Consider the following 57,671-nt stretch of genomic DNA (forward strand, 5'->3'; position numbering starts at 1 on the left):
TGAATTGACTGTGCCAAAATCAAGTAAACTTGATTCTGATTGGTCACTCAGTTCATTGATAAATCTTTTTCGATTATCATCAACGAGTGCCCACACAGATTGATAGGTTTATATTGTTAAAGAGCGTCCTTCGTTTGGTTGCCGTGGCTTCCTTGGAAGAGGCGGCCATTCTAGCGAGATAATTTTTTGTGTCAAACACTTTTTTAAATTATTTCGTCTTACCGATTTGACCTACTGATTGACTGGCTAGTGGGGCTTGAACCCTTACTGGCTGTGCCGTGTCAGTGAGGCGGCATTATAGAGATCGCCATCACATTGGCAACCCCTTTTTGCAATTTTATTTGGTTTTTTATCTGTTGGATTAAAAAACAGTCAAAACACCTTGAATATATGCTTTTCATTTACAGGTTTTTAAACTTTTGGCTAAATATGGACACTTTTTTCCAGTTTGTGTACTCCACTTCTTTTGATGTGTCCGTTTCTCCGCCAGTGAGTGACATAATGAAACGAATCATAATTTTATCGAAGAAACGGTAACGTGGGTAATAAAGAGCCCCCGCAAATACTCCAATCAATGTGGGTTGCCAAGGCGATTTATTAAGAAAGGTTTTAATATAGACACTACCTTGTGGCGTATCTTTGCCTTGGTCTTCTTTTCTGGCCGTCAGGTTGACGCAGAAGAATGCTGACTTAGCTGTTTGCAACTCAGCTTTGTGCTGTTCAATAAATTGGTAGAGCTTCTTGTTTAGATGACCATAACGTATAGAAGCACCAATAAGAATGCGATCATAAGCTAATAAATCAATATGTTCAGCTTGATGTAAATCGACCACTTCACAATCCAATTCAGGCAACTCATCTCTTATGTAGTTAATAATTTTCAGAGTTTGCCCTTCACGAGAAGAATAGAGAAATAAAGCTTTTTGCACGTTACATCCTTAACTACGCCAAAATGTTGGAGTAAGCAGTATTAATAGTGTGAAAATTTCTAAGCGCCCAAACAACATCGAGACAATCAGCACCCACTTTGCCTTGTCATTTACATCTGCAAAATGTACTGATACCTCACCAAGTCCTGGGCCTAAATTGTTCAATGTTGCAGCTACGGCCGAAAATGCACTGAGCTCATCCATCCCAGTGGCGATTAATGCCAACATACAGACAACAAATACAAGCGCATAAGCAGAGAAAAATCCCCATACCGCATCGACCACTCGCTGTGAAAGCGCCGTTCCACCCACTTTTATGGTGTATACCGCTCTTGGGTGTATTAGCCGCTTCATCTCCCGCGCACCTTGCAGTGTTAGTAATAAAATACGGATAACCTTCATACCACCGCCTGTAGAACCGGCACAGCCACCAATAAAAGAGGAGAATAAAAGTAATACAGGCAAAAATAGTGGCCAATCCGAAAAACCTGTGGTGGTGAAACCAGCTGTTGTTGATATTGATACCGTTTGAAATAGAGCTTGATCAAACGCATCATAGAATGAGTCGTAAGAGTGATGTTCGAGTAACATCAAAAAACAAATAGCGAATAGGATTATTTGGATTACAGCAAAAGCACGGAACTCAGGATCTTTTACGTAATATTTGGGGTGAACGCCACCAGTTGAAAATGCAGCGTAATGCAGTGTGAAATTACAGGCAGAAATCAATAAGAACACAACCGTAATGAGGTTAATAGCATAACTATCAAAATAACCGATACTCGCATCGTGTGTTGAAAATCCACCAATAGCAATGGTTGAGAAGCTATGACAAATTGCGTCAAACAGTGTCATGCCAGCAAACCAGAATGCAGCCGCGCAAGCGATCGTCAAACTAAGGTAGATATACCATAAAGCTTTTGCGGTTTCTGCTATACGCGGGGTTACCTTGGTATCTTTTACTGGACCAGGAATTTCTGCACGATATAGCTGCATACCACCAATTCCGAGCACAGGAAGAATTGCCACGGCAAGTACAATAATCCCCATACCACCAAACCATTGCAGAAACTGGCGGTAAAATAAAATTGCTTTCGGTAATTCGTCTAATCCAACAATAACCGTCGCCCCTGTAGTAGTTAACGCAGAGAAGGACTCAAAAAATGCGTCAGTAACAGAAACCTCAGGATTATTGGCTAACCAAAAAGGCAACGAGCCAGCACTACCAATTACCGTCCAAAAGAGCACAACAATCAGAAAACCATCCCTTGCTTTTAATTCATGACGATAACGACGATTAGGGAACCAGAAACAACCACCACACATTAGTAAAACAAAGAATGTCGTGACAAAAGGCACCCCTGCTCCATCTCGGTACAGTAAGGCCACCAGTGCAGGGGCAAGCATGGATACGCTAAATAATGCGAGCAGAAGCCCGACGATGCGGATAATAGATCGAAATTGCATTGCTTATTTATATGAAGCTGAGCTTCTGACTTCCTAGTTATCTTCGAATGCGGCGACCATTGCCTTCGCACCACTTTTATTAATCATAGCTTGAGTAAAAGCATCCACTTGACGCAATTCGATCTCAATAATGAATTCAACTTGCTCCGTGTAATTAGCCTCAAATTCTATCGCTTCATGCTGAGCCATGATCGACTGAGCAATAGGCAGAAAACCGTAGTCTAGCGTTAGGCGCAACTTTGTGGTGATTTTTTTCTCAATTGTTTGAAGCAGCTTAAGCGCTTGCTGCACACCACCACCGTACGCTTTCACTAATCCGCCCGTTCCTAAGCGAATGCCACCAGAATAACGAGTCACCACTGCGGTCAATTCACCGACACCGGAACCTGCTAATTGCGCCAAAATCGGTTTACCAGCAGTTCCAGAAGGCTCACCATCATCACTAAAGCCCCATTGCATAGAATCTTCCGGTCGTCCTGCGACAAAACCCCAGCAATTATGCCTTGCGTCACTATGCTTTGCTTTTATCTGTTCCACGAAAGACTTTGCGGCTTCCACATTCGGGGTATGCGCAAGATAAGTGATAAAGATACTTTTCTTTATTTCTTCTTCAAATTGTACGGGCAACGCTGGAATTAAGTATGGCTGAACGTTCATGTTAGGCAGTTAAAACGAAGAATAGCGGCAGTGTAACACGTGCAATAAAAAAATCAGCGATGATCTGCATTAGCGCACAATGTTAAACAGTTGTTTAAAAAATGTATTGAAATTAAACAATCGACAGTTCAAACTACTCTTACTGGTCTAACCAGAATAATTAATACAACAAAAACTCTCACACACAATCAGAAGATTGTATGTCACGGAGATAGACAATGATTTACCAAGCCAACACCCTACAGGTAAAGGAATTACAAGACGGTATCGCTGAGTTAAGTTTCTGCTCTCCAGAATCAGTCAATAAACTTGACCTGGCCACTCTTGAATCACTCGACCATGCACTCGACGCACTTAAAAAGCACCAAGGCCTCAAAGGTCTGATCCTAACTTCGGATAAAGAGTCGTTTATCGTCGGTGCCGATATCACTGAATTTTTAGGTCTCTTCGCCAAACCAACCGAAGAGCTCGATCAATGGCTGCAATTTGCCAACGGTATTTTCAGCAAGCTAGAGGATTTACCCGTTCCGACACTTGCTGCTTTGAAAGGCCACGCTCTTGGCGGTGGTTGTGAGTGTGTACTCGCTACCGATTTTCGCATTGGTGATGTAACCACTAGCATTGGCTTACCTGAAACTAAACTCGGTATCATGCCTGGGTTTGGCGGTTGTGTACGCTTGCCGCGCCTGATTGGTGCTGATAGTGCCATGGAAGTCATTACTCAAGGTAAAGCATGTCGAGCAGAAGAAGCCCTAAAAATTGGTCTGCTTGATGCCATTGTCGACAGCGACAAACTGCTTGAATCAGCCATAAAAACCATAACATCGGCCATCAATGAAAAAATCGATTGGCAAGCTCGCCGTCAGCAAAAAACTTCAGCGCTCGCACTCAGCAAATTAGAAGCGATGATGAGCTTCACAATGGCGAAAGGTTTAGTTGCTCAACATGCAGGGCCTCATTACCCAGCACCAATGACAGCCGTAATTGCCATTGAAGAAGCAGCTCGCTGCGCTCGCGATGAAGCATTGGCTATTGAGCGTAAACACTTTGCTAAACTGGCTAAATCAGAAGAAGCTAAATCGTTAGTCGGTTTATTTCTCAATGACCAGTACATCAAGGCACTGGCAAAAAAAGCAGCCAAATCAGCCAATAAAGATACAGAAAGAGCAGCCGTACTTGGCGCCGGAATTATGGGTGGCGGTATTGCCTACCAATCAGCAGTGAAAGGTGTGCCTGTTTTGATGAAAGACATCGCACAATCATCACTCAACTTAGGCATGACTGAAGCTTCGAAGCTACTCAACAAACAGTTGCAACGCGGTAAAATTGATGGGTTCAAAATGGCGGGCGTATTGGCGTCTATCACCCCAAGCCTTCATTACGCAGGTATTGAACAAGCGGATGTGATCGTCGAAGCCGTGGTTGAAAATCCAAAAATCAAAGCGGCTGTATTGAGTGAAGTGGAAGAAAACGTCAATCAAGAAACCGTTATTACGTCTAACACCTCTACCATCCCTATTAACCTATTAGCGAAATCACTCAAGCGTCCAGAAAATTTCTGCGGCATGCATTTCTTCAACCCTGTCCATCGGATGCCATTGGTAGAAATTATTCGCGGTGAACATACATCTGATGAAACCATCAACCGCGTTGTCGCTTACGCAGCAAAAATGGGTAAATCACCTATCGTAGTTAATGACTGCCCAGGGTTCTTCGTAAACCGCGTACTTTTCCCTTATTTCGGCGGATTTAGTTTATTACTACGTGATGGCGCAGATTTCACGCAAATAGATAAAGTGATGGAACGTAAGTTTGGATGGCCAATGGGGCCGGCTTATCTGCTCGATGTGGTTGGTATTGATACAGCCCACCACGCGCAAGCAGTAATGGCTCAAGGTTTCCCTGAACGTATGGGTAAACAGGGGCGCGATGCAATTGATGCGCTATTTGATGCCAATAAATATGGCCAGAAAAATGGTAGTGGTTTCTATCAATATACATTAGATAAGAAAGGTAAGCCGAAGAAAACCTTCTCTGAAGAGGTACTTACTGTACTCAATGCAGAATGCGGTGACAAACGAGCCTTTGAAGATCAAACCATCATCGAACGCATGATGATTCCAATGATCAATGAAGTCGCTCTGTGCTTAGAGGAAAAAATCATAGCCTCAGCACAAGAAGCAGATATGGCATTAGTATACGGTCTAGGTTTCCCTCCATTTAGAGGTGGCGTCTTCCGCTATCTCGATAGTATAGGGCTACAAAACTATGTTGCGATGGCGAGCCAATACCAAACATTGGGCGCGATGTATCAAGTACCTCAACTGCTGATTGATATGGCAGAAAAAGGTGAGACCTTCTACGGTGCTCAGCAAGCAAGTTCTATCTAAGGAGAGATGCCCAAATGACTTCACATAACAAAAATGTCGTAATTGTTGATTGCCTGCGCACCCCAATGGGCCGTTCAAAAGGCGGGGCATTTCGTCACACTCGTGCCGAAGATTTATCTGCTCATTTAATGAAAGGTATTTTAGCCCGTAACCCACAAGTGAACCCGCTAGAAATCGAAGATATCTACTGGGGCTGTGTACAGCAAACGTTAGAGCAAGGCTTTAACGTAGCGCGTAACGCTGCGTTACTAGCTGGCTTACCAATTGAGATTGGCGCAGTGACGGTCAACCGCTTATGTGGCTCTTCTATGCAGGCTTTGCACGATGCAACACGCGCTATCATGGTTGGTGATGCCGAAATATGCCTAGTGGGTGGTGTTGAGCACATGGGCCATGTACCGATGACCCATGGCGTTGATTTTCACCCTGGAATGTCAAAAACCGTTGCTAAAGCAGCAGGTATGATGGGGCTAACCGCAGAAATGCTCGGTAAACTGCATGGCATTAGCCGTGAACAGCAAGATGCGTTTGCCGCTCGTTCACACCAACGCGCTTACGCAGCAACCATTGAAGGTCGCTTCAAAAATGAAATTCTGCCTATGGAAGCTCATGCTGAAGATGGCACGCTTTTCACTTTGGATGTTGATGAAGTAATCCGCCCTGAAACTACGGTAGAAGGACTATCACAACTACGTCCTGTTTTTGACCCAGTCAATGGCACCGTGACTGCAGGTACCTCATCAGCACTATCAGATGGTGCCTCTGCCATGCTGATCATGAGCGAAGAGAAAGCAAACGCGCTTGGCTTAAAGATCCGCGCTCGCGTTAAGTCAATGGCTGTTGCTGGTTGTGATCCTTCTATTATGGGTTATGGCCCAGTTCCTGCGACCAAAAAAGCACTACAACGTGCTGGCTTGACTATGCAGGATATGGACGTAATTGAGCTCAACGAAGCGTTCGCTGCTCAATCTTTACCTTGTGCTAAAGATTTAGGGCTACTTGATGTTGTGGATGAAAAAGTAAACCTGAACGGTGGGGCAATTGCATTGGGTCACCCTCTAGGTTGTTCTGGCACTCGCATCTCAACAACGCTTATCAACCTAATGGAAGCGAAAAACGCAAAATATGGCTTAGCGACCATGTGCATTGGTTTGGGCCAAGGTATTGCGACCATCTTTGAACGCCCATAATTCAATATAATTGCTAGCATGCCAGCCCTTCAGGCTGGCATTTTTTTAGAATGCTTTTAACCAATCTTGGTGAAGTTGTTGGCTGCTACCTAAATAATTAACCATCCACTCAATCAACTTATGATTATCGTCTTTACGCCATACCAAGCAACATTGACTGAGTGGCTTATCATCTGGCAATATTTTCTCAACAAGCAACCCATCAGCAATTAAAGGTTGCGCTATGTGCCTTGGCATATAACCGATACCTACCCCATTTTTCAAACATTCAATGGCACTGTACCAATTAGGCAATAGTAAACGTCTTTGCTGTGGATAATGACCAGTATGCCGCTTAGGCAACACGCTTGACGTATCATCCAAACAAATAGCAGGATACTGGCTGACGAAAGCTTCGGTTAGGTTTTGCTCTCGAACACAAGGGTGGCTAGGCGACATAACAAATGCCCAATCCAATAGCCCCATATCTCGCACTTCAAAATCACCACCGACAGGAATAGCCGAGGTTGCACCAATCACAATATCCGCCCGATCTTGTGCTATCGCCTCCCAAGAACCATTAAACACTTCCATATTAATTTGCAGCTCAGCAAACTCAAATGTGCGATAAAAATCTTCCACCAGCGGTTTCATCTTATCGAGTTTAACCACGTTATCCAGTGTCAACTTGAGTGTCTTTTGCCAACCGTGCGCCGCACGTTTAGTCTGGGCGCGAACCTCTTCCATCTGCCTTAATAGCTGACGAGCTTCCAGCATAAAAAGCTCACCGGCTGGCGTAAGTTCAACCTTTCTAGGTAAACGGCGAAACAGCAACACATCCAAATCTTGTTCAACTTGACGCACACCATAACTGATCGCTGATGGCACTTTATGCAAAACCTCTGCAGCGGCAGTAAAACTTCCTAACCGGGCAACGGTATCGAGCATTTCTAATGAGGATTTAGAAAACATAAGCCTTCAAATTTTTTGATTGATAACTAACAAATTTAGCGTTTCATTTAATCTTAATCGAAAAATAGAATATTGGGGTAGGTAAATCAGGGTTAGCAACCATAAAAACTAACTCAATACTCATTAATTTTTTTGAATGGTTATAATAATGAAAGCATCAAAATTACAGTTGCTGTACTTAGCCGCACTCTCCATGCTCGGCTTCATTGCCACAGACATGTACCTTCCCGCTTTTAAAGCGATGGAAATCGACTTTGCTACAGGACCGGAACAAATCGCTCTATCATTGACGGTATTTCTAGTAGGAATGGCACTAGGGCAACTGGTGTGGGGCTTAGCTTCAGACAAATATGGCCACCGTAATACATTAGCAGCAGGCTTAGCGCTATTTACTGTAGCATCATTTGGTTTGGCGTTTAGTGAACAAGTTTGGCAATTATTGGCGCTTCGCTTTGTACAGGCTTTAGGGGTTTGTGCACCTGCCGTTATCTGGCAAGCCATGGTCATTCAACGCTACCCAGCCAAAACGAGCCAACAGGTGTTTGCGACCATTATGCCATTAGTGGCGTTGTCTCCCGCACTGGCTCCTCAGCTAGGGGTGTTATTGGCGGATAACTTTGGTTGGCACAGTATTTTTGTCGCATTGACGTTAATGGGCGCAGCGCTTGTAGTGTGTACCTTTAGCCAAAAGAATGAGATTTCACCGCCAAAACAAACTTCGATTAAACAAGATATTAAAACATTACTAAGCACTAAGACTTACTTAGGTAATGTGATGATGTTTGCTTGCGCTTCGGCAGCCTTCTTTGCTTATTTAACCGGTATGCCAGAAATTATGGCTCGCTTAGGTTATGCCGCCAAAGACATCGGTTTAAGTTTTATTCCTCAAACGATTGCTTTCATGGTCGGTGGCTATTTAGGTAAAGTTGGTGTGAATAAGTTCGGCGATGAAAAAGTTCTGAAACAGTTAATTGGTCTATTTAGCGTCGCAACCTTATTGGTTTTCATCGCTTCACAATGGCAATTGACCTCAATTTGGCCAATTCTAGCGCCTTTCTGTTTGATTGCAGTCGCGAACGGTGCGCTTTATCCGATTGTGGTTAACCGTGCTTTATCCAGTGCTAAGCAGAGCCCAGCAACGGCAGCTGGTTTACAAAATAGCCTACAAATCTGCGTCAGTAGTTTAGCCAGTGCACTAGTTGCAGCATTAGCAAGCCAAGCACAAATGGTAACCGGTATTGCGATTATGATTTGTATGGGTGGATTATGGATAGGTTATATTGTCTCGAATAGAGAATTATCAGAACACTTCACCACACCAGATAATGCGCGGGTTGTTTCTGAGAAAGAGTAATAAAAAAGAAGCCGTTCGTTATGAGCGGCTTCTATCATTTAAGCATGATTAAATACTTTTCAATCCCCACTTTTCTGCCGTTTGCTTGAAGAAACCTTGCGTTTTCTTTAGCTCAACCCAGTGATTAACATAATTGATCCACACTTGGTCGTCTTGCGGTAATAGCATTGAGATTGGTGTTGGTTTACGAGCTTCTTTTACTGGTACGATAGCAAGCTGATTAAATTTATCCACCAGCGTTGCCGCTTCTACATTGGAAGTCACAGAGACATCAGCTCTACGAGCAAGCAGTTCTTGATAGTCGCGGGCGGGTGCTTCAATCACAATATGCTGCGCAGAAGGAAAAAATTCTTTAACCATTTTTTCCTGCACTGTACCAAGTGTGGCTGCTACTTTAATTTCTGCTTTATCAAAATCACTCCAATTACGGTATCGAGCGAGATCTTTCTTTTGCACAACAGGTACAAAGGCCAAATAAAAATAAGGTTGACTGTAACCAGCCACTTTTGCGCGTGACATATTGAGTGAGGCACTGCCTGTTATATCGTACTTATTGGCTGTAATACCATTGACTAAGGTTTTCCAGTCCGTTGCGACATACTCCACTTTCACACCCAAATCTTTAGCCAGCTCAGTGGTAACATCAATATCAAAACCACGGTAACCGTTGGTCGCTGGATCTTTCATGGTCATTGGGTTCCAATCACCTGTCGTACCAACTCGTAGCACGCCACTATCTAATATTTCATGTAAACGGCTTTGGGCCATCACCTGACTCACAGATAATACGCACAGTCCTAATGCGAGAAGCATCTTCTTCATTATGATTTCCTTAAAATAATTCACATTTGTTAGAACATCATTGCTAACATAGCAGCAACAAATGGATTTTTTTAGTTTATTCAAGGTGTAGTGTGATGTTACGTGGCTTACTCATGATGACTATTTTGGCGCTGACCGGATGTACTGACTATCAATGGGGCTGGTATGTTCTCGATCCCACCAGTCAACAAGGCCAGCAAAACCTCTCATTTCTCGTGGCTGGGTTTGGCGATACCATTAGCATCTCCCTCATCAGCATGCTGCTCGCTATGTTATTAGGGTTAGTTGTCGCACTACCTGCGCTATCTGAACGCCAATCTCTGCGCTTATTCAACCGAACTTACGTTGAAATTATCCGTGCGATCCCAGTACTGGTTTTATTACTGTGGGTCTATTACGGTTTGCCTTCTTTATTTGACCTATCGCTCAATCACTTTTGGGCTGGTGTCATTGCATTAACCATTGCAGAAAGTGCTTTTATGGCCGAGGTGTTTCGAGGAGGTATACAGGCGATCCCCACTGGACAACATGAGGCGGCAAATGCGCTTGGACTTAACTACTGGCAAAAAATGCGTTGGATTATATTACCGCAAGCTTTACGGCAAATATTACCGCCACTAGGGAATCAATTTGTTTATATTTTGAAGATGTCGTCACTGGTGAGCGTGATTGGGCTAAGTGACTTAACAAGGCGAGCCAATGAATTGGTTGTGACAGAATACCTTCCATTAGAGATCTACACCTTTTTAGTATTTGAATACTTAGTGCTGATCCTTTTGGTTTCGCAAGGCGTGAGATGGTTAGAAAGAAAGATGGCGGTGGGAAAACGCTAGCTCAATATAAGAGCCAGCGTTTTGATCATTACTTCTTAGTTGGGCGCTTCCAACCTGAAATTTTGCGTTCTTTGGCGCGAGTAATCACTAACTCACTTTCAGCAACATTATTTGTCAGGGTTGTTCCAGCACCAATCGTCGCACCATCGGCAATCGTTACAGGCGCGATAAGTTGGCAGTCTGAGCCAACAAATACGTCATCACCAATCGTGGTTTTGAATTTATTGGCACCATCGTAGTTACAGGTAATCACACCTGCACCAATGTTGACACGTTGCCCTACTTCCGCATCACCTAAATACGTTAAGTGATTTGCTTTTGAGCCTTCACCTAAACGAGCATTCTTCACTTCGACAAAGTTACCGACGTGTGCGTCATTACGCAGTTCAGCACCAGGGCGTAAACGAGTAAAAGGACCTACAGTACAATTTTCTGCTACCGTTGCACCTTCAATGACACTGTATGGACGGATGATCGTATTATCATCGATCTCACAATCTTTAAGTACACATCCCGTACCGATAATGACGTTATCGCCTAGTGTAACGTTACCTTCAATAATGACATTAGTGTCAATTTCGACATCCATACCACACTGTAATTCACCGCGTAGATCAAAACGAGACGGGTCGCGTAGCATTACCCCTTGCTCTAGCAGTTTCTTCGCTTGAGTGGCTTGGTAAGCTCGCTCTAAACGTGCTAGTTGGGCGCGATCATTAACCCCCTCAACTTCAATCGAACTGGCTGGATGAACCGCTTCAACCGCACGCCCTTCGTTATGTGCTGCTGCAATAACATCTGTAAGGTAATACTCACCTTGCGCATTTTCATTGCTTAAGCCAGATAGCCAGCGTTTTAAATCACGACCTGTTGCGACTAACACACCGGTATTGATTTCTTTGATCAGTTTTTGTTCATCAGTGGCATCTTTTTGCTCAACAATCGCCACCACTGGGCCATGTTTACGAACAATACGTCCATAACCCATCGGGTTATCTAAAACGACCGTTAATAAAGCAATACCGTCATTAGGTTGTGCATCAAGTAAGCTTTCTATCGTTTCTTCAGAGATCAATGGAACATCACCGTAAAGCACGAGGATCTTCTCATCATCCTGAAAATGATCAGATGCTTGATCAACAGCGTGACCGGTACCCAATTGTTCAGCTTGTAGAACCCAGTTCACCGACTCTTCAGCCAACACTTGCTGCATTTGATCACCACCGTGACCATAAACCAAATGAATATTCTGAGCACCCAAACCAGTACACGTGTCAATCACGTGTTTAACCATTGGCTTGCCTGCCAGTGTATGCAGCACTTTAGGCATATTAGAATACATTCGTGTACCTTTACCTGCTGCTAGGATCACTGCGCTAAATTTCATTGACGACCTATTGACGTTAAAAAAGTTAAGCCGCATTTTAACGGTAATTACTCTGTTAGTTAATTTATCTGGGCACTTTTCTGTTAAATAATAAGCAAAAAGGCGACCAATTGGTCGCCTTTTTCATCACGTCTTAATTCTAAAACAAATTAACGACGTTTTTTTGTCAGCTCGATAACTCGTAACTGAGCAATGGCTTTAGCCAGTTCACTGGCCGCTTGCGCGAAGTCCATGTCGCCATGCTGATTCAAAATATTCTCTTCAGCTTTGCGTTTGGCTTCTTCTGCCTTAGCTGCGTCTAGCTCTTCACCACGGATTGCCGTATCAGCCAGTACAGTCGCTGTACCAGGTTGAATTTCGACAATACCACCAGAAACATAAATAATTTCTTCGTGGCCGTGTAGTTTAACGATACGCACCATACCAGGCTTTATAGCGGTCAGCAGCGGTGTGTGACCATGGAAAATACCCAGTTCACCTTCGCTACCGGTCACCTGAAACGTTTCAACTTGGCCAGAGAAGAGTTTCTTCTCAGCACTTACAACGTCTAGGTGAAAGGTTATTGCTGCCATATCGCCTCCTAGTTAGCCTTATAGCTTCTTAGCATTCTCAAGAGCATCATCGATAGTACCGCAGTACATAAATGCTTGCTCAGGAACGTCATCGTATTCACCAGATAGAAGACCTTTGAATCCACGTAAAGTCTCTTTAAGAGATACGTAAACACCTGGGTCACCTGTAAATACTTCTGCTACGTGGTAAGGCTGAGTTAGGAAACGTTCAATCTTACGTGCACGAGATACAACTTGCTTATCACCTTCAGACAGCTCGTCCATACCAAGGATCGCAATGATATCTTTCAGCTCTTTATAACGCTGAAGCGTCTGCTGAACACCACGAGCAATATCGTAGTGCTCTTGACCGACAACCAATGGATCAAGCTGGCGAGATGTTGAATCTAGCGGGTCGATCGCAGGGTATAGACCCATAGCAGCGATGTTACGGTTAAGTACAACCGTTGCATCCAAGTGCGCAAATGTTGTTGCTGGAGACGGGTCAGTCAAGTCATCCGCTGGTACGTATACCGCCTGTACAGACGTGATAGAACCTTGCTTAGTTGACGTGATACGCTCCTGAAGCACACCCATTTCTTCAGCTAGTGTAGGTTGGTAACCTACCGCAGAAGGCATACGACCTAGCAGTGCAGAAACTTCGGTTCCCGCCAAGGTATAACGGTAGATGTTATCAATAAACAGAAGTACATCACGACCTTCGTCACGGAAGCGTTCTGCCATTGTAAGACCAGTCAGTGCAACACGTAGACGGTTACCTGGTGGCTCGTTCATCTGACCGTAAACCATTGCTACTTTTGATTCTTCAGGATTTTCGATGTTTACAACACCCGCTTCCTGCATCTCAAAGTAGAAATCGTTACCTTCACGAGTACGCTCACCTACACCCGCAAATACGGATAGGCCTGAGTGTTTCAGTGCGATGTTGTTGATAAGTTCCATCATGTTAACGGTCTTACCTACACCTGCACCACCGAATAGACCGATTTTACCACCCTTAGCGAATGGACAAATCAAGTCGATAACTTTTACACCCGTTTCTAGAAGAGCAGTTTCGTTTGCTTGCTCTTCGTAGCTAGGCGCTGGACGGTGAATTGAGTACAACTCTTCAGCACCGATCTCGCCACGCTCATCAATCGCGTCACCAAGAACGTTCATGATACGACCTAGGGTCTTAGTACCTACTGGTACTGAGATTGGAGCACCAGAGTTTTCAACTGTTACTCCACGACGTAAACCATCAGAGCTACCCATTACGATACAACGAACTACGCCACCGCCTAGCTGTTGTTGAACTTCAAGAACGAGACGCTCTTTTGAGTCCGTAACGTTTAGAGCGTCATATACACTTGGTACTTCGCCCTGTGGGAACTCTACGTCGACTACTGCCCCGATGATCTGTACGATCTTACCTGTAGCCATCGTTAATCCTCTAAACTGTTTGTTTTACCTAAGCTTAAACCGCTGCTGCGCCTGAAACGATTTCCGATAGTTCTTGTGTAATCGCCGCCTGACGGGCTTTGTTGTACACAAGTTCAAGATCATCAATCAAGTTACTAGCGTTATCTGTAGCAGCCTTCATCGCAACCATTCGAGCAGCTTGTTCACATGCAAGGTTCTCTACTACACCTTGGTAAACCTGAGACTCGATATAGCGCAGCAATAGTGCGTCTAATAAAGGCTTAGGTTCTGGTTCGTAGATATAGTCCCAAGAATGCTTACGTTCCTGCATATCTTTGTCGTCTGATTTAGGCAAAGGCAATAATTGATCAATCGTTGGTTGTTGAACCATGGTATTAACAAAATGGTTAAACACCACGTATAAGCGGTCTAACTCACCATTGTCATATTTTTTCAACATCACGCCGACAGCACCAATCAAGTCTTCCAGACTAGGATAATCACCTAATCCTGAAACTTGGGCTGCCACCTTGGCTCCTGAGTTATTAAAAAATGCAGTCGCTTTTGAGCCGATAACAGCTAGCTCAATTTCTGCACCTTTCTCTTTCCAGCCTTGCATTTCTACAACCGCATTTTTGAATAAGTTAATATTCAAACCACCACATAGGCCACGGTCTGTAGAAACGATGATGTAACCAACACGCTTAGCTTCACGCTCTTCTAGGTACGGATGACGATACTCTAGATTCGCGCTAGCCATATGACCGATCACTTTACGAATTGTCTCAGCGTAAGGACGAGTAGCTTCCATAGAATCTTGCGAACGTCGCATCTTCGATGTCGCTACCATCTCCATCGCTTTCGTAATCTTCTGAGTGCTTTTAACACTGCCGATTTTACTACGTATCTCTTTTGCGCCGGCCATCGTTACTCTCCATTAGTTGGTGGCAGAGACTGCCACCGACCTATTACCAAGTTTGAGTTGCTTTGAAATCGTCCATCAGTTTCTTCAACTGAGCTTCAATTTCATCGTTATAAGCACCCGTCTTGTCGATCTCAGCTGCTAAATCAGCATATTGACCGCGAGCATACGATAGTAGAGCCGCTTCAAAATCTAGAACTTTACTAAGTTCAACATCGTTTAAGTAGCCGCGCTCGACAGCAAAAACAACCACAGCTTGATCAAATACAGACATTGGAGCGTACTGCTTCTGCTTCATTAGTTCTGTTACTTTTTGACCATGGTTTAGCTGACGCTTAGTTGCTTCATCAAGATCAGACGAGAACTGTGCGAATGCCGCTAGTTCACGATATTGTGCTAGTGCAGTACGAATACCGCCAGATAGCTTCTTGATGATTTTCGATTGCGCTGCACCACCTACACGAGAAACTGAGATACCAGGGTCAACAGCAGGACGAACACCAGCGTTGAACAATTCAGTTTGTAGGAAGATCTGACCATCGGTAATCGAGATTACGTTAGTCGGTACGAATGCAGATACGTCACCCGCTTGAGTTTCAATGATTGGAAGAGCAGTTAAAGAACCAGTCTTACCTTTCACTTCACCTTTCGTAAATTCATCAACGTAGTGTTCGCTTACGCGAGCTGCACGTTCTAGAAGACGAGAGTGAAGATAGAAAACATCACCAGGGAACGCTTCACGACCAGGTGGGCGTTTTAGTAGTAGCGAGATCTGACGGTACGCAACCGCTTGTTTAGATAGATCATCATAAACAATCAGTGCATCTTCACCGCGATCACGGAAGTATTCACCCATTGCACAACCTGAGTATGGTGCTAGATATTGCAGCGCCGCAGATTCTGCCGCAGAAGCAACAACAACGATAGTGTTAGCTAGCGCGCCATGTTCTTCAAGTTTGCGAACCACGTTAGCAATAGTCGATGCTTTTTGACCGATCGCTACGTAGATAGAGAAAATACCAGAGTTTTTCTGGTTAATAATTGCATCGATCGCCATTGCTGTTTTACCAGTTTGACGGTCACCGATGATAAGCTCACGCTGACCACGACCGATTGGGATCATCGAGTCAACTGACTTATAACCAGTTTGTACAGGCTGATCTACCGATTTACGGTCGATTACGCCTGGTGCAATTACTTCTACAGGTGAAGTCAACTTCGCCTCAATTGGACCTTTGCCATCAATAGGCTCACCTAGCGTGTTAACAACACGGCCAAGCAATTCAGGACCAACTGGTACTTCAAGAATACGACCAGTACCTGTAACTTTCATGCCTTCCTTAAGGTCAGCATATGGGCCCATTACAACGGCACCAACCGAATCACGGTTCAAGTTTAGTGCTAGCGCGTAACGACCACCCGGTAATTCAATCATTTCACCTTGCATCACGTCCGCTAGGCCGTGAATGCTAAGAATACCATCGCTTACCGATACGATAGTACCTTCGTTGCGAGCTTCACTAACAACGTCGAAAGCTTCGATACGTTGTTTAATTAGATCGCTAATTTCCGTGGAATTAAGTTGCATGCTCCAATCCCCATCAAGACTGCAATGCATCGCTCAGGCGGTTTAAACGACCGCGAGCTGAGTTATCGATGACTAGGTCTCCGGCTCGAATTATAACCCCACCAAGTAGGGTCTCATCTATACTGCAATTCAGCTGAACTTTGCGCTCAAGACGCTGCTCAAGTTTGTTGCTGATATCTGCACATTGTTTCTCAGAAAGTTCAGTTGCTGAAATAACATCAACATCTATCTCTTTCTCATGTTCCTGTTTTAAGGCTAGAAACTCGTTACAAACATCAGGAAGGGCCTTTAATCGGCCGTTCTCAGCCATCACCTTAATCAGGTTCTGGGCGTGAACATCAAACTGATCGCCACAAATTGCGTTCAAAATTTCTGCTAATTTCTCAGCAGAGGTAGAGCTAGTTAATAACTCTTTAATTTGATCGTTCTTTGCGACCTCGGCAGCAAAAGCAAGCATTTGAGCCCATTGGCTTAGCTGCTTTTTCTCCACCGCAAAATCGAATGCTGCTTTAGCATAGGGGCGTGCGATTGTAATAAAATCAGACATATGCGCCCCCATCCTTAAAGTTTTGCAGTAATGTTGTCGAGAATATCTTTGTGCGCATCTTTATCGATTGAACGCTCAAGGATTTTCTCAGCACCAGCTACAGCCAGAGTTGCAACTTGTTTACGCAGCTCATCGCGGGCACGATTACGTTCAGATTCAAGTTCAGCTTCAGCTTGAGTTAGGATTTTCTGGCGTTCCGCCTGAGCTTCCTCACGTGCTTCATCTAGAATTTGAGCTTTACGTTTATTGGCCTGTTCGATGACCTCAGTTGCAGTGCGCTTCGCTTCTTTCATTTGTTCAGAAGCGTTGGCTTGTGCTAGATCCAAGTTTTTAGCAGCACGCTCAGCGGCTGATAGACCGTCAGCAATTTTTTTCTGACGTTCTTCGATCGCTTGCATAATTGGCGGCCATACATATTTCATGCAGAACCACACAAAAAGTGCAAACGCGATTGCTTGACCTAGCAGAGTTGCGTTCATATTCACAACAGCTACCCCTCTATTTGTTCACCAACGAAAAGTATTAATCAACGACAAATTATTAATTTGTGTGATCGGTTGATTAACCTAGTTGACCAACAAATGGGTTCGCAAAAGTAAATAGAAGCGCGATTACGATACCGATCATTGGAACCGCATCAAGTAGACCCGCGATGATGAACATCTTAACTTGTAGCATAGGAGCCATTTCTGGTTGACGAGCTGCACCTTCTAGGAATTTACCACCTAGAATTGCGAAACCAATCGCTGTACCAAGAGAAGCAAGACCGACGATAATACCTACCGCGATTGCAGAAAAGCTCAGTAAAGTTTCCATTACTATCTCCAATTTATAGTTGTTGGCTTATGTGCCCAAATAAAAAGCTTAAAAAATTAATGATCACTGTCTTCGTGTGCCATTGACAGATATACGATAGTCAACATCATGAACACGAAAGCCTGAATCAGAATTACCAGAATATGGAAAATAGCCCACGGAAGTGAACCCATCCATTGTAGCCACCATGGTAGCATCGCTGCGATAAGAATGAATACAACCTCACCCGCGAACATGTTACCGAATAAACGCATCCCAAGAGAAAGAGGTTTCGCTAAAAGCGACACGACTTCAATTAGTAGGTTAAACGGAATCATGATTGGGTGATTGAATGGATGTAAAGCCAATTCTTTCGCAAAACCACCTAGACCTTTCACTTTGATGCTGTAGAAAATCATCAACGCAAATACGCCTAGAGCCATAGCCATGGTGATATTCACATCAGCAGAAGGAACCACTTTTAAATAAGGGATACCAAGCCAATGTTCTGCTGGATACGGTAAGAAATCAATTGGAATTAAATCCATGATGTTCATCAACAATACCCAACAAAAGATAGTCAGTGCCAGCGGTGCTATAAGTGGATTGCGTCCATGAAAGGTGTCTTTGACGTTCTGATCGACAAATTCCACCACCATTTCAACAAAACACTGAAGCTTACCTGGTACACCCGCTGTTGCTTTCTTTGATACAGAACGAAATACCCATAAGAATATTAAGCCAGTAAACAAGGAAAAAAACAGGCTATCGATATGTACGTTCCAGAAACTTGTTTCACTAATTGATAGACCTAAATCGTAATGCTCAGAAATCTTCGCAAGAGACAGGTTTGTCAAGTGGTGCTCAATGTATCCGGACGATGTTAGCGCTTCACCTGGCGCAGCCATAACTCATCCTATTTTTTGTTGTTAATGAATAGCACTGGCGCACAGATATTAATACCTAGAGCCAGCAAATAGGTTAGTTTGAGGGGAACAAGTTCCACCTGCATATACATGTAGGCAACATAGAACAGTGCAACTGTGATAAGGATTTTGAGTACTTCACCTGTATAGAAAGAGGCCGTAATCTGCTTTGCAGCACGAGCTCCACTAAACATAAAAGCACACAGCGCAAAAACCGCATTCGCAATGACAAAAATGCCACCACCAACCAGCGCAGAAAGCCCCCATTCAGCATTTACAGCCACCGCCATCCCTGCTGCCACAACCATAACCGCGCCAAACTGGATCATTAACAATTGCTTAGCAAGCTCTCGTCCTGGTCTAGCTAACGCAGCTACCATGTATTCGTACCTCTAGTAATGTCCACAGCTCATCTACAACATAGGGCAGTGGAAATTGGCGAAAATTATACGGTCACTCTAACTGATTGCAATTGAAACACAGCAAAAAGTTACAATTTTGTTTACAAACCGACAACTTTCAAATAAAAAATGTTTTTTATCATAATTGATTTAAATCAATTATCTCATTTAGCTTTCAAGCTTGGCAATTAGTTGCTCTAATTTGTGAGGCTCATCAAGACTAATCGTCACTTTAGCTTTACCGCCCTTAGAGCGAACAATTGAAACTTTAGCCCCCAACATTTCACTTAATTTTTGTGACATTTGTTGTGCATCTGCGTCTTCCGCGGGCAATTCTTGATCAGATGTCTGTGTTAAGCACTTTTTCACTAATTGTTCTGTTTGTCTAACCGTCAATTGCTTTTCGGCGACGCGCTCAGCAACTTCCGTTTGTTGTTCACCTTCAAGCATAAGAAGAGCACGGGCATGGCCCATTTCTAATTGCTTCGACTCAACTAAACGTTTTACACCATCATCAAGCTGGTTCAGCCTTAGTAGGTTACTTACGGTTGCTCGTGATTTACCTATCACATCGGCAACTTGTTGATGGGTCAGTTTAAACTCTTCTTGTAAGCGCTCAAGTGCTTGCGCTTCTTCAATAACATTCAGATCTTCACGCTGAATGTTTTCGATCAGTGCCATCGCAATAGCAGCGCGATCATCAACATTTTTTATCAAGCAAGGAACTTGCTTTAAACCCGCTTGTTTTGCAGCGCGCCAGCGGCGTTCACCGGCAATAATTTCATAACCACCTGCAGCTAAATTTCTCACAACAATCGGCTGAATGATGCCTTGTGATTGAATGGATGCAGCCAGTTCTTCTAAAGCATCCGGAGACATATCTTTGCGCGGTTGATACATGCCAGGTTTTAAACTTGAGATGGCAATATCCATTAATTCACCATCAGAAGATAGCGCTTGACTGTATGAAGCCGCTTGCTGTTTTTCACGGGCAAGAGAACTGGTCGCCAACAGAGCGTCCAATCCTTTTCCTAAACCACGTTTAGACATGTGGACGAATTCCTTTAAGTGAGATTATGCAGGTATTTCTTCTCGACGAAGCATTTCACCAGCTAGTGCCAAATAGGCTTTAGCTCCAGCTGAATACTTGTCGTAATACATTGCTGGTTTACCATGACTCGGCGCTTCAGCAAGACGAACATTACGAGGAATAACTGTGCGGTAGACTTTATTACCAAAGTGCTTTTTCAGTTGATCGGAGACTTCATTAGCTAGGCGATTACGTGGATCGTACATAGTACGAAGTAATCCTTCAATTTTGAGGTTGTCATTAACCACCGCAGCCAGTTTACTAATGGTATCCATTAACGCAGTTAAACCTTCTAATGCAAAATACTCACATTGCATAGGCACTAAAACAGAATCCGCTGCGGCCATGGCATTGATTGTAAGAAGGTTTAAGGAAGGAGGACAATCGATAAAGATGAAATCATAGTTATCACGAACTGGTGCTAACGCATTTTTCAAGCGAACTTCACGCGCAAACACTTCCATTAGCTTAATTTCAGCAGCAGTCACATCGCCATTGGCTGCGATCAAATCATAATGACCTGTTGTCTTGCGACAGACGACATCATCAAAGGGCGTATCTTCAACCAGTAACTCGTAGGCTGTCGCATCAACTTGATACTTATCAACCCCACTTGCCATTGTTGCATTGCCTTGTGGGTCGAGATCAATCACCAATACTTTACGTTTAGTCGCCGCCATAGACGCCGCTAAATTGATACACGTTGTTGTTTTTCCAACGCCACCTTTCTGGTTGGCGATAGCTACGATTTTGCCCACAAATATGCCTCGCTGTTATCCCTTGCGAGATAAGATTACAAGATGACGGTCACCTTCCAACTCTGGAACTTTCAAAGCTTTGACATCGGTCACAGAACACCACTCTGGTAGTGTGGCTATTTCTTCTTCTGGCAGTTGTCCTTTCAGGGCTAAAAATAGGCCCGTTTGTTCTTTTGGCAAATGATGACACCATTCGACCATGTCCAGCATTGAAGCAAATGCACGGCTAAGTACGCCATCAAATTTTACTTCAGGCTGGAACTCTTCTACTCGACTTTGGATTGTTGTCACATTTTTAATACCAAGCTCATGAAGAACTTGTTTAATAAAACGAATGCGTTTGCCCAAACTATCGAGTAAGAAAAATGTTTTATCTGGGTTCATGATTGCAAGAGGGATGCCCGGTAAACCAGGACCAGTGCCAACATCAATAAAACGCTCACCCTGTAAGTGAGGACTTACCACTATACTATCTAGGATATGTTTCACAAGCATATCCATCGGGTTACGCACAGAAGTGAGATTGTAAGCCTTGTTCCACTTATCCAACATTTCAACATAACCAACGAGTTGGTTGCGTTGTTGTTCGTTGACTTCAAGATTGGTTTGGCTAACGAGTTGATCCAGACGCGTTCTTAATTCACTCATGCCGCATCATCTCCTTTTTTAAGAACACCTTGCTTCTTCAAATAAACCAATAGGATAGAAATAGCAGCAGGCGTAATACCCGAAATTCGAGAAGCGATACCAACGGTTTCAGGCTGTGCGGTATTCAGTTTAAGAATGACTTCATTCGACAGCCCTTTGACTTGCTTGTAATCCAAATCTAGCGGCAATTTGGTGTGCTCATGACGCAAAGATTTATTGATCTCATCTTGCTGCCGTTGGATATAGCCTTCGTATTTGACCTGAATTTCAACTTGCTCTGCCGCTTGAAGATCCTCAAGAGCTGGCGCAAAAGCTTCAAGAGAAGTCAGTTGTTGGTATGTGATCTCAGGGCGGCGCAATAGATCCTCACCACTCGCTTCACGCGACATTGGCGTTTTCAAAAGTGCATTCAGTTCGTTGATACCGACTGAGTTGGGATTCATCCACGTTTCTTTCAAGCGTTGGCGCTCTAGTTCCATATTTTCGATTTTTTGGTTAAAACGAGCCCAACGAGCATCATCAACCAAACCAAACTCTCGAGCTTGTTCTGTTAAACGTAAATCGGCGTTGTCTTCACGTAATAGCAAGCGATATTCCGCACGTGAAGTAAACATACGGTAAGGTTCTTTGGTACCCATCGTTGAAAGATCATCAATCAACACACCCATGTAGGCTTGATCACGGCGTGGGCTCCAACCTTCTTTGTCTTGGCTATATAAACTTGCGTTTAATCCGGCCATCAAGCCTTGTGCTGCAGCTTCTTCATAGCCGGTAGTGCCATTAATTTGACCAGCAAAAAACAACCCATTCATAAATTTAGTTTCATAGGTTTGTTTGAGATCGCGTGGGTCAAAGAAATCGTACTCAATTGCGTAGCCTGGACGAACAATGTGCGCGTTTTCAAAGCCTTTCATTGAACGAACAATCTGTATTTGTACATCAAACGGTAAGCTGGTGGAGATGCCGTTTGGGTATAATTCGGTTGTAGTTAAACCTTCCGGTTCGATAAAGATCTGATGACTATTTTTGTCAGCAAAACGCATCACTTTATCTTCAATCGATGGGCAATAACGAGGGCCTATACCTTCAATAACCCCAGCATACATTGGGCTGCGATCTAAATTGGCACGGATCACATCATGTGTTTTTTCATTGGTGTGTGTGATGTAACACGGGATCTGACGCGGGTGGTGACTACGCTGGCCCATAAATGAAAACACTGGTGTTGGATTGTCGCCGTGTTGAGCTTCTAAAACAGAAAAGTCAACGCTGCGTGCATCAATACGTGGTGGAGTCCCCGTTTTTAAACGATCAACTCTGAAAGGTAATTCTCGTAGACGATCAGCCAGCGCGATCGATGGAGGATCGCCTGCGCGGCCTCCTGAGAAGTTTTCCAACCCAATGTGGATCTTTCCTCCAAGAAAAGTCCCAACGGTCAATACAACGGCTTTAGCGTGGAATTTGAGGCCCATTTGAGTAACGACACCCACTACATGATCATTCTCAACGATAAGATCATCTACGGCTTGCTGAAACAAGGTTAAGTTGGGAGTGTTTTCAAGAACATCACGAACATACGCTTTGTACAGAGCGCGATCAGCTTGTGCGCGGGTAGCTCTAACCGCTGGGCCTTTTGATGCGTTTAGTGTTCTAAATTGAATACCTGCATGATCAATCGCTTGAGCCATAAGGCCACCCATGGCATCGACTTCTTTGACTAGATGCCCTTTACCTATACCACCAATAGCTGGGTTACAAGACATTTGACCTAGCGTATCTATGTTGTGAGTAAGCAATAACGTACTTTGACCAGTACGAGCTGCTGCGAGAGCGGCTTCCGTTCCTGCGTGGCCACCACCGACCACAATGACGTCAAATTTTTCGTGATAAAGCATGCACCGACCTCAGGTATTCAATGAAGGTATGGACTGACAAAGGAGGCGTATTCTACCTTCTTTCCTTTGGCTAGAAAATCGCTTTCTGACTTTTTAATTAGAGGCTTGGTAAGTTAATAATATATAAGATCTATATAGAGATCTTTTATTAGATCTATTATTAGGATCATGCTTTTCTGTGGATAACTAATAAATGATCAACAAGATCATGGATCTTAATAGGATCGTAAACTGTGATCTTAACATGATCTAACTCGGTATTACCTGGGATCAAAATAGGTACTTATGCACACCCTCTGTGTAATGCATAAGTTGTTATTGGGATAACTATAGGTTGATCACCGGATAAGAGTATAGTTATACACATTGGTTTGCTTGATTTATGTACTAAATGATTTTAGGTGTTTTACTTAAAGTTATTCACATCTGTATAGATATAAAAAAAGCGGCTAGTCAGCCGCTTTCTCAACAGAGATTAAGATTAGAATCGTTCGATATACTGCTTCAACCACGCTTCAGCCGCGTCTTCTGGAACTGGATATTCTAACGTATCAATAGTGAGGCAATCAGTGAGCGGAGTGGCTCCGATATCTTCCAGCAGTTCAAATGCATGCTTACCAGCGGCGCAGAACGTGTCGTAGCTTGAATCGCCAATGGCCACTACCGCGTATTTCAATGCGCTGGTATTAGGTGGTGTTGTTTGAAGAGCAGCAATAAAAGGTTGGATATTATCGGGATAGTCTCCCGCACCGTGAGTAGATGTGACGATCAACCATATGTCTTGAGCAGGGATAGCATCCAGCTTGGGTTGGTTGTGGATAGTTGTGGTATAACCTTGCTCTTGTAGCAGATCGTTAAGATGATCTCCCACGTATTCGGCACCACCTAATGTACTGCCTGTAATTATATGGATCATAAGATTGCCTTCTATCGAATAGGGAATGAAGCTCTATTTGTGATTATTTACCGATACAGAACGAAGAAAAAATGCGGCCAAGTAAGTCATCTGAACTAAATTCACCGGTAATTTCATTTAAATGCTGTTGTGATAAACGCAACTCTTCCGCTAGGATTTCACCGGCCATATAACCTTCAAGTTGTTGCTGACCAATACTGAGGTGTTCCGCGGCACGTTCTAAGGCATCGAGATGTCGACGACGAGCCATAAAACCGCCTTCATTGCCACCTGCAAAGCCCATGCACTCTTTTAAGTGGGTACGCAGTGCATCAACACCTCCACCTGTCTTCGCTGACAAGCGGATAAGCGTTGGTGAGTTCACGTGACAAATACCTAATTCTTCTTTGGTTTGATCGACTTTATTGCGGATCACTGTCATGCCGATGTTGTCTGGTAGGCGATCAACAAAATCAGGCCAAATCTCTTTCGGATCGGTTGCATCTGTGGTTGTACCATCGACCATAAATAGCACGCGATCAGCTTGAGTTATTTCATCCCAAGCGCGTTCAATGCCGATTTTTTCGACTTCGTCTGAGGCTTCGCGTAGGCCTGCGGTATCGATAATGTGCAGTGGCATACCATCGATATGGATATGCTCTCTCAGTACGTCACGTGTCGTTCCTGCGATGTCGGTGACGATTGCCGAGTCTTTGCCTGACAAGGCATTAAGTAAACTTGATTTACCCGCATTAGGACGACCTGCAATAACCACTTTCATACCTTCACGCATAATCGCGCCTTGGTTGGCTTCTTTACGCACAGCCGCTAGGTTATCGATGATGGTTTGTAGATCACCAGCGACTTTGCCATCAGCAAGAAAATCGATCTCTTCTTCTGGAAAATCAATCGCTGCTTCAACATAAATGCGAAGGTGAATGAGAGATTCAACCAAAGTATGAATGCGTTTTGAGAATTGGCCCTGTAGCGATTGGAGAGCTGACTTTGCCGCTTCTTCTGAGCTGGCATCGATCAAGTCTGCAATTGCTTCTGCCTGAGTAAGGTCCATTTTATCGTTTAAAAAGGCACGCTCAGAGAATTCACCAGGGCGAGCTGCACGCACGCCACTAATAGCCAAAATGCGTTTGATTAGCATATCCATCACCACAGGACCACCGTGTCCTTGTAGCTCTAGGACATCTTCGCCGGTGAAAGAGTGAGGGTTAGGAAAATAGAGCGCGATGCCTTGGTCAAGCTCGCTGCCATCTTGATGTTTAAACGGCAAATATTCAGCGTAGCGAGGCTTTAGCGTTTTACCAGTGACTTCGAGTGCCACTTGGGCCGCTTGAGGGCCGGATACGCGAATAATGCCCACGCCACCTCTGCCAGGGGCTGTTGCTTGGGCGACAATGGTATCTGTAGACATAACTGTACCTAAAATAGGATTGGATTAGCGCAATTGTAATCAGCCAAAAACAAAAAGGCGACCTTTTGGCCGCCTTTGTTCAATTTGTTCGGTCTTACTTCATCAGCGAGTGACTACTTAGAATGTAAGCCTTTTTTCTCCAACGCTCTGTAAATCACAGTTTGTTGAATCAAAGTTACGATGTTCGATACCAACCAGTAGATAACAAGGCCTGATGGGAAGAACAAGAAGAAGAACGTAAACATAACCGGCATAAAGGTCATGATCTTCTGCTGCATCGGATCTGTTACCGTTGTTGGGCTCATCTTCTGGATCATAAACATACTTACACCCATCAATAATGGCAAGATGTAGTATGGGTCTTGTGCTGAAAGGTCATGAATCCAACCAAAGAATGGTGAATGACGCAGTTCAACAGATTCCATTAATGACCAGTAAAGCGCAATGAAGATTGGCATCTGTAGGAAGATAGGTAAACAACCACCGAGTGGATTTACTTTCTCTTTTTTGTACAGTTCCATCATCTCTTGGCTCATGCGTTGGCGGTCATCGCCGATACGCTCGCGCATTGCTTGCAGTTTAGGTTGCAGCATGCGCATTTTAGCCATTGAAGTGTATTGCGCTTTGGTTAGTGGGTACATGGCACCACGAACGATGAAGGTTAAGCAGATGATTGCCACACCCCAGTTGCCCACAAAGCTTTGAATAAATGAAAGTAGCATGTGTAGTGGTTTAGCAATAAACCATAGCCAACCGTAGTCAACCACTAGGTCAAGGTTAGGTGCAACCTCAGCCATTTCATCTTGCAGTTTTGGACCAACCCACAGGGTTGCTAAAAACGTCGCTTTGTCACCATCTGCGATGGTTTTGTTTGGCATACGTACGCCGATATCACCTAAATTGCCAATCACACGAGTGTACAGATTTGAACCAGCCTCGTTACGTGGGATCCACGCCGTTGCAAAGTAGTGTTGGATCATCGCCGCCCAACCTTGTCCATTGGCTAATGGAAGAGATAGGTTGCGATCTTGCATATCGTCGAAGCTGTATTTTTTGTAGCGTGTTTCTTCTGTTGAATAAGCACCACCACGGTAAGTTGGCATTGCTAGGCTGCCACCAGCGTCTAATAGATTTTGACGTAAGTGAGCATACATACCTAGTGTCGCATTGTTACCTGACTTGTTGAGTACATCAAATTCAACATCTAACGCGTAGCTACCACGTTTAAGGATGAATGTTTTGGTGTATTCAAGGCCATTAGCTTGATACGTCATTGGAATACGCAGTTCGTCTTGACCGTCAGCTAGGGCAAAGCTGTCAGCGCTAACTGCATAGTTTGGACGATTATTGCTGCTTAAATCGATACCTTGAGGGCCCACTAAACCACTTTGTGCGATAAATTGGTGACCAGGAATATTTTTAAGTAGAACAAACGAGTCTTCTGAATCAAGTTCAGCGTCGTACTGATTTAGTTCAGCTGAAACTACATCACCACCAACTGTGTCAATTGACAGAGTCAGTACATCAGTCGTGACGGTGATAGTTTTTGCCGACACATTCTGTGTAGGTGTTGGGTCTAACTCATCAGCAATAGATGGTGCAGGTAAAGTACTGCTATTTTGTGCCTGCTCAACCGCTTGAGGTGCTGGGTTCTTAGCTACTTGCCATTGCTGGAAAAGTAAAAAAGAAACCAATGCCAAGGCGATTAACAGGATATTACGTTGAGAATCCATCGTTATTTATCTCTGTCTTGTGTTTGGACTGGTGGTGGAACGGGGTCAAAACCCCCTTCATTCAAAGGGTGGCATTTTAATAGACGTTTGCCTGATAACCAACACCCTTTTACAAAACCGTGACCTTTCAACGCTTCTATCGCATATGTAGAGCAGGTTGGAGTAAAACGACAGCGTGGACCAAGGAGAGGACTAATGATTCCTTGATAAAGACGGACGAATCCGATAGCTAACCACGTGAAGGGCGAGACAGGCGATGCCATAATTTATCTAATAGTTTGAACATTTCTTCATTGCTTAAATCTTGCGCGCTCTTTTTAGCAATGACAACAAAATCTTTATTTGGAAGTTGATGTTGTTTGTTGCGAAAACTTTCGCGAGCGAGACGCTTGAAGCGGTTACGACCAACAGCGGTTTTGATCTGTTTTTTCGGAACGGCTAGTCCCAATCTTGGATGAGAGAGAGAATTTTCGCGAGCAATAATTGTGAAATGGGGGGAGCCTGCGCTATGCGCTTGCTGAAAGACTTTTTTATAATGCTCGGGAGTTAACAAACGTAACTCCCGATTGAACGCGTACGTATTCAAAATAATCGCGAATTATTTTGACAGGCGCGCACGGCCTTTAGCACGACGTGCATTAATAACCTTACGGCCGTTCTTAGTTGCCATGCGTGCACGGAAGCCGTGAGTACGCTTGCGCTTTAGAACGGTAGGTTGAAAAGTGCGTTTAGACATGTGTAATTACCTTACTGATCAGTAGTTTTTAGGTTCAATGAAACCCGGCGTGGGCATATTTCTCTTCTTTATATAAAGAAAGGAATCCGACGCCTCTCAACAAAGAGGCGGAATTGTAATCACTGTCACAATAAGTGTCAACGATTGGGTTTACTAAAATTCCGGTCGGGCGATTATACGCAGTCTCCTTAAAAGCACAAGGATCCTTAGTCGATCCCGACCTGATTTAAAAATTTCTTGAGTTTAGGATCTTGTGGATTATCGAAGATATCCTGTGGAGAACCTTGTTCTACAATGTGGCCATTTGCCATGAAGATCACGCGATCCGCGACCTCTTTAGCAAATTGCATTTCATGAGTCACCACCAGCATTGTTTGATGCTGTGTTGCTAATTTCTTCATTAAAGCAAGTACTTCGCCGACCCATTCAGGATCAAGAGCAGACGTTGGCTCATCAAATAATAGCAATTCTGGTTGCAGCGCCATTGCTCTGCCAATACCTACACGTTGCTGCTGTCCACCGGAAAGCGCGGCGGGATAACTATCGCCTTTATCACTCAGGCCAATGTCATCCAAAATTTGTTGTGCACGAGCTAAAGCTTGGTCCTTTTTCCAACCTCGCACGGTTATTAGCCCTTCAGCAATATTTTGTCTGGCGGTCATATGAGCAAATAGGGCGTAGTTTTGGAAGACGAACCCAGTTTTGCGGCGCAGAGCGAGCACTTCGGCTTTGGTCGGTTTTTGGCTGTCGACGGTCACATCATCAATGGTTATTTTGCCTTGATCTGCTTGCTCTAAAAAATTTACGCAGCGTAATAAGGTTGATTTCCCAGTTCCACTCGAACCGATAATGACGATGATCTCGCCTTGCTCAATAGAGAGATCAATACCCTTTAATACCTCGGTTTCCCCAAAACGCTTATGAATATTTTCAAGTTTGATCATCGTACATACGCCTTATTGAGTTTCTCTTCAGCCCAAATCTGGATGCGGGTGAGTATCACCACCACAGCCCAATAAATTAATGCGACAGCTAAGAAAGCTTCAAAAAAGCGAAAACTTGAAGAAGCTTCCATTTGCGCTTTTGCCATTATTTCCGCCACACCTAAAGTAAAAGCAAGCGAGGTGGATTTGATCATGTCGATGAAATAGTTCATCAACGAAGGCAGAGCAACACGTGTCGCTTGCGGCAAAATAATACGACGCATGGCTTGGCTGGTGGTCATTCCCACCGATAAGCTCGCTTCCATTTGACTGCGGTCAATGCCGATAATTGCGGCGCGAATACTTTCGGCCATGTAAGCGGCAAAGTGTAAGGTTAAACCAATCACCGCAGCGCTAAAGGCGTTTAATCCGACCATGAAAGGAAAGACTTGCGGTAGACCGTAATACAGCAGGAATAGTTGAACCAGCAAAGGCGTACCACGGAAAAAACTGATATATAGCTGGCTTAATGGGTTTAAAATCGGAACTTTAAACACTCGAATATTGGCTAAAATGACCGATAAAATCAGCGCAAAGACTAGGCCCCAGCTTGCCATTTCCATTGTGGTGCCTAAATACTTGAGCAGTATCGGCATCAACTCCAGCATGTAGTTAAAATCAAATCCCATGCACTTACCTTTAGATAAAAAGAAAAGGTGGAATGAACCATTCCACCTCTATATATAACGATACCCTGACTTATTTATTGGTGATATCAGCACCGAACCATTTTTCAGAAATGTTACTTAGAGTGCCATCAGCACGCATTGATGCCAATGCTTTGTTCACTTCAGATTGCAACTTTTGACCTTTTTCGTTGTTGACGAATGGCCAAGCATTTTCAATGGTTTCAAAAGGTTTACCTGCTAGTTGTAGCGGTAAACCAGTTTTTTTAATCAGCTCAAGTGCTGACAAACGATCCATCACAAACGCATCAGAACGTCCAAGCGCAACATCATGCTCAATACCTGTATCGTAGGTTTTGATATTGATTTTATTCTCTTTGTCATAGCTGCGAAGTAGTTGTTCAAAGTTCGAACCCAAATTCACCGCGACAGTTTTGCCTGCTAAATCTTCAATGCCCTGAATGCTGTCATTACCTTTACGCACTGTAATTTGAGCACCATCAATTACATAAGGGTCAGCAAATAGATATTTCGCTTTGCGAGCATCAGTGATGGTGATTTGGTTTGAAATGGTATCAATTCGTCCCGTTTCGAGTAAACCAAACAGCCCAGAAAAACTTGATGTAACATATTCGACTTGGTAGTCGTTACGTTTACCGATTTCATCCCACACATCCACTTCAAAGCCTTGTAGTTTGTCTTTTTCTACGAAAGTGAAAGGGAAATAACGACCTGACATACCGACTTTAATTTCAGTGGCGGCTTGTACGGTTGCTGTCGATAGCGCAATTGCGGCAATCGCGATTTTAATCCAGTTTTTCATCTTGTGACTCCTTATATTTATAGAGCAGGATGTTACTGGTAAATGACACAATAGAATAAATAACCAGTTGTTATTAGCCATAACCGAAGGTAATCGCAAAATGGGGATAACTCACACTGATCTTTGTATATGTGGATCATTATGTGGGTAAAATAGAGGTTAGTTGTGAAGATCTACAAAAATCAAGCCTAATTTGTGTGAATAACTTAGATCTTATTCACTGGATCCTCGATCAATTGCTGGCGATCTTGGTTATCAACAGGTAAAATCGCCAGTCTTTTCGATCATTTACTTAGAGTGAGAGCACCGTGTCATCTTCGCTATGGTTGCAATGTTTGCAACAGCTTCAAGAAGAATTACCCGCAGCAGAATTCAGTATGTGGGTACGTCCGTTACAAGCGGAACTTAATGACAATACTCTCACTTTGTTTGCCCCAAACCGTTTTGTGTTGGATTGGGTGCGTGATAAGTACATCAATAGCATTAACCGTTTATTGCAAGAGCATTGTGGCAACGATACTCCAAGCTTGCGTTTTGAAGTGGGCAGTCGTCGAGTCAGCGCGCCAAAAACAGCGCCTGTACGTACGCCTGCTGATGTCGCGGCCGAATCGTCAGCACCGGCGCAATTGCAAGCGCGTAAGCCAGTGCACCGTACTTGGGAAAACGATACTGTGGTGGCAGATATCAACCACCGTTCAAACGTTAACCCTAAGCACAAGTTCAATAACTTTGTTGAAGGTAAATCAAACCAATTGGGTTTGGCTGCTGCGCGTCAAGTGTCAGATAACCCTGGGGCTGCTTATAATCCACTGTTTTTGTACGGTGGCACAGGCCTTGGTAAAACGCACTTATTGCACGCAGTCGGCAATGCGATTGTCGATAACAATCCGAATGCGAAAGTGATCTACATGCACTCAGAGCGTTTTGTGCAAGATATGGTGAAAGCATTACAAAATAATGCAATTGAAGAATTCAAACGCTATTACCGTAGTGTCGATGCGTTATTGATCGATGACATTCAATTTTTTGCTAATAAAGAGCGTTCTCAAGAAGAGTTTTTCCATACCTTCAATGCGCTATTAGAAGGCAACCAACAAATCATTCTGACTTCCGATCGCTATCCAAAAGAGATCAACGGTGTGGAAGATCGCCTGAAATCGCGCTTTGGGTGGGGTCTAACGGTTGCCATTGAGCCACCAGAGCTTGAAACGCGAGTCGCGATTTTAATGAAGAAGGCTGAAGATCACCAAATTCATCTCGCCGATGAAGTGGCCTTCTTTATTGCAAAACGTCTGCGTTCTAATGTTCGTGAGCTGGAAGGAGCTTTGAACCGCGTTATCGCTAACGCTAACTTCACAGGTCGTCCTATTACGATTGATTTTGTTCGCGAAGCACTGCGTGATCTACTGGCGTTACAAGAAAAATTAGTCACCATAGACAATATTCAAAAGACTGTGGCGGAATATTACAAAATCAAAGTCGCGGATCTGCTTTCTAAACGCCGCTCTCGTTCCGTAGCACGTCCTCGTCAATTAGCGATGGCACTCGCAAAAGAACTCACCAACCACAGCTTACCTGAAATTGGTGATGCATTTGGTGGTCGAGACCATACCACAGTGCTGCATGCTTGCCGTAAAATACAGCAGTTGCGTGAAGAGAGTCATGACATTAAAGAAGATTACTCGAATTTGATTCGTACGCTTTCTTCTTGATGTACAAGCTGCAGATATCAGCTATTTTTACCCACGGTCTGGGTATCGCCCGATAACATCGTAAGAGCTAACTATGAAATTTACTATTGAACGTAGCCACTTCATTAAGCCACTTCAGCAAGTTTCTGGCACGTTAGGCGGACGTGCAACTTTGCCTATTCTTGGTAACTTACTGCTTAAAGTGGAAGAAAATGTGTTGTCGATGACAGCCACCGATCTTGAAGTTGAGCTGATTAGCCGAGTAACCCTAGAAGGGGATTGTGAAGCGGGTAATATTACGGTTCCTGCACGTAAGTTTTTGGATATTTGTCGAGGTTTACCGGATAGTGCGGTGATCACTGTGGTTTTAGAAGGTGATCGTATCCAAATGCGTTCTGGTCGTAGTCGCTTCTCTCTTGCCACTTTGCCAGCCAGTGATTTCCCAAACATTGAAGATTGGCAAAGTGAAGTCGAAGTTGAAGTGACACAAGCAGAGCTGCGTGGCTTGATTGAAAAAACTCAGTTTTCAATGGCCAACCAAGATGTGCGTTATTACTTGAACGGTATGCTATTTGAAATTGATGGTTCAATATTACGTTCAGTGGCAACAGATGGTCACCGTATGGCGGTTTCTCAAACCTCATTAGCTGCCGATTTCTCCAATAAGCAGATCATTGTGCCGCGTAAAGGGGTGCAAGAATTAGTGAAGCTGCTTGATGCACCAGAACAACCTGTCGTACTGCAAATTGGTAGTTCCAATCTACGAGCGGAAGTGAATAACTTTGTCTTTACTTCTAAGCTTGTCGATGGCCGATTCCCAGATTATCGCCGCGTAATGCCGCAACATACCAACAAAACGCTAGAAACAGGTTGCGATGAACTACGTCAGGCATTTTCGCGAGCGGCGATTTTGTCTAATGAAAAATTCCGTGGTGTTCGCGTGAATTTAGCTAATAACGAAATGCGTATCACCGCCAACAACCCAGAGCAAGAAGAGGCCGAGGAAATGTTGGACGTCACCTTTGAAGGTGAGGCGATTGAAATTGGTTTTAACGTTAGCTATGTCTTGGATGTACTCAATACATTACGTTGTGAGCAGGTACGTGTTTCTATGTCGGATGCCAATGCCAGTGCATTAATTGAAAATCGCGATGACGACAGTGCTATGTATGTCGTGATGCCGATCCGACTTTAAGTTTGCTTAATGCCACTTACTCGTCTCATCGTTCAACAATTTCGTAATATTAAAGCCTGTGATATTCCATTATCAGCAGGCTTTAACTTTCTTGTTGGTCCAAATGGCAGCGGCAAAACCAGTGTATTGGAAGCGATCTATTTACTCGGTCATGGTCGTTCATTTAAGAGCGCATTAACGGGGCGAGTGATTCAAAACGAGTGTCAGGAACTGTTTGTTCATGGGCGTTTTTTGACCTCGGATCAATTTGAGCTACCAATTGGCATTAATAAGCAGCGTGATGGCTCGACAGAGGTTAAAATAGGCGGTCAATCTGGGCAAAAATTGGCACAGTTGGCGCAAGTTTTACCATTGCAGTTGATTCACCCTGAAGGGTTTGATCTGCTGACGGATGGACCAAAACAACGGCGTGCATTTATCGATTGGGGGGTGTTCCATACTGAACCTGCTTTCTATGATGCATGGGGGCGTTTTAAGCGCCTCAATAAGCAACGTAATGCGTTATTAAAAACCGCGACCAGTTATCGTGAACTCAGTTATTGGGATCAAGAAATGGCGCGTTTAGCGGAACAGATTGATGTTTGGCGTAGTGCATACGTTGCACAAATGAAACTCGTTGCTGAAGAATTATGCCAAGGTTTTTTACCCGAATTTGATATTCAATTGAAGTATTCAAGAGGCTGGGATAAGGACACGCCTTATCAACAAATCCTCGAAAAGAACTTCGAGCGTGACCAATCGCTTGGTTACACGTTTAGTGGTCCGAATAAAGCGGACTTAAGAATTAAAGTGAATGGAACGCCAGTAGAAGACGTTTTATCACGAGGTCAGTTGAAGTTAATGGTGTGTGCACTGCGTGTTGCACAAGGACAGCACCTTACCCAATTGACAGGTAAGCAATGCATCTACTTGATAGATGACTTTGCTTCTGAATTAGATAGCCAACGTCGTCAGCGCTTAGCAGACTGCTTAAAAGCGACGGGGGCTCAGGTTTTTGTAAGTTCTATTACTGAAAGCCAAGTTGCAGACATGATTGAGTCAAACAGCAAGATGTTTCATGTGGAACATGGCAAAATAGGACACGGATAAATAGTGAGAGAGTAACTGATGTCGAATAATTACGATTCATCGAGTATTAAGGTACTGAAGGGTCTGGATGCGGTACGTAAACGTCCAGGTATGTACATCGGCGACACTGATGATGGCACCGGTCTGCACCACATGGTTTTTGAGGTGGTGGATAACTCAATTGATGAAGCGTTGGCAGGCCATTGTTCAGACATCATAATCACCATCCATGAAGATAACTCGGTATCGGTCAGCGATGACGGCCGTGGTATTCCAACGGAAATGCACGAAGAAGAAGGTGTTTCTGCTGCTGAAGTTATCATGACGGTACTCCACGCGGGTGGTAAGTTTGATGATAACTCATACAAAGTTTCTGGTGGTCTGCATGGTGTAGGGGTTTCTGTGGTAAACGCCCTATCTGAAAAAGTGGAACTGACCATTAAGCGTAAAGGTGAAATATTCCAACAAATCTATCATCATGGTGTGCCTCAAGCACCATTGGCTGTGATCGGTAAAACCGAAGAAACTGGTACTCGCATCCGTTTCTGGCCAAGTGAAGAAACCTTCACCAACATTGAATTCCATTACGAAATTCTAGCTAAACGTCTACGTGAGCTTTCTTTCCTAAACTCTGGCGTATCGATTAAATTAACCGATGAGCGTGAAGAAGATAAATCTGATCACTTCATGTTTGAAGGTGGTATCCGTGCTTTCGTTGAGCATCTAAACCGCAATAAAACCCCAATTCACCAAAAGATTTTCTACTTTGACCATACTCGTGAAGAAGATGGCATTACCGTTGAAGTTGCGATGCAATGGAACGATGGGTTCCAGGAGGGGGTGTACTGTTTTACCAACAACATCCCACAACGAGATGGTGGTACTCACTTAGCCGGTTTCCGTGGTGCATTGACACGTACGCTCAATAACTTCATGGACAAAGAAGGTTACTCGAAAAAAGCGCAAGCGGCGACTTCGGGTGATGATGCTCGTGAAGGCTTAACGGCGGTTGTATCGGTAAAAGTGCCAGATCCAAAATTCTCCAGTCAAACCAAAGACAAACTGGTTTCATCCGAAGTGAAATCAGCGGTTGAATCAGCGATGAGTGAGAAGTTGTCGGAATTCTTAATTGAAAACCCAACTGAAGCAAAAATCGTGTGTGGCAAAATTATTGATGCGGCTCGTGCTCGTGAAGCGGCGCGTAAAGCTCGCGACATGACTCGTCGTAAAGGCGCGTTAGATTTAGCGGGCCTGCCGGGTAAACTGGCCGATTGCCAAGAAAAAGATCCTGCTCTTTCTGAACTGTACATAGTGGAAGGAGACTCTGCTGGCGGATCAGCCAAGCAGGGACGTAACCGTAAAAACCAAGCGATTTTGCCGTTGAAAGGTAAAATCCTCAACGTTGAGAAAGCACGTTTTGATAAAATGCTTTCTTCTCAAGAAGTTGCCACACTTATCACTGCCCTTGGTTGTGGTATTGGTCGTGACGAATACAACCCAGATAAACTGCGTTACCATAACATCATCATCATGACCGATGCGGACGTCGATGGTTCTCACATCCGTACGCTACTATTGACCTTCTTCTACCGTCAAATGCCAGAGTTGATTGAACGTGGTTACATCTATATTGCTCAGCCACCACTTTACAAAGTGAAGAAAGGTAAGCAAGAGCAATACATTAAAGATGAAGAAGCGATGGAGCTGTATCAAGCAGGTCTTGCTTTGGATAATGCAGAGCTTTATGTCAACGCCAATGCTCCTGCTTTAGCGGGTGGTCCACTTGAAAAGCTGGTGCTTCAATACAATCAATGTATGAAACTGGTTAAGCGCATGAGCCGTCGTTACCCATATGCGATGATCAACGAGTTAACTTACATCCCTCGTTTAACCGCAGAGATGTCTAAAGATGCCAACCAAGTGCAGGCTTGGGGTGAAAAACTGGTAGAGCAACTCAACGCCAAAGAAGTCGGTGCAAGCCAATACTCACTTGAAGTGGAAAAACACGAAGAGTTGGGTGTGAGCATTGTTAAGCTGGTGGTTCGTACTCACGGTGTGATGCACGAATATGTGGTTTCTTTGGATCTATTAAACTCGAAAGAATACGGCCGTTTAGCGGATCTATCAGAAGCATTAGATGGTTTGATTGAAGAAGGCGCTTATGTAAAACGTGGCGAGCGTACTCAAGAAGTTTCTAGCTTCACAGAAGCATTAGATTGGTTGATCAAAGAGTCGCGTCGTGGTCTTTCACTACAACGTTACAAAGGTTTGGGTGAAATGAACCCTGACCAACTTTGGGAAACCACTATGGACCCAGACTCTCGCCGTATGATGCAAGTCACCATTGAGGACGCTGTTGGCGCTGATGAACTGTTTACTACGCTAATGGGTGACCAAGTTGAGCCACGTCGTGCGTTCATTGAAGAGAATGCACTGAAAGTGGCTAACCTCGACGTATAGATGAACTGATTTTTGTGTTGAAGGTGTGCATTTATACCTATAAATTCTGCGCCTTCTCCTTGAATTAATCCTATCTAGCTTCGATAAAGAAAGCGAAGTTAATTGAGAATACCGTCTTTTAAGGCGGTATTTTTGTTTTTAACTTATTGAAAAATATGAGTTTGAAAAAATTTTTAAAATTTTCTCTTGAAACTATTTTATTCAATCCATATATCTAGTTGTGAAGAGGGTCGCTGTCTTGCTCAATAGAGAAGAAACAGACCTCTGGAATCGCTAGAACAACATCGCTCATAAGAGGATGTATCGTTTAGCACACTAATTTGAACCTAGATTCTAAACCATGTCTCTGCGCAATATCGCCAGTGGAATGGCTGAGAATCCCTTAGCTGCCGCAGAGCTTTGCTTTGTTGGAAACTCGCAGCTAGGACTATTGCTTATGATGAGGATAGTAATATGAGAACTGTAGATTTCACTCCTTTATACCGCAACGCAATTGGTTTTGACCGTCTATTAAATATGATGGAAGCCAACTCAGCGAAAAACACTTCAGCGGGTTACCCTCCGTACAATATCGAACAACAAGGTGAAAATAAGTATCGTATCACCATGGCGGTTGCTGGTTTTGCTGAAGAGCATATCGATATTACTCAGCAAGAAAATATGTTGATTGTTCGTGGTGAGCGTAAAGCTGAAGAGAATAAAAATTACGTCTATCAAGGTATTGCTGAACGCGATTTTGAGCGTAAATTCCAATTAGCGGATTACGTTAAAGTGATTGGTGCAACGATGGAAAATGGTTTACTGCACGTTGATTTGGAACGTGAAACACCTGAAGCAATGCAGCCACGTAAAATAGCGATTAATGGTAAAAGCTTACTTGAGAATAACTAAGTAACCCATTAAGCATAAAGTAGTGAAAGAGCGCCAATTGGCGCTCTTTTTAATGGTGGCTACATCTATTTCTGCTCAATCACTATGATTGCTGATAAGCCAGTGCAATCTCTTGTGCGATAATTTGAATGCCTTTTTGCATCGCGGCATCGTCTTGCACGTAGTTCATACGCAAGCATTGATGCGCGTGTTGCCAATCATCTTGTTGACCGATAAAGAAATACTCTCCCGGTACAATCAATACCCCGCGCGCTTTTAAACGTTGGTAAAGTTCCATCGTGGTAATGGGCAACTCATCAAACCAAAGCCATAAAAAGATAGCGCCTTCTGGTTTGTGAATGCGAAAACGTGGGTCGCTAATCGCTTGTTGCAGTAACTCTACGGCTCGTTGCGATTTCTGTTTGTAGAAGGGCTTAATAACCTCGCTGCTAAGCCTTAATAGATCACCATTTTCAATCATATGGTTGGCGATAGCAGGGCCGATACTGCCTGGCGCTAGGCTAATAATGCCATTCATATTGGTTAATGCTTGGGTGATAGTCTCACTGGCAATCACAATACCGCAGCGTACACCGGGTAACCCCAATTTCGATAAACTCATACACAGAATGGTGTTGTCATTCCAAAAGGGTTCAATCTCTTCAAAAATAATATTGGGAAAGGGAACACCGTAAGCGTTGTCGATGATCAGAGGGATATTGTTGGCGCGCGCAAGTTTATCCAGTTTATGGATCTCTTCTTCCGTTAACACATTACCGGTTGGGTTGGTCGGGCGAGAGGCGCAAATAGCCGCGACGGAATCATCGACTGTCAGCTTTTCAAAATCGACATGGTATTTAAAGAGACCATTATCGAGCATTTCAATTTCAGGGCGGTAAGAGACAAAAATATCTTCATCAATGCCAGCATCACCATAACCGATGTATTCCGGTGCTAGGGGGAGCAAAATTTTCTTGTGTGAGCCGTCAGGTTGTTGGCCTGCAAATAAGTTAAATAAGTAGAAAAAGCCACTTTGGCTACCATTAGTTAGGCTAATGTTTTTTTCGCTGATCTCCCAGCCATAAGTCTCTTTCAATAATTTGGCGAGTGATTTAACGAACAGGTCTTTACCTTGCGGGCCATCGTAGTTGGCTAATGCAGCAATCAGTTCTCCACTGCTGAGCATATCGGCACTGGCTTGGTGAAAGTAATCGAGCATGGCTGGAATGGCGGCTGGGTTACCACCACCGAGCATGATGGCTCCTGGGGTGCGTAGGCCATCATTAAGATCATCCATTAATTGGGTAATACCGGAATACTGATTAAATTTTTCACCAAATTTTGAAAACTGCATCGCTTATTGCCTAATTCATTATTGTATTTGCTTACGTAACGGAGCATGGAACGGTCCCATGCCAATCGGATAGTCTTTGAACATACCGCAATGTTTTTGTGAGGCAAAGCACTATTTTTGTGCAGAGTGAAAATAGGAATAGCTGTGAAAAAAAAGCCCAACTCGATGGAGTTGGGCTTCAATAGTTTAACCTGCGGTGGTTGACTCAATTCATTACTTTTGCAGTAGTGAAATATCAGCAATTTGCAGGAATAGGTTACGCAGGTTATTGAGAAGCGTTAAGCGGTTTTGCTTCAATACTTCGTCATCTGCCATCACCATCACGTTATCGAAAAAGGCATCAACTGGCTCACGCAGTGCCGCCAGTTTACTTAATGCTTGTTGGTAATCACCAGTGGCGAAGGCGGGTTCGAGCGCCTCAGTCATCACTTCCACTTCTTCCGCTAATGCTTTTTCGGCATCTTCTTGAAGAAGAGTTAGGTTGATTTCAGTGGCTAATTGACCATCGAATTTCGCCAAAATATTACCAACACGCTTATTGGCTGCCGCTAGGGCTTCAGCCGCTTCTAATTCACGGAAGTGGGAAACCGCTTTAACACGCTTGTCGAAATCCGCCGGTTTGGTTGGATGACGAGCAAGTACCGCTTGGATGATGTCTACACTGAAACCTTCATCTTGATACCAAGCGCGGAAGCGACCGAGCATAAACTCAATCACATCTTGTTCAACGTTGTCGTTAGTTAGACGATCACCAAATAGCGATTTAGCTTTTGCCACTAGGTCAACTAAGTCCAAGTTATAACCGTATTCAACGATAATGCGCAGTACACCTAAAGAAGCACGACGAAGAGCAAATGGGTCGCTGCCTTTTGGTGCTTGGCCAATACCGAAGATACCGACGATGGTGTCCAGTTTATCCGCCATGGCAACCGCTGAGGATACGCCATTTGTTGGCAGATCATCGCCAGCAAAACGAGGCATGTATTGTTCGTTCAAAGCAATGGCGACTTCTTCTGCTTCACCATCGTGACGCGCATAGTGCATGCCCATCACACCTTGAGTATCGGTGAATTCAAATACCATTGACGTCATCAAATCGCATTTAGCGAGTAAGCCCGCACGCTTTGATTTTTCAACGTCTGCGCCGATTTGCTCTGCAATGTAGCCTGCAAGCTCAGTGATACGGTCTGTTTTGTCTTTAATCGTGCCTAATTGCTTTTGGAAAATAGCCGTCTCAAGCTGAGGCAGACGATCGGCCAGTTTGCTCTTTAGGTCCGTGTTGAAGAAAAACTCAGCATCCGCTAAGCGTGGGCGAACCACTTTCTCGTTACCTTCGATAACATGACGAGGCTCTTTCGACTCAATGTTAGAAACGAAGATAAAGTTAGGCAGTAGATGTTTATTTTCGTCATACACTGGGAAATATTTTTGGTCACCTTTCATGGTGTAAACCAAAGCTTCTGACGGTACTTTGAGGAATTTTTCTTCAAATTTAGCGGTTAGAACCACTGGCCATTCAACCAATGACGTGACTTCTTCAACCAGATCATCTTCGAGATCCGCAGCGCCACCCACTTGTTGTGCTGCTTGTTGAGCGCCAGCAATAATGGTTGCTTTACGTGCATCGTAATCAGCGATCACTTTACCGCGTTCTTCTAAAATCGCAGGGTATTGTGATGCATCGTCGATGGTGAATTCTGCTTCACCCATAAAACGGTGACCACGAATGGTGCGCGCAGAGGCTACGCCTAAGATCTCACCTTCGATCAGTTCATCACCCATCAAAATAGTCAGAGTTTTTACTGGGCGGATAAATTGTGTTTCTTTATCACCCCAACGCATCGGTTTTGCGATAGGCAGGTTAGCCAGTGCCTTTGCGGCTAATTCAACCACAATCGCTTTAGCTTGTTGGCCTTTCACTTCTTGTTTGAACAGCAGCCATTCGCCCTGTTCGGTTTTTAGGCGCTCTGCTTGTTCAACGGTAATACCGTTACCACGAGCCCAGCCTTGTGCTGCTTTGGTTGGATTGCCATCGGCATCAAAGGCTACTGAAATAGCAGGGCCACGTTTTTCAACGACTTTATCGGCTTGACCTTGTGCTAGGTTGGCTACTTTCAGTGCTAAACGACGAGGGGTTGCAAACCATTTAATACCTTCATGAGCTAGGTCCGCCGTTTTCAATTCTGCTTCAAAATTGGCAGCAAACGCTTCTGCCAAGGTGCGAAGTTGTTTCGGTGGTAGCTCTTCAGTACCTAATTCAATTAGAAATTCTTTTGCCATCTTATTTGTCCTCACCCTTTTTACACATTGGGAAGCCTAGTGCTTCACGAGATGCGTAGTACGCTTCTGCAACCGCTTTAGTTAGGTTACGGATTCGTAGGATATAACGTTGACGTTCAGTCACTGAAATCGCTTTACGCGCATCCAATAGGTTGAAGGCGTGACCTGCTTTCAAAATGCGTTCGTAGGCAGGAAGAGGCAATGGCTTTTCTAGCTCAAGCAGATGTTTACACTCTTTTTCGCATTGATCGAAGAAGGTGAAAAGGAAATCAACATCAGCATGCTCGAAGTTGTAAGTCGACTGCTCGACTTCATTTTGGTGGTAAATGTCACCGTAGGTCACTTTACCTAATGGGCCATCTGTCCAGACTAAATCATAGACTGAATCGACACCCTGAATGTACATTGCTAGACGCTCGATACCGTAAGTGATTTCACCAGTTACAGGTTTGCACTCAAGGCCACCAACTTGTTGGAAGTAAGTAAACTGAGTCACTTCCATACCGTTTAGCCACACTTCCCAGCCAAGACCCCATGCCCCTAGAGTTGGGTTTTCCCAGTTATCTTCCACGAAACGAATATCGTGTACTTGTGGGTCAACGCCAAGCACTTCTAAAGAACCAAGATACAACTCTTGAATGTTGTCTGGTGATGGCTTGATGATAACTTGGAATTGGTAATAGTGTTGCAGGCGGTTTGGGTTCTCACCATAGCGGCCGTCGGTCGGACGACGAGAAGGTTGAACATACGCTGTAGCAATTGGCTCTGGACCTAAAGCTCGTAGACATGTCATTGGGTGAGAAGTCCCTGCACCTACTTCCATGTCTAATGGTTGAACAATGGTACAGCCTTGTTGGGCCCAATAATCCTGCAGCGCGAGGATCATACCCTGAAAGGTTTTGATATCGTATTTTTGCATAGTCAGGTTCGCGCGATTCTTCTATCTGAATGGATGAAAATAACGAACAAGTATACCCAGATATTCGCTCAGCGAGTAGGGGTAATCTTGCTTAATTAATAGTCGAAAATCTCTTTTAGTGGAATTTATGGACCTAATTGTGCCAAATTTTCTTAAAAGAGATGTTTTAACCAGTGTATGACTTGAGATTTGGTGACTAGCTGCTTAGAATTGCGCCGTCTTTGGGGAGTAGCTTACCGGCGAGATTTCTTATCTTAATGGTTCGTCCGTCAACATAATTGGTGCCAAATCACCATGGCGTTCGAGGCTAAAGTCATTTTAGCTTAGCAAGACCTTAGACAAACATCACTAACCGGGGTGGGGTGTGGCGTTTGTCTATGGTTATTATAATTATCCCGCCCCGTTGAGCATGTCATGAGCGTATTAGCTATTTCAATTACTACTGTCGCCTTAGCTGAAATTGGCGATAAAACCCAACTGCTTTCCTTGCTGTTAGCCAGTCGTTACCGTAAACCCATTCCTATTATCGCTGCCATTTTCCTTGCCACGATTGCTAACCATGCTTTAGCGGCTTGGTTGGGTGTGGTAGTGGCTGATTACCTTTCTCCACAAGTTCTGAAGTGGGTCGTGGTGGTGAGTTTTCTCGCCATGGCTGCATGGGTGTTGATTCCCGATAAGCTGGATGAAGATGAATCGATTTCTAATCGGGGGCCGTTTATCGCCAGTTTTATTGCTTTTTTCGTCGCAGAAATTGGTGATAAAACGCAGATCGCAACGTCAATTTTGGGCGCGCAATACGCTGATGCACTGACATTAGTCGTTTTAGGCACCACTATTGGTATGTTATTGGCGAACGTGCCGGTTGTTATTATCGGTAAACTTTCCGCTGATAAAATGCCACTCGCACTTATTCGTAAAGTGACGGCAGTGTTATTTGTTGCGTTAGCTGTGGGCGCTGCTATTTGGTAAAAGTCCTATGGCGACCGCACTTTATTATCAGTAAAACCAAGATAATTTTGGCTCAATCACACTTTGTTACTCATGTCCTATCATTGCGTGATGGTTGACATAGTCGTGTCATGATTGTCATGCTAGTGTAATGCATGACGATCCTAATAAGAGGGAAAACTTATGCTGACACGTTATATGGGAATGAGTGCCAAGAGCCAAAGTTACTTGTTTACATTCGGCTTTGCATTAACGCTGTTAGGAATGGCCTTAACCGAGATGTGGTTGCCCATGGTAGCAGGAGCCATTATTTTAGCTGGCTTAACGGTTGAGTCATGGATCCGAGTTGCTCACCTAATGCCAATGCACGAGGAATTACGGGCCATGCAGAAGCAGATAAATAAGCTGCAGTCTGAGCTCCGTGAAATCGAATACAGAGAATGAATTCACGTGTACTGAATACAAAAAAGGCTGTCCCCCATATGGGGCAGCCTTTTTATCTCGAATTTAACCGCGTAAGCTCAACACGCCTCAGTTTAAGCCTTTCTTAATCAAATATTGATACGGTAGTTGATCGGTTTTTTCCGCAATCAGTTGGTGATCCATAAAGCGACAAAAACTCGGAATATCTCGAGTTGTCGAAGGATCATCCGCTTTCACTAATAATATTTCGCCATCATCCATGGTTCGAATTGTCTTCCTGACCATCATTACCGGTTCTGGGCAACGTAATCCCTCTGCTTCGAGTATACGTGTGGCTAGTGCTGGATCAAATGTCATGATTAAACCTAATGGATATAAGAATAAGGCGTAGATAATACTGGTGAAGAAAAAATATTCAATAACCACTTGGCAAAGTGATCTTTTTGTTTTAATTTAGTTAACAAGTTGGTAACAATTGACGCGAGGTACGAACATGTTAACAGCACTAGACAGGCTGACCATCTATTCTGTTCTTTGCTTTATTTCGTTCTGTGCTTTAGTTATGCGTACACCAGCAGAGACGTCACTAATACCACTTGCGGGTGTTGGCGCTTCTATTGTAGGAATTTGGCTTGAAATGCACCTCTGGAAAGGTGTATCTGAAGAGCAGAAACATTAACCTATCGCATTTGCACTACACAAAATACATTCCGACACTATCCCCATTTTCTTGGGCTTCCCCGCTGAAAGGCGGGATTTTTTTTATCCAAGGCGTACAATTAACCCATTCATAGATAGAAAGCTGAGTATTTGTGTGGAATTGGAAGAAATTTATCGTCGAGATCTCAATTTATTTGTCGCGCTGCGTGTGCTGATAGAAGAGAGCAGTGTCAGCAAAGCAGCGAATCGTTTAAACCTCAGTCAATCAGCCATGAGTCGAGTACTTGGTCGATTGCGTGAGTTGTTAAATGATCCGTTATTTACTCGTCAAGGCCAGCATCTGATTCCAACAGAAAAAGCGCTCGAAATTGATCGCGCTTTAGGTGAACCTTTAGAATCACTTCGTCAGCTCCTTTCCCCTGTTGAGTTTGATCCCAGGCTGTGTGATCAGACATTTAGCATTGCGACGACCGATTACGCAATGCAGACCATTTTGCCGTTTGCCTTACCAAGGATTTATCAAGAAGCACCCAATGTCTCATTCGAATTTTTGCCTTTGCAGCATGATAGATTGGCTGATCAATTGACTTATGAGGGTGCGGATTTAGCCATTTGCCGACCCACCTCTCCGGTTGCGCCTTTGAGAAGTGAGGTGCTTGGCCGTGTTGGTGTGCTCTGTCTGTTTTCTCGCCAGCATCCATTAGCCAATCAGCAGATGACGTTAAATGATTACTTAGCCTATCCACATGCGATGATTGCCATTAGTGATGGGGTTAAAGCGTTAATTGAACAAGCGTTACTTGGCCAACCTAGGCGCAAGATGGTACTGCGGGCTTATCATTTAGAAGCCGCATTAGCGATTGTCGATACCATGCCACTGATTATCACTGTCCCAGCGGATCTCGCATACTTGGTCGCAGAACGTTATGACTTGGTGGTAAAACCTTTACCTTTCCAGTTTACTTCTTTTGAATATTCGATGATTTGGCATTCACGATGCGAGCATTCTCCAGCACAAGAGTGGTTAAGGCGGATAGTGAAACAGGAATGCAGCCGTTTGATCGCAAAACGTGTCGAAGAGATGAAATTAGATATATAGATAAATTTAAGGCTTTGGAAATCACCAAAGCCTCATGACTATATCAATGGGTTAATCACTGATTAAAGCTTGATAACAACACGACCCGTTACTTGACCATTGGTAATGGCTTCGGCGTATTGTGGTGCATCGGCAAGTGCGATTTCATTACATGCTTGTTCAAAGTAGCTAGCTGGTAGTAGTTTGGCTAAGCTTTCCCAAGCGGCAATACGTTTTTCTAATGGGCACGAAACCGAATCAACACCTTGTAGGCGAACGTTGCGTAAGATGAATGGCATGACCGTAGTTGGTAGGTCAAAACCGCCTGCTAAGCCACACGCTGCAACTGTGCTGTTGTAATCCATTTGCGCCAATACTTTTGCCAATACTTTGCTACCAACGGTATCAACAGCACCTGCCCAAATTTGTTTTTCCAGTGGGCGAGCTGGCTCTTCAAATTCAACACGATCAATGATGCGGCTTGCGCCAAGTTTTTCTAGCAGTGGGCCATTTTGTTCAACACGACCGGTTACCGCAGCAACGTTATAGCCTAGGTTGGCTAATAGTGTTACAGCTACTGAACCAACGCCACCACTTGCACCTGTCACTAGAATTTCACCATTTTCTGGTTTAATACCCGCATCTAAAATAGCTTGTACACAAAGCATGGCGGTAAAACCAGCGGTACCGATCATCATCGCTTTTTTGCTATCAAGACCTTGTGCTAGTGGAACTAACCAGTCGGCTTTCAAGCGGGCTTTTTGTGCCATGCCGCCCCAGTGGTTTTCACCAACACCCCAACCGGTAAGGACTACTTCGTCACCCGCTTGGTAGCGTTCATCTTGAGATTCAATTACCTTACCTGCAAGGTCAATACCTGGCACCATCGGGAAATTACGAATGATTTTACCTTTGCCTGTAATCGCTAAACCATCTTTATAATTTAGTGATGAATAATCGACAGCAATCAATACATCGCCTTCAGGCAGCTGTGATTCGTCGATCTGTTCGATAGCCGCTAGGGTGCGTTTGTCTTGTTGGTTAAGGATTAAAGCATTAAACATTCTGATCTCCAGATTTGCGCAGCAAAGAAAATATGCAGATAAGTGTAGTACTGAATTCACTATGAATAAAATGAAACTTTAGCATTAGATATATGCGTATTACGCATGGTTGATATAAAAATGCCAGTCAATCGACTGGCATTTTGCTGTTTAAGATAAGAAGAACTGATAGGAAGGATTATCGGTTTCATCTTTACATTGATAGCCAAGTTCACGTAAGTGGGCAGAGAAGCGAGTTAAATCATCTTCATCGAGCTCAAAACCACACAATACTCGTCCATAGTCAGCACCATGATTACGATAATTGAATAAGCTAATGTTCCAATGTGTTCCTAACGTACTTAAAAACTTAAGTAATGCGCCAGGATATTCAGGGAATTCAAAACTGTACAAGCGCTCTTTGAGTGGCTTAGACGGTTTGCCACCAATCATATAACGCACATGTAGTTTTGCCATTTCATCGTCAGAGAGGTCAACCACAGGGTAGCCACCATTACGCAAATCGTGAATGATGCTGTCGAGCTCTTCTTGCCCGCCCATTAGGCGTACACCAACGAAAATGTTCGCTAGCTTGTCATCGTTATAACGGTAGTTGAACTCAGTAACCGCCCGGCCGCCAATGATGTTGCAAAACTCGAAGAAAGCCCCTTGATGTTCTGGAATAGTAACCGCCAGAAGACCTTCACGTTTTTCACCTAATTCACAGCGTTCAGAAACATAACGCAAACCATGGAAATTGGTGTTTGCGCCAGAAAGCACGGTACCAAGTTGTTTGTCCACCAACTTATTTTTCTCAGCAAACTTCTTCAGACCTGCTAATGCAAGCGCACCTGAAGGTTCAGCAATGGCACGAGTATCTTCGAAGATATCTTTAACCGCAGAGCAGATTTCATCGCTTGATACAGTAATGTGGCCATCAATATATTGCTGGCATAAACGGAAGGTTTCATCGCCAATGCGTTTTACCGCGACACCGTCGGCAAACATGCTGACTTGATCAAGCACCACTGGCTCACCGGCATCTAATGCCGCTTTTAAACAGGCTGAATCTTCTGGTTCAACGGCAATCACTTTGATTTCGGGCATCAGTTGTTTGATGAGTACCGCCACACCTGCAGCTAAACCACCACCACCGACGGGAACAAAAATGTAATCGAGGTGGCCATTTTGTTGCAGCATCTCCATGCCAATGGTGCCTTGGCCTGCTATCACCAATGGGTGATCAAACGGTGGTACGAAGGTATAGCCTTGTTCGCGAGATAAACGTTCAGCTTCGGTTTTGGCTTCATCAAAATTATTACCATGCAAAACAACGTGTCCACCGAACCCTCGCACCGCTTCAACTTTGATATCGGGGGTTGTTTTTGGCATCACAATCGTGGTTTTAATGCCTAATTTTGTTCCCGAGAGCGCCATCCCTTGGGCGTGGTTGCCCGCCGAGGCTGCAATAACGCCAGCCTGTTTTTGCGCTTCCGTTAAGCTTGATACCATATTGTAGGCACCCCGTAGCTTAAACGAATGCACTGGTTGGCGATCTTCACGCTTAAGTTGGACGCGGTTTTTAATGCGCGCGGATAAGCGAGGCATATCTTGCAATGGCGTAACCGTTGCTACTTCATACACAGGCGCGCGCAGGATTTGGCGCAGATAATCTGCGCCAGTTTGGGTCCCTTGGTTAGAGTTACTCATAAGCTAGCCCTCTAGCTTAGATTTATCTCGAACAGCCCCTTTATCTGCGCTGGTGGCCATACTTGCGTAAGCTTTCAGTGCAAAAGAGACTTCACGCTGGCGATCGGCCGGTTTCCAGCCAAGCTTATCTTGCTTCGCACGGCGCTCAGCAAGTTCAGCTTCAGAAACGTTGAGCGTAATTGAGCGGTTTGGAATATCGATGGCAATAATATCACCAGAGTTGACCAAGCCGATCGTGCCGCCGTTAGCCGCTTCTGGAGAAACGTGACCAATTGATAACCCTGAAGTGCCGCCAGAGAAACGGCCGTCAGTCAATAGTGCGCACTCTTTGCCCAGTCCCATTGATTTGAGGTAGGTCGTTGGGTAGAGCATTTCTTGCATGCCCGGACCGCCTTTCGGACCTTCATAGCGGATGACGACAACATCACCAGCTTTGACTTTGCCACCAAGGATGCCATCAACAGCGCTTTCTTGGCTTTCAAAGACCACGGCTGGGCCTTGGAATTTCAGGCTACCTTCATCAACCCCAGCTGTTTTTACAATACAGCCATCAACGGCAATGTTGCCTGACAGTACTGCCAGACCACCATCTTGACTAAAAGCATGCTCTTTGGTGCGAATACAACCTTCTTTGCGATCATCATCTAGGCGATCCCAACGGCACTGTTGTGAGAAGGCTTTTGTGGTACGAATACCCGCAGGACCGGCACGGAAAAAGGTTAAGACGTCTTCGTCTTCCGTTTGCATGATGTCGTACTTAGCCAACTGTTCTTTCATCGTTAAACCCAACACGGTGCGAGTTTGATTGTTGATGAGACCAGCGCGGTCAAGTTCACCAAGAATCGCCATCACGCCACCCGCGCGGTGTACATCTTCCATGTGGTATTTCTGGGTCGATGGTGCCACCTTACACAGATGAGGCACGCGGCGAGACATGCGGTCGATATCATCCATGTCAAAATCGATTTCACCTTCTTGAGCGCCGGCTAATAGGTGTAAAACCGTATTGGTTGACCCTCCCATAGCAATATCGAGTGCCATGGCATTTTCAAAGGCGGCTTTATTGGCAATATTACGCGGCAAAGCTGATGCATCATCTTGCTCATAGTAACGCTTGGTTAATTCAACAATGCGTTTGCCAGCATTGAGGAATAGCGCTTCGCGATCGGCGTGCGTTGCTAGCATAGAGCCATTGCCCGGTTGAGAAAGGCCAAGTGCTTCGGTTAAGCAGTTCATCGAGTTAGCGGTAAACATCCCTGAACATGAACCACAAGTTGGGCAGGCAGAGCGTTCAATTTGTTCGCTCTGTTCATCCGAAACTTTAGGGTCCGCGCCTTGGATCATCGCATCGACTAAATCGAGTTTGATGATTTGATCTGAAAGCTTGGTTTTACCCGCTTCCATTGGGCCACCAGAAACAAAGATAACAGGAATGTTGAGGCGCAATGCTGCCATCATCATCCCTGGGGTGATTTTGTCACAGTTCGAGATACAGACCATCGCATCGGCACAGTGCGCATTGACCATGTATTCGACAGAGTCTGCGATCAATTCGCGTGATGGCAGTGAGTACAACATGCCACCATGACCCATGGCGATACCATCATCTACCGCGATGGTATTAAATTCTTTGGCGATGCCGCCTGCTTTTTCGATTTCACCTGCAACCAATTGACCCATATCTTTAAGATGAACGTGGCCCGGCACGAATTGAGTGAACGAGTTAACCACCGCAATAATCGGCTTACCGAAATCTTCATCTTTTACGCCAGTAGCGCGCCACAATGCGCGCGCTCCAGCCATATTACGTCCGTGTGTAGTGGTGGCGGATCTATACTTTGGCATTGTCAATCGTCCTCTATTACTTCGGTTGTGGGTACACGTAATCTAACCAGCCCCACTTATCTTCTGTGGTGCCGTTAAATAGGCCAAAGTAAGCTTCTTGCATCACTTTTGTGATTGGCCCACGTTTGCCTTCTCCAACTGTAATTTGGTCAACGCTACGTACTGGGACAATTTCTGCCGCCGTTCCGGTCATGAAAATTTCGTCAGCAAGGTAGAGAGCTTCGCGCGCGATGTTGGCTTCACGTACTTCGTAGCCCATGTCTTTAGCCAGTGTCATGATGGAATCACGCGTAATACCTGGCAGAATGGAGCTAGTGGTTGGCGGAGTGAGGATTACGCCATTTTTGATGACGAAAATGTTCTCACCTGCGCCTTCAGAAAGGTAGCCATCAACACTTAAAGCGATACCCTCAGCATAACCGTGGCGACGAGCTTCACCACCAACCAGTAGAGAAGATAAGTAGTTGCCACCAGCTTTGGCTGCGGTTGGAATGGTGTTTGGCGCGGCACGATGCCAGCTTGACACCATCGCATCTACGCCATTTTCTAATGCTTCGTCACCTAAGTAAGCACCCCAAGGGAAAGCGGCAATGATGAGGTCCATTTCCGTATCTACCGGTGGACAAACGCCAAGGCCGACGTTACCAACAAAGCCGAGTGGGCGAATGTAGGCTGATTCTAATTTATTGATGCGCAAAGTTTCGCGAGTTGCTTCCATGATTTCATCAAGAGTGTAAGGAATAGGGAAGCGATAAATTTTTGCCGAATCTTTTAGACGTTGAGCGTGCTCTTTATGACGGAAGACGATTGGGCCTTTAGGGGTGTTGTAACAGCGTACGCCTTCAAATACCGAAGTGCCGTAGTGCATAGCGTGTGTGAGTACATGAACATTAGCATTTGCCCACGGTACCATTTCACCGTTGAACCAAATGTAGTCTGCAGTTTTTGTTGCCATTTATTGCCTTCCTTATGCACAAATCTTTTGCTGTAAATTGTTATTCGGTAGTTCGTTATTTTTGATTGGGGTGACATCGACAGTGCGAATGTCCCACAATTTTTCAATTTGGTTGATCAGTGTGCTGATGGGGCGATCACTATCAACAATGATCTCAACGCTGGCGACTTTACTCGAGTGGTTCTGAGTCGCTGCCACTTGTTTTATCACAAAACCGCGATGGCGAATAACGCGTAGAACACGCTCCAATAGCACCGGTTTATCATCGGCTTTGATGTCTAATAGGTATCTATCCATTAGGTGTTCTCCAACATATCACTATTTGAGGCACCCGGTGGTACGAGCGGCCATACGTTTTCTTCTTCATCAATTAAAACGTGAAGCAGATAAGCAGTTTTGCTCGCCAGCATCTCTTTAAGTGCCGGCTCAACTTCTTCTTTTTTGGTAATTGTTTTGCCTGGAATATCGAAGGCTTTAGCTAGCATTACGAAATCTGGGTTGTCATCCAAAATCGTCTCGCTGTGGCGGCCATCAAAGAACAGCGATTGCCATTGACGCACCATGCCTAAGCGTTGGTTATTCAGTAGCACCATTTTTACTGGGATTTGACGGCGCTTTAGCGTGCCAAGTTCTTGAACGTTCATCATGAACGAGCCATCACCAGAAATAAGAATGGATTGATCATCTGGGCGAGCAACGGCTGCGCCCATTGATGCTGGTAACCCAAAACCCATGGTGCCAAGGCCGGCTGAGGTTATGAAGTTTTGTGGTGCACGAGGCTGAATATGCTGCGCCGCCCACATCTGATGCTGGCCGACGTCTGTCGACACGATCGCAGAATCGGGCATCATGTCTGATAATTGCTTTAGTAATAGGGGAGCAAAAATGAGATCGCCAGGGTGGTCATAGCGCCATTTAAAGCCACTGCGTAAACTTTCACTATGATGAACCCAAGGAGCGATGTCACGAGTTAGCTCAAGTTGTGGAAGAATGACGTTGATGTCACCACGAAGTGACGCATTGGCTACGCGCAGTTTATTGAATTCTGCGGCATCAATATCGATATGAATAACTTTAGCGTGTGGTGCAAAGGTATCTAATTTTCCTGTTACTCGGTCATCAAAACGCGCACCGACCACGATCAATAAATCACTTTCTTGCACCACTAGATTCGCGGCTTTTGTGCCGTGCATACCCAACATACCAAGGTAATGAGGGTCATTACGTTCAATACTGCCCAGCCCTTTTAAGGTACTCACCGACGGCATCGGGTTAAGGCGTAGGAATTCGCGTACTGAATCTGTTGCTTTGGCTAGTTGTACTCCGCCGCCCACATACAGTACTGGGCGTGAACTTTGTGCAAGCAGTTGCTGCGCTTTACTCAACTCTTCTTCGTTGGCTACAGGAAGCGCTGGTGGCGTAAAAGCAGGCAGTTGTGATACTGGAGCTTGTGCGAGTTGTACATCCTTAGCGATATCCACAATCACTGGACCTGGTCGGCCAGCCTTGGCAACCTCAAATGCTTCAGCAAGCGTTGGTGCGAGATCGTGGATATCGGTAACGAGGTAGCTGTGTTTAGTACACGACAGCGACATGCCAATCACATCCATTTCTTGGAAAGCATCGGTACCAATATGAGAGCTAGCGACTTGGCCAGTGATGGCTACGAGGGGAATTGAATCAAGAAAAGCGTCGGCAAGGCCGGTAACAAGGTTGGTGGCTCCTGGGCCGGAGGTTGCCATACATACTGCAACGTCCTGAGTGGCTCTCGCCATCCCGATAGCGGCCATTGCGGCGCCTTGTTCGTGGCGACATAAAATATGTTCTACGCCACCGTCATACAAAGCATCGTAAATGGGCATGATGGCTCCGCCGGGGTAACCAAAAACAGTTTTAATGCCTTGTTGTGTCAATGCGGCTACAACCAGTTGTGCTCCTGTCATCGTAACCCTCCCAAGCTGTGTTTAGCACAGCCAAATATGTTGTGTTTGCACGTCATGTGCGGCTCCCATTCTTCCTGTTCATCTCTGGTTAGATAATCCCCAACCAGTATGCACTTTTTAGTTTAATAGTTGTAAAAAAACCCCCGGACTTTTCAGTGCGGGGGTTTTTAAAATCTTGTGGTTACTTAGCGCCCACCAGCCCCCGCGCGGAATCAATAATGACCACGATAATCAGGCTTAGCAGTAGGTTAATGCGGGCGTTCAAATTCATCACTTAATTCTTAAAATAGTTGCCGTAATATCTTACGAAATTGTTTGCGTCTCTAGTGGTAACATACATTTCCGTTAAATGACAAGCAAAAACTCATTCTTTTTTCACATTCTCTCAGCATCAGGGCGGGTTATATAACAAATAACCGTGCTTCATAACGATACAATTACTCGAGTGAATGCTTTTTAATCAAAGACAAAGGAATGAAATGGGACTTGCGATCATCCACAGTCGCGCCAGTGTTGGCGTGCAAGCACCAAATGTGACCGTTGAGGTTCACATTAGCAATGGAATGCCTGGCTTTACTTTGGTTGGTCTGCCGGAGACCACGGTCAAAGAATCTCGCGATCGAGTGCGTAGCGCCATCATTAACTCTCGTTTTGAGTTCCCAGCTAAACGTATCACGGTAAATCTCGCGCCCGCAGATCTCCCTAAAGAGGGGGGACGTTTTGATTTACCTATTGCTCTAGGTATTTTAGCGGCTTCCGAGCAGATCGCATTGACCAAGCTTGAAGGCTATGAATTTATTGGTGAACTTGCGCTGTCTGGCGAACTTCGTTCTGTCAAAGGCGTGCTGCCAGCAGCATTGGCGGCCAACCGAGCTAAGCGTTGTTTGGTCGTGCCGCAAGGTAATGGTGATCAAGCGGCGTTGGTTGGAAAAGAATTGCATAAATCAGCACAAACCTTATTGGAAGTGTGCGCTGATTTATGTGGTCAGCAGACACTTTCTCTATTTCAGACTGAACCTAAGCCACTTCACACTAAGAGCCTTCGAAATTTACAAGATATTATTGGTCAACAGCAGGGAAAGCGTGCATTAGAGATAGCCGCTGCAGGTAATCATAACCTGCTTTTTCTCGGGCCACCTGGTACCGGTAAAACCATGTTGGCTTCACGCTTATGCGATTTATTGCCAGAGATGAATGAGGATGAAGCAATGGAGACTGCCTCGGTGGCGTCGTTGACGCAGCAAGAAATCAATCAGCACAATTGGAAGCAACGGCCTTTTCGTTCCCCTCATCATTCAAGCTCCATGGCGGCGCTTGTCGGTGGGGGTTCTATTCCAAGACCTGGTGAAATCTCTTTAGCACACAACGGGTTATTGTTTCTTGACGAAATGCCGGAATTTGAAAGAAAAGTCTTAGATTCTTTGCGTGAACCCTTGGAGTCTGGAGAAATTATTATCTCAAGAGCTCAGGGTAAAACTCGCTTTCCGGCGCGCTTTCAATTAGTTGGCGCGCTGAACCCAAGTCCAACCGGTTATTATGAAGGCACGCAAGCCAGGGCTAACCCACAAAGTATTTTACGTTACTTGGGTCGCTTGTCTGGCCCATTGCTTGATCGTTTCGATATGTCGATTGAAATCCCCTTACTGCCGAAGGGGATGCTAGCTAGTGGTGGAGATCGCGGTGAAAGTACCGAGGTGGTTAAAGAGCGTGTCTTTATTGCTCGTGAGCGGATGCTGGCGCGCAATGGTAAAGTGAATGCTTTGCTCGGTAGTCGAGAAATTGAGCGCCACTGCCCACTAACTAAAACGGATGCTGAATTCTTAGAAAATGCACTACACCGTCTAGGGCTTTCGATTCGTGCTTATCATCGCATCATCAAAGTGGCGCGCACGATTGCTGATTTGGAAGGGGTTGAGCAGATAGCCAAACCCCATCTCGCTGAAGCGCTCGGTTATCGAGCCATGGATCGTTTACTAAAGCAGTTAACGGCTCAAGCGGTATAACGCGTAATTTTAGAACTTAAAGTTGATACCGACTGAGGCGAAGAGTTGTGATTCGTCGTAAAAGGTAATATTGGAATTGGAATTGCCGTAACCTGCTAGTGAAATTAACGACCAGTTCTGCCACCCCATTAATTGATTGTATTCATAAGCGGCGAACAGACTGAATTCATCATCACTACGTACTGTATTGTTGTAAAGAGAGTTTTCACCATCGTAATCTCTGTAGGTATAACCCGCAGTTAATGCCAGTTGATGCCTACCCATCAATTGAAAGTAAGAGAGATCGAGAGCATAAGATTGGTAAGAATTGGCATTACCGTCAGCCTGATGGTCAATATAGGTTAAAGCGGGCATCAATATAGTGCCTCGATTGAGCATTAGACGATACTGACCTTTGAGGTAATAACTTTCGCCATTTCTGAGTAACTCTGAACGCGTGATTTGCTCATTGTCGATATCTTTCGTGGCATAGGCGAAATCAAGAGAGAGTGGTGAACCTTGAATGTTCTCGAATCTCAGGCGGTAGGCATTGCCTGATTCATCAGTCTCTTCACGTTTGGTTCCAACTTTATATGGGTCTGCCCACGTTTTACTAGACATTACGGTTGGTAAGTAAGCGATACTGACGCTAGTACCTGAAGCTAATTGATATTTGTATCCCAACTCTAAAGCAAGTGTGCCGATAGCAACATCAGAACGTGTAGTACCAGCAAAGAGCTGCTGTTCACTGCGTTTGCCAAAGGTATAAGCAATATTACCTAGTGGTGCGATAACGAAACCAGACTCACTATTTGCACTTTGATTGATGTTAGGACTTCTTCACCATCGGTGTTGAAATTGGACGTTGATGACGAAAAAAGAGCATTAATTGATATCTCGCCACTTATACCTTTTGATGGGGCTGGTCTTGCCGCTGCCGGTAACGAAAATATCAGGCTCACAATGATGACTGGAACGGTTTTTTTCATGTCTAAATATCCATATTCTAGAGTGATGACTGGTTTACCTAACTGAACTGATCATGATTACAACATAATAAAACTAATCTGACCATTTTATGAAAGATTCCAATGTTGAGAGGGGATTGTATAATCACTCGCTGTTTTTTCTTCACAGTAACACTGAATTGGGAAGTTATGTGGGCTTATCTAATATTGGTATTCAATGTGGCATTAGTTATTTTAAATACTGCATTTTGTTCTATTTTTATCTGTCTGTTTGCGGTTTTAAAAGCACTTTCTCCAAGCGCATTTTTGCAGCATAAAACGACTCAAGCGGCCAATAAAACTATGTGGTTATGGGCGACATTCAATGCGGGTATTATGGCATTATCTAACCGGATTGAATGGGATGTTGAAGGTGTTGATGACCTTAAAAAGCAAGGTTGGTATTTGATGATTAGTAACCATCTCAGTTGGACTGATATTGTGGTGCTGTGCTGCGTGTTTAAAGACCGAATTCCGATGCCTAAGTTTTTCCTCAAGCAGCAGTTGTTGTATGTCCCTTTCGTCGGAATGGCATGTTGGGCGCTGGATATGCCTTTTATGCGCCGCTACTCACGAGAATATTTACTGCGTCATCCGCATAAGCGAGGCCAAGATTTGGCCACGACTCGCCGCTCCTGCGCTAAGTTTCAACATCATCCAACGACCGTGGTTAATTATGTTGAAGGAACGCGTTTCACTCCTGACAAACAACGCCAAAGTAAAGCTGGTTATCAACATTTACTGCAACCCAAGTCTGGTGGTATTGCTTACACATTAGCTGCGATGGGAGAACAGTTTGAAAAGGTTATTGATGTTACGTTGGCTTACCCACAAAATCGAGATAAACCATTTCGAGACATGTTGATGGGGCGGATGAGTAAGATTGTCGTGAGAGTGAAGGTGTTGCCTGTTGATGAGCAAGTTTTAGGTGATTATTTTAATGATAAGCCATACAAAAGACAGTTCCAGATGTGGCTCGGTCAGTTGTGGCAGCAAAAAGATGAATTATTGAAAACAATATATAAATGAGAAATGGGGAGCAGTAGCTCCCCATTTTGCTATGGATTGAGATCGGTGGCTATTTTGTTAATAGGTAATTAACCAAAGCAAAATACTCATCTGTAGATTTTAGGCCTTGTGCTTGTACTAGGTAGTGGTTGTTTACCACCACGGCTGGTACACCACTTAGGCCACTATCCTGAAATTGTTTATCAAAACGACGCACCATGGAATCGACCGCAAAACCGTTAAATGCCGCGTCGAATTTTGCTCCATCAACTCCTTCGTCGAGGAAAATTTGACGTAGTTCTGCATCATCCTTTGGCGGCTTACGCATATTGTGAATACGGTTAAACATCACCGGGATCATTTTATCTTCAACTTTTAAAGCAATCATGGTCGCATAAGCTTTGCTCATTGACTTACCCATAGAGCCACCCATGAATGATACGTGATTTTTTTGTAGCTTTGCGCCATCAGGAAGTTGCTTTTTTAA

At 44.4% G+C, this 57,671-nt stretch carries 54 protein-coding genes and 1 pseudogene (1 of these 55 running past the window's edge); 15 read left to right on the forward strand and 40 right to left on the reverse strand.

Annotated features, from left to right (window positions below; translation table 11 throughout):
- Positions 1–401 precede the first annotated feature (401 nt).
- Genes hemG through HGG78_RS10855 form a run of 3 tightly spaced genes read right to left on the reverse strand, consistent with a single transcriptional unit; the run spans position 402 to position 3,053 of the window.
- Positions 402–929: a menaquinone-dependent protoporphyrinogen IX dehydrogenase gene (gene hemG / locus HGG78_RS10845; protein WP_053308844.1), complete on the reverse strand. Its 528-nt coding sequence runs from the start codon at positions 927–929 to the stop codon at positions 402–404.
- A 9-nt stretch (positions 930–938) separates the two neighbouring features.
- Positions 939–2,396: a TrkH family potassium uptake protein gene (locus tag HGG78_RS10850; RefSeq protein ID WP_172532892.1), complete on the reverse strand. Its 1,458-nt coding sequence runs from the start codon at positions 2,394–2,396 to the stop codon at positions 939–941.
- Positions 2,397–2,429: 33 nt separating this feature from the next.
- Entirely contained in the window at positions 2,430–3,053 is a 624-nt protein-coding gene (locus HGG78_RS10855; protein WP_172532893.1) for a YigZ family protein, read from the reverse strand.
- Positions 3,054–3,271: 218 nt separating this feature from the next.
- Between HGG78_RS10855 and fadB the strand changes: the two genes are divergently transcribed.
- Positions 3,272–5,443 carry a fatty acid oxidation complex subunit alpha FadB gene (gene fadB, locus HGG78_RS10860; RefSeq protein WP_172532894.1) on the forward strand — a complete coding sequence of 724 codons (2,172 nt, stop codon included), beginning with the start codon at positions 3,272–3,274 and terminating at the stop codon, positions 5,441–5,443.
- 14 nt (positions 5,444–5,457) lie between these two features.
- A complete protein-coding gene (fadA, locus tag HGG78_RS10865) occupies positions 5,458–6,633 on the forward strand; it encodes an acetyl-CoA C-acyltransferase FadA (RefSeq protein ID WP_172532895.1) in 1,176 nt (391 codons plus the stop codon).
- 45 nt (positions 6,634–6,678) lie between these two features.
- Here fadA and punR read toward each other — a convergent pair whose 3' ends face one another.
- Positions 6,679–7,584: a DNA-binding transcriptional activator PunR gene (punR, locus tag HGG78_RS10870; RefSeq protein WP_172532896.1), complete on the reverse strand. Its 906-nt coding sequence runs from the start codon at positions 7,582–7,584 to the stop codon at positions 6,679–6,681.
- Between the two features lie 148 nt (positions 7,585–7,732).
- Between punR and punC the strand changes: the two genes are divergently transcribed.
- Entirely contained in the window at positions 7,733–8,938 is a 1,206-nt protein-coding gene (punC, locus tag HGG78_RS10875; RefSeq protein WP_172532897.1) for a purine nucleoside transporter PunC, read from the forward strand.
- A 48-nt stretch (positions 8,939–8,986) separates the two neighbouring features.
- Here the strand turns inward: punC and HGG78_RS10880 are convergent, their stop codons facing one another.
- Positions 8,987–9,760: a transporter substrate-binding domain-containing protein gene (locus tag HGG78_RS10880; protein ID WP_172532898.1), complete on the reverse strand. Its 774-nt coding sequence runs from the start codon at positions 9,758–9,760 to the stop codon at positions 8,987–8,989.
- 95 nt (positions 9,761–9,855) lie between these two features.
- Here HGG78_RS10880 and HGG78_RS10885 point away from each other — a divergent pair, with 95 nt between their 5' ends.
- A complete protein-coding gene (locus HGG78_RS10885; RefSeq protein WP_216835554.1) occupies positions 9,856–10,593 on the forward strand; it encodes an amino acid ABC transporter permease in 738 nt (245 codons plus the stop codon).
- Positions 10,594–10,621: 28 nt separating this feature from the next.
- On the opposite strand, the gene glmU is transcribed toward HGG78_RS10885, so the two are convergent.
- The 23 genes from glmU to HGG78_RS11000 form a co-directional block, all read right to left on the reverse strand.
- Positions 10,622–11,980: a bifunctional UDP-N-acetylglucosamine diphosphorylase/glucosamine-1-phosphate N-acetyltransferase GlmU gene (glmU, locus tag HGG78_RS10890; protein WP_172532900.1), complete on the reverse strand. Its 1,359-nt coding sequence runs from the start codon at positions 11,978–11,980 to the stop codon at positions 10,622–10,624.
- 149 nt (positions 11,981–12,129) lie between these two features.
- Positions 12,130–12,552 carry a F0F1 ATP synthase subunit epsilon gene (locus tag HGG78_RS10895; protein WP_053308854.1) on the reverse strand — a complete coding sequence of 141 codons (423 nt, stop codon included), beginning with the start codon at positions 12,550–12,552 and terminating at the stop codon, positions 12,130–12,132.
- Between the two features lie 18 nt (positions 12,553–12,570).
- Entirely contained in the window at positions 12,571–13,974 is a 1,404-nt protein-coding gene (gene atpD / locus HGG78_RS10900) for a F0F1 ATP synthase subunit beta (protein WP_053308855.1), read from the reverse strand.
- 34 nt (positions 13,975–14,008) lie between these two features.
- Positions 14,009–14,878 (reverse strand): F0F1 ATP synthase subunit gamma, encoded by an 870-nt coding sequence (gene atpG, locus HGG78_RS10905; protein ID WP_053308856.1) that lies wholly within the window; start codon positions 14,876–14,878, stop codon positions 14,009–14,011.
- 43 nt (positions 14,879–14,921) lie between these two features.
- Positions 14,922–16,463 (reverse strand): F0F1 ATP synthase subunit alpha, encoded by a 1,542-nt coding sequence (gene atpA / locus HGG78_RS10910; RefSeq protein ID WP_053308857.1) that lies wholly within the window; start codon positions 16,461–16,463, stop codon positions 14,922–14,924.
- A gap of 13 nt (positions 16,464–16,476) precedes the next feature.
- Entirely contained in the window at positions 16,477–17,010 is a 534-nt protein-coding gene (gene atpH, locus HGG78_RS10915; protein WP_053308858.1) for a F0F1 ATP synthase subunit delta, read from the reverse strand.
- Positions 17,011–17,024: 14 nt separating this feature from the next.
- Positions 17,025–17,495 carry a F0F1 ATP synthase subunit B gene (gene atpF, locus HGG78_RS10920; protein ID WP_053308859.1) on the reverse strand — a complete coding sequence of 157 codons (471 nt, stop codon included), beginning with the start codon at positions 17,493–17,495 and terminating at the stop codon, positions 17,025–17,027.
- Positions 17,496–17,571: 76 nt separating this feature from the next.
- Entirely contained in the window at positions 17,572–17,826 is a 255-nt protein-coding gene (gene atpE / locus HGG78_RS10925) for a F0F1 ATP synthase subunit C (RefSeq protein WP_053308860.1), read from the reverse strand.
- Positions 17,827–17,882: 56 nt separating this feature from the next.
- A complete protein-coding gene (gene atpB / locus HGG78_RS10930) occupies positions 17,883–18,713 on the reverse strand; it encodes a F0F1 ATP synthase subunit A (protein WP_053308861.1) in 831 nt (276 codons plus the stop codon).
- An 8-nt stretch (positions 18,714–18,721) separates the two neighbouring features.
- Positions 18,722–19,111, reverse strand: a complete 390-nt coding sequence (locus HGG78_RS10935) for a F0F1 ATP synthase subunit I (RefSeq protein ID WP_172532901.1) — start codon at positions 19,109–19,111, stop codon at positions 18,722–18,724.
- A gap of 189 nt (positions 19,112–19,300) precedes the next feature.
- Entirely contained in the window at positions 19,301–20,182 is an 882-nt protein-coding gene (locus HGG78_RS10940) for a ParB/RepB/Spo0J family partition protein (protein WP_171979812.1), read from the reverse strand.
- A 24-nt stretch (positions 20,183–20,206) separates the two neighbouring features.
- The gene (locus HGG78_RS10945) at positions 20,207–20,980 is read right to left on the reverse strand and encodes a ParA family protein (protein ID WP_053308864.1); all 774 of its coding nucleotides are present in this window, start codon (positions 20,978–20,980) and stop codon (positions 20,207–20,209) included.
- Between the two features lie 15 nt (positions 20,981–20,995).
- Positions 20,996–21,628 carry a 16S rRNA (guanine(527)-N(7))-methyltransferase RsmG gene (gene rsmG, locus HGG78_RS10950; RefSeq protein ID WP_171979813.1) on the reverse strand — a complete coding sequence of 211 codons (633 nt, stop codon included), beginning with the start codon at positions 21,626–21,628 and terminating at the stop codon, positions 20,996–20,998.
- A complete protein-coding gene (gene mnmG / locus HGG78_RS10955) occupies positions 21,625–23,523 on the reverse strand; it encodes a tRNA uridine-5-carboxymethylaminomethyl(34) synthesis enzyme MnmG (RefSeq protein WP_171979814.1) in 1,899 nt (632 codons plus the stop codon). Before mnmG ends, rsmG begins: the two co-directional genes overlap by 4 nt.
- A gap of 481 nt (positions 23,524–24,004) precedes the next feature.
- A complete protein-coding gene (gene mioC, locus HGG78_RS10960; protein WP_171979815.1) occupies positions 24,005–24,439 on the reverse strand; it encodes an FMN-binding protein MioC in 435 nt (144 codons plus the stop codon).
- Positions 24,440–24,482: 43 nt separating this feature from the next.
- Positions 24,483–25,844 (reverse strand): tRNA uridine-5-carboxymethylaminomethyl(34) synthesis GTPase MnmE, encoded by a 1,362-nt coding sequence (mnmE, locus tag HGG78_RS10965; RefSeq protein ID WP_053308868.1) that lies wholly within the window; start codon positions 25,842–25,844, stop codon positions 24,483–24,485.
- 113 nt (positions 25,845–25,957) lie between these two features.
- Complete coding sequence (gene yidC / locus HGG78_RS10970) at positions 25,958–27,577, reverse strand: membrane protein insertase YidC (protein WP_168523849.1); 1,620 nt, start codon at positions 27,575–27,577, stop codon at positions 25,958–25,960.
- Between the two features lie 2 nt (positions 27,578–27,579).
- A complete protein-coding gene (yidD, locus tag HGG78_RS10975) occupies positions 27,580–27,840 on the reverse strand; it encodes a membrane protein insertion efficiency factor YidD (protein ID WP_080996272.1) in 261 nt (86 codons plus the stop codon).
- Positions 27,807–28,163: a ribonuclease P protein component gene (gene rnpA / locus HGG78_RS10980; RefSeq protein ID WP_080996273.1), complete on the reverse strand. Its 357-nt coding sequence runs from the start codon at positions 28,161–28,163 to the stop codon at positions 27,807–27,809. The genes yidD and rnpA overlap by 34 nt, the downstream gene beginning before the upstream one ends.
- A gap of 12 nt (positions 28,164–28,175) precedes the next feature.
- Positions 28,176–28,313, reverse strand: coding sequence for a 50S ribosomal protein L34 (rpmH, locus tag HGG78_RS10985; protein ID WP_010319951.1), 138 nt, complete (start codon positions 28,311–28,313; stop codon positions 28,176–28,178).
- A gap of 206 nt (positions 28,314–28,519) precedes the next feature.
- Positions 28,520–29,257: an amino acid ABC transporter ATP-binding protein gene (locus tag HGG78_RS10990; protein ID WP_172532902.1), complete on the reverse strand. Its 738-nt coding sequence runs from the start codon at positions 29,255–29,257 to the stop codon at positions 28,520–28,522.
- Entirely contained in the window at positions 29,254–29,925 is a 672-nt protein-coding gene (locus HGG78_RS10995) for an amino acid ABC transporter permease (protein ID WP_053308872.1), read from the reverse strand. Before HGG78_RS10995 ends, HGG78_RS10990 begins: the two co-directional genes overlap by 4 nt.
- Positions 29,926–29,995: 70 nt before the next feature.
- Positions 29,996–30,745 (reverse strand): amino acid ABC transporter substrate-binding protein, encoded by a 750-nt coding sequence (locus HGG78_RS11000; protein ID WP_168523843.1) that lies wholly within the window; start codon positions 30,743–30,745, stop codon positions 29,996–29,998.
- 308 nt (positions 30,746–31,053) lie between these two features.
- Here HGG78_RS11000 and dnaA point away from each other — a divergent pair, with 308 nt between their 5' ends.
- The 5 genes from dnaA (at position 31,054) to HGG78_RS11025 (ending at position 38,050) form a co-directional block, all read left to right on the forward strand.
- Complete coding sequence (gene dnaA, locus HGG78_RS11005) at positions 31,054–32,457, forward strand: chromosomal replication initiator protein DnaA (RefSeq protein ID WP_053308874.1); 1,404 nt, start codon at positions 31,054–31,056, stop codon at positions 32,455–32,457.
- 73 nt (positions 32,458–32,530) lie between these two features.
- Complete coding sequence (gene dnaN / locus HGG78_RS11010; RefSeq protein ID WP_053308875.1) at positions 32,531–33,631, forward strand: DNA polymerase III subunit beta; 1,101 nt, start codon at positions 32,531–32,533, stop codon at positions 33,629–33,631.
- A gap of 9 nt (positions 33,632–33,640) precedes the next feature.
- Entirely contained in the window at positions 33,641–34,720 is a 1,080-nt protein-coding gene (gene recF / locus HGG78_RS11015) for a DNA replication/repair protein RecF (RefSeq protein ID WP_168523837.1), read from the forward strand.
- Positions 34,721–34,738: 18 nt separating this feature from the next.
- Positions 34,739–37,159, forward strand: a complete 2,421-nt coding sequence (gene gyrB / locus HGG78_RS11020; RefSeq protein ID WP_168780408.1) for a DNA topoisomerase (ATP-hydrolyzing) subunit B — start codon at positions 34,739–34,741, stop codon at positions 37,157–37,159.
- 453 nt (positions 37,160–37,612) lie between these two features.
- The gene (locus HGG78_RS11025; protein ID WP_053308878.1) at positions 37,613–38,050 is read left to right on the forward strand and encodes an Hsp20 family protein; all 438 of its coding nucleotides are present in this window, start codon (positions 37,613–37,615) and stop codon (positions 38,048–38,050) included.
- Positions 38,051–38,132: 82 nt separating this feature from the next.
- Here the strand turns inward: HGG78_RS11025 and HGG78_RS11030 are convergent, their stop codons facing one another.
- The 3 genes from HGG78_RS11030 to glyQ all read right to left on the reverse strand — a co-directional run bounded on the left by HGG78_RS11030 (position 38,133) and on the right by glyQ (position 42,582).
- Positions 38,133–39,383 carry a valine--pyruvate transaminase gene (locus HGG78_RS11030; protein ID WP_172532903.1) on the reverse strand — a complete coding sequence of 417 codons (1,251 nt, stop codon included), beginning with the start codon at positions 39,381–39,383 and terminating at the stop codon, positions 38,133–38,135.
- A 213-nt stretch (positions 39,384–39,596) separates the two neighbouring features.
- Positions 39,597–41,663 (reverse strand): glycine--tRNA ligase subunit beta, encoded by a 2,067-nt coding sequence (glyS, locus tag HGG78_RS11035; RefSeq protein ID WP_172532904.1) that lies wholly within the window; start codon positions 41,661–41,663, stop codon positions 39,597–39,599.
- A 1-nt stretch (position 41,664) separates the two neighbouring features.
- A complete protein-coding gene (gene glyQ / locus HGG78_RS11040) occupies positions 41,665–42,582 on the reverse strand; it encodes a glycine--tRNA ligase subunit alpha (protein ID WP_053308881.1) in 918 nt (305 codons plus the stop codon).
- 414 nt (positions 42,583–42,996) lie between these two features.
- Here glyQ and HGG78_RS11045 point away from each other — a divergent pair, with 414 nt between their 5' ends.
- Together HGG78_RS11045 and HGG78_RS11050 are read left to right on the forward strand one after the other, a co-directional pair.
- A complete protein-coding gene (locus tag HGG78_RS11045) occupies positions 42,997–43,551 on the forward strand; it encodes a TMEM165/GDT1 family protein (RefSeq protein WP_053308882.1) in 555 nt (184 codons plus the stop codon).
- Positions 43,552–43,713: 162 nt separating this feature from the next.
- A complete protein-coding gene (locus tag HGG78_RS11050) occupies positions 43,714–43,974 on the forward strand; it encodes a hypothetical protein (protein ID WP_053308883.1) in 261 nt (86 codons plus the stop codon).
- Positions 43,975–44,061: 87 nt separating this feature from the next.
- Here HGG78_RS11050 and tusA read toward each other — a convergent pair whose 3' ends face one another.
- Positions 44,062–44,310: a sulfurtransferase TusA gene (gene tusA / locus HGG78_RS11055; RefSeq protein WP_053308891.1), complete on the reverse strand. Its 249-nt coding sequence runs from the start codon at positions 44,308–44,310 to the stop codon at positions 44,062–44,064.
- A gap of 136 nt (positions 44,311–44,446) precedes the next feature.
- Between tusA and HGG78_RS11060 the strand changes: the two genes are divergently transcribed.
- Both HGG78_RS11060 and HGG78_RS11065 read left to right on the forward strand, forming a co-directional pair.
- Positions 44,447–44,632, forward strand: a complete 186-nt coding sequence (locus tag HGG78_RS11060) for a hypothetical protein (protein WP_053308892.1) — start codon at positions 44,447–44,449, stop codon at positions 44,630–44,632.
- Between the two features lie 135 nt (positions 44,633–44,767).
- Positions 44,768–45,712: a LysR family transcriptional regulator gene (locus tag HGG78_RS11065; protein ID WP_172532905.1), complete on the forward strand. Its 945-nt coding sequence runs from the start codon at positions 44,768–44,770 to the stop codon at positions 45,710–45,712.
- A 62-nt stretch (positions 45,713–45,774) separates the two neighbouring features.
- Here the strand turns inward: HGG78_RS11065 and acuI are convergent, their stop codons facing one another.
- The 6 genes from acuI to ilvG form a co-directional block, all read right to left on the reverse strand.
- Positions 45,775–46,755 (reverse strand): acrylyl-CoA reductase (NADPH), encoded by a 981-nt coding sequence (gene acuI, locus HGG78_RS11070; RefSeq protein WP_172532906.1) that lies wholly within the window; start codon positions 46,753–46,755, stop codon positions 45,775–45,777.
- A 150-nt stretch (positions 46,756–46,905) separates the two neighbouring features.
- Positions 46,906–48,444, reverse strand: a complete 1,539-nt coding sequence (ilvA, locus tag HGG78_RS11075; protein ID WP_172532907.1) for a threonine ammonia-lyase, biosynthetic — start codon at positions 48,442–48,444, stop codon at positions 46,906–46,908.
- Between the two features lie 3 nt (positions 48,445–48,447).
- Complete coding sequence (gene ilvD, locus HGG78_RS11080) at positions 48,448–50,289, reverse strand: dihydroxy-acid dehydratase (RefSeq protein WP_172532908.1); 1,842 nt, start codon at positions 50,287–50,289, stop codon at positions 48,448–48,450.
- A 16-nt stretch (positions 50,290–50,305) separates the two neighbouring features.
- Complete coding sequence (ilvE, locus tag HGG78_RS11085; protein ID WP_172532909.1) at positions 50,306–51,244, reverse strand: branched-chain-amino-acid transaminase; 939 nt, start codon at positions 51,242–51,244, stop codon at positions 50,306–50,308.
- A gap of 12 nt (positions 51,245–51,256) precedes the next feature.
- Positions 51,257–51,541: an acetolactate synthase 2 small subunit gene (ilvM, locus tag HGG78_RS11090; RefSeq protein ID WP_053308889.1), complete on the reverse strand. Its 285-nt coding sequence runs from the start codon at positions 51,539–51,541 to the stop codon at positions 51,257–51,259.
- Complete coding sequence (gene ilvG, locus HGG78_RS11095; protein WP_053308890.1) at positions 51,541–53,187, reverse strand: acetolactate synthase 2 catalytic subunit; 1,647 nt, start codon at positions 53,185–53,187, stop codon at positions 51,541–51,543. The genes ilvM and ilvG overlap by 1 nt, the downstream gene beginning before the upstream one ends.
- Positions 53,188–53,666: 479 nt before the next feature.
- Between ilvG and HGG78_RS11100 the strand changes: the two genes are divergently transcribed.
- Entirely contained in the window at positions 53,667–55,190 is a 1,524-nt protein-coding gene (locus HGG78_RS11100) for a YifB family Mg chelatase-like AAA ATPase (protein ID WP_168780644.1), read from the forward strand.
- A gap of 9 nt (positions 55,191–55,199) precedes the next feature.
- Here HGG78_RS11100 and HGG78_RS11105 read toward each other — a convergent pair.
- A pseudogene (locus HGG78_RS11105) lies at positions 55,200–56,158 on the reverse strand (DUF2860 domain-containing protein).
- A 168-nt stretch (positions 56,159–56,326) separates the two neighbouring features.
- Here HGG78_RS11105 and HGG78_RS11110 point away from each other — a divergent pair.
- Entirely contained in the window at positions 56,327–57,205 is an 879-nt protein-coding gene (locus HGG78_RS11110) for an acyltransferase (RefSeq protein WP_168523823.1), read from the forward strand.
- A gap of 49 nt (positions 57,206–57,254) precedes the next feature.
- On the opposite strand, the gene HGG78_RS11115 is transcribed toward HGG78_RS11110, so the two are convergent.
- A protein-coding gene (locus HGG78_RS11115) for a thiol:disulfide interchange protein DsbA/DsbL (protein WP_053312185.1) crosses the window boundary here: on the reverse strand, positions 57,255–57,671 show its 3' portion. Its footprint extends 183 nt past the window's final position; only the last 417 of its 600 coding nucleotides appear in the window; its start codon lies beyond the right edge, outside the window; it ends in the stop codon at positions 57,255–57,257.

Origin of the sequence: Vibrio aestuarianus (assembly GCF_012395185.1) — a bacterium.
Lineage (GTDB): Bacteria > Pseudomonadota > Gammaproteobacteria > Enterobacterales > Vibrionaceae > Vibrio > Vibrio aestuarianus.

What these genes read in the sequence shown, in the direction of transcription:
- HGG78_RS10885 (WP_216835554.1), top strand. Translation starts at nt 9,856, where the DNA reads ATGTTACGTGGCTTACTCATGATGACTATTTTGGCGCTGACCGGATGT.
- dnaN (WP_053308875.1), top strand. Translation starts at nt 32,531, where the DNA reads ATGAAATTTACTATTGAACGTAGCCACTTCATTAAGCCACTTCAGCAA.
- HGG78_RS11050 (WP_053308883.1), top strand. Translation starts at nt 43,714, where the DNA reads ATGCTGACACGTTATATGGGAATGAGTGCCAAGAGCCAAAGTTACTTG.
- HGG78_RS11025 (WP_053308878.1), top strand. Translation starts at nt 37,613, where the DNA reads ATGAGAACTGTAGATTTCACTCCTTTATACCGCAACGCAATTGGTTTT.
- punR (WP_172532896.1), bottom strand. Translation starts at nt 7,584, where the DNA reads ATGTTTTCTAAATCCTCATTAGAAATGCTCGATACCGTTGCCCGGTTA.
- atpD (WP_053308855.1), bottom strand. Translation starts at nt 13,974, where the DNA reads ATGGCTACAGGTAAGATCGTACAGATCATCGGGGCAGTAGTCGACGTA.
- glyQ (WP_053308881.1), bottom strand. Translation starts at nt 42,582, where the DNA reads ATGCAAAAATACGATATCAAAACCTTTCAGGGTATGATCCTCGCGCTG.
- ilvE (WP_172532909.1), bottom strand. Translation starts at nt 51,244, where the DNA reads ATGGCAACAAAAACTGCAGACTACATTTGGTTCAACGGTGAAATGGTA.
- HGG78_RS11045 (WP_053308882.1), top strand. Translation starts at nt 42,997, where the DNA reads ATGAGCGTATTAGCTATTTCAATTACTACTGTCGCCTTAGCTGAAATT.
- acuI (WP_172532906.1), bottom strand. Translation starts at nt 46,755, where the DNA reads ATGTTTAATGCTTTAATCCTTAACCAACAAGACAAACGCACCCTAGCG.
- gyrB (WP_168780408.1), top strand. Translation starts at nt 34,739, where the DNA reads ATGTCGAATAATTACGATTCATCGAGTATTAAGGTACTGAAGGGTCTG.
- rsmG (WP_171979813.1), bottom strand. Translation starts at nt 21,628, where the DNA reads ATGAGTGAATTAAGAACGCGTCTGGATCAACTCGTTAGCCAAACCAAT.
- HGG78_RS11060 (WP_053308892.1), top strand. Translation starts at nt 44,447, where the DNA reads ATGTTAACAGCACTAGACAGGCTGACCATCTATTCTGTTCTTTGCTTT.
- recF (WP_168523837.1), top strand. Translation starts at nt 33,641, where the DNA reads ATGCCACTTACTCGTCTCATCGTTCAACAATTTCGTAATATTAAAGCC.
- glmU (WP_172532900.1), bottom strand. Translation starts at nt 11,980, where the DNA reads ATGAAATTTAGCGCAGTGATCCTAGCAGCAGGTAAAGGTACACGAATG.
- ilvD (WP_172532908.1), bottom strand. Translation starts at nt 50,289, where the DNA reads ATGCCAAAGTATAGATCCGCCACCACTACACACGGACGTAATATGGCT.
- atpH (WP_053308858.1), bottom strand. Translation starts at nt 17,010, where the DNA reads ATGTCTGATTTTATTACAATCGCACGCCCCTATGCTAAAGCAGCATTC.
- fadB (WP_172532894.1), top strand. Translation starts at nt 3,272, where the DNA reads ATGATTTACCAAGCCAACACCCTACAGGTAAAGGAATTACAAGACGGT.
- mioC (WP_171979815.1), bottom strand. Translation starts at nt 24,439, where the DNA reads ATGATCCATATAATTACAGGCAGTACATTAGGTGGTGCCGAATACGTG.
- HGG78_RS10850 (WP_172532892.1), bottom strand. Translation starts at nt 2,396, where the DNA reads ATGCAATTTCGATCTATTATCCGCATCGTCGGGCTTCTGCTCGCATTA.
- mnmE (WP_053308868.1), bottom strand. Translation starts at nt 25,844, where the DNA reads ATGTCTACAGATACCATTGTCGCCCAAGCAACAGCCCCTGGCAGAGGT.
- atpA (WP_053308857.1), bottom strand. Translation starts at nt 16,463, where the DNA reads ATGCAACTTAATTCCACGGAAATTAGCGATCTAATTAAACAACGTATC.
- ilvM (WP_053308889.1), bottom strand. Translation starts at nt 51,541, where the DNA reads ATGGATAGATACCTATTAGACATCAAAGCCGATGATAAACCGGTGCTA.
- HGG78_RS10935 (WP_172532901.1), bottom strand. Translation starts at nt 19,111, where the DNA reads ATGGTAGCTGCGTTAGCTAGACCAGGACGAGAGCTTGCTAAGCAATTG.
- HGG78_RS11100 (WP_168780644.1), top strand. Translation starts at nt 53,667, where the DNA reads ATGGGACTTGCGATCATCCACAGTCGCGCCAGTGTTGGCGTGCAAGCA.
- ilvG (WP_053308890.1), bottom strand. Translation starts at nt 53,187, where the DNA reads ATGACAGGAGCACAACTGGTTGTAGCCGCATTGACACAACAAGGCATT.
- yidC (WP_168523849.1), bottom strand. Translation starts at nt 27,577, where the DNA reads ATGGATTCTCAACGTAATATCCTGTTAATCGCCTTGGCATTGGTTTCT.
- HGG78_RS11110 (WP_168523823.1), top strand. Translation starts at nt 56,327, where the DNA reads ATGTGGGCTTATCTAATATTGGTATTCAATGTGGCATTAGTTATTTTA.
- HGG78_RS10995 (WP_053308872.1), bottom strand. Translation starts at nt 29,925, where the DNA reads ATGGGATTTGATTTTAACTACATGCTGGAGTTGATGCCGATACTGCTC.
- atpB (WP_053308861.1), bottom strand. Translation starts at nt 18,713, where the DNA reads ATGGCTGCGCCAGGTGAAGCGCTAACATCGTCCGGATACATTGAGCAC.
- glyS (WP_172532904.1), bottom strand. Translation starts at nt 41,663, where the DNA reads ATGGCAAAAGAATTTCTAATTGAATTAGGTACTGAAGAGCTACCACCG.
- mnmG (WP_171979814.1), bottom strand. Translation starts at nt 23,523, where the DNA reads ATGCTTTATCACGAAAAATTTGACGTCATTGTGGTCGGTGGTGGCCAC.
- HGG78_RS11030 (WP_172532903.1), bottom strand. Translation starts at nt 39,383, where the DNA reads ATGCAGTTTTCAAAATTTGGTGAAAAATTTAATCAGTATTCCGGTATT.
- punC (WP_172532897.1), top strand. Translation starts at nt 7,733, where the DNA reads ATGAAAGCATCAAAATTACAGTTGCTGTACTTAGCCGCACTCTCCATG.
- yidD (WP_080996272.1), bottom strand. Translation starts at nt 27,840, where the DNA reads ATGGCATCGCCTGTCTCGCCCTTCACGTGGTTAGCTATCGGATTCGTC.
- HGG78_RS10990 (WP_172532902.1), bottom strand. Translation starts at nt 29,257, where the DNA reads ATGATCAAACTTGAAAATATTCATAAGCGTTTTGGGGAAACCGAGGTA.
- HGG78_RS11000 (WP_168523843.1), bottom strand. Translation starts at nt 30,745, where the DNA reads ATGAAAAACTGGATTAAAATCGCGATTGCCGCAATTGCGCTATCGACA.
- ilvA (WP_172532907.1), bottom strand. Translation starts at nt 48,444, where the DNA reads ATGAGTAACTCTAACCAAGGGACCCAAACTGGCGCAGATTATCTGCGC.
- tusA (WP_053308891.1), bottom strand. Translation starts at nt 44,310, where the DNA reads ATGACATTTGATCCAGCACTAGCCACACGTATACTCGAAGCAGAGGGA.
- atpG (WP_053308856.1), bottom strand. Translation starts at nt 14,878, where the DNA reads ATGGCCGGCGCAAAAGAGATACGTAGTAAAATCGGCAGTGTTAAAAGC.
- HGG78_RS10940 (WP_171979812.1), bottom strand. Translation starts at nt 20,182, where the DNA reads ATGTCTAAACGTGGTTTAGGAAAAGGATTGGACGCTCTGTTGGCGACC.
- rpmH (WP_010319951.1), bottom strand. Translation starts at nt 28,313, where the DNA reads ATGTCTAAACGCACTTTTCAACCTACCGTTCTAAAGCGCAAGCGTACT.
- HGG78_RS10880 (WP_172532898.1), bottom strand. Translation starts at nt 9,760, where the DNA reads ATGAAGAAGATGCTTCTCGCATTAGGACTGTGCGTATTATCTGTGAGT.
- HGG78_RS10895 (WP_053308854.1), bottom strand. Translation starts at nt 12,552, where the DNA reads ATGGCAGCAATAACCTTTCACCTAGACGTTGTAAGTGCTGAGAAGAAA.
- HGG78_RS10855 (WP_172532893.1), bottom strand. Translation starts at nt 3,053, where the DNA reads ATGAACGTTCAGCCATACTTAATTCCAGCGTTGCCCGTACAATTTGAA.
- fadA (WP_172532895.1), top strand. Translation starts at nt 5,458, where the DNA reads ATGACTTCACATAACAAAAATGTCGTAATTGTTGATTGCCTGCGCACC.
- atpE (WP_053308860.1), bottom strand. Translation starts at nt 17,826, where the DNA reads ATGGAAACTTTACTGAGCTTTTCTGCAATCGCGGTAGGTATTATCGTC.